This is a genomic window from Trichocoleus sp. ST-U2 (genome assembly GCF_039961875.1).
Classification (GTDB): Bacteria; Cyanobacteriota; Cyanobacteriia; order Cyanobacteriales; family FACHB-T130; genus FACHB-T130.
Genome location: NZ_JAMPJY010000008.1, coordinates 1 through 57,671 on the forward strand (window position 1 = coordinate 1; position 57,671 = coordinate 57,671).

Genomic DNA, 57,671 nt, shown 5'->3' on the forward strand with positions numbered 1-57,671 from the left:
CCAAGAATATTCTGCTCAATGAGGGCATCCGGGCTTGGATGGCTCCTCAGGATCAACCCCACGAGAACTTTATCTTCCCTGAAGAGGTTCTGCCTCGCGGTAACGCACTGTAATGTCAGGAGTGAAATATTGAGTTAATTTTCTCTAACTCAGCATGGGCGGGGCGATCCCGCTCCTACAGCACTCCTCATTGAACGATACCCCGCCACTCGCGGGGTATTTTTTTTTCAAGCCAGCCCACATCTGCTCTAGCCTGTGCTAATCTAAATGAAGGGAATGAATCCTTAGCGATTTTTCCCCTACTCCTTTTGAGAATTAGACCGTTCAGGCAACAAGGAGGTGATGCCCATGAGTGATAGTAGTAAATTTATGGGTCATCAAATTAGCGTTAACCGGCTGAGCGTCGGAGCTGTTCTCTAAAAGCCGGTTTTAATCCCCTAGTGGGATTAACTAAAGGCTGAAAGAGCTAGGCTGGTATTTGGAGTTCCTTCCGACAGTCTGGTGCTAATTTGAAGACCCGCTAGACCGCCCTCACATTGAGTGTAATGGTGATACCAAAACGCTTCCCGTGGGGGCGGATAGTTTTTTAGGGGCTTTTTTTCAGGAAGGCGATGGCGTAGATACTCAGCGAGCTGGCAATTAACAAAGCATTCATCAGCTATCAAGTTAGCCAGGGAAGCAGTAGAAGAGAAAATGAAAAAAGTTTGGAGAAGCGATCGCCTAGATTAACAAATTAGTTGCTGTTGCTGCATCTCAATAGAAACAAAGCATCATCTACGAGAAATTTTGTACAATAAGGTGACGCTAACACTGACAACAGATGATAGCGATGGGTTGACAACAAAAGACTTTGATAGGGCGCAAGTCATTTTTAAAGAGTGACTTAGGTCATCCGAAAAATAACACGAAAAATCTCAATAAGCGCTCTAGCAATCATTTCAGGCGCTGGTGAGGTGGTGGCAGCGCCCAATCTGTGTTACGATGACTTGAAAAATCAAGAAGGATTGTCACTCTTTCTGAAAGATCTTTCTGAAAAAGTGTGTGTGAGGAAAAGAGGAAAGATGGCTAAATTAATGTGGAAATCTCTGCTAGTAAGTCCAGCAGTTTTGGGAGCGGCACTCGTGCTTTCTTCAGCTGCGATCGCAACTGAAAAGCCCGTAACATCTGAAGTAATTCAGCCCCAAACGACTGAGGCAAACCTACCGAAAGTTCAGTCAGTGGCTTTGGTTACTGCACCCCAAGCCCCGGAAGCTAACTCAGCCCCCGTGTTTTCAGCAACCGCTAAATCAGCCGAAGCGCTGAGTGCAGTTGAAGTGGAAACGCCAGAACAGTTAGCAGTAGCGCCGATTCAAGATGCAGCAACCGCCAACTCGGCAGAAGCGCTAAAGGTAGAGAAGCTCGATAGCACGTCTGTACCTGTAGTGCCAGCAGTAGAGACGCCAAAACAGTTGGCAGCAACGCCCATCCAGGACGCAGCAACCGCCAATTCAGCCGAAGCTCTAGGCGTAGACAACAGCGTGTCGGTTCCGATGGCAGCACCGACGAACACCAAGCTGGCTCAAAGCGCCCCAGCAGGAAATACAGTTGACAACAACAGCGTTTTAGAACAAATCAATCGCTACAGTCGGGAAGGAAATAATTCCCAAAGCCAAGTCACAAACGTCTCCCAACTGTCAGACGTGGAACCAACAGACTGGGCATACGAAGCGCTGCGAAGCCTAGTAGAGCGCTATGGCTGTATAGCAGGATATCCGGATGGCACCTATCGGGGCAACCGGGCAATGAGCCGGTATGAATTTGCGGCGGGTTTGAACGCTTGTTTGCTGCAAATCGAGAAATTAATTGCCGCGTCTACAGCAGATTTCGTTACCAAAGAAGATTTAGCCACACTTCAGCGGCTGATCGATGAATTTGGGGCAGAACTGGCAACCCTCCGGACGCGGGTAGATAACCTGGAAGGACGGGTGACGTTCCTAGAAAACCATCAGTTCTCGACAACCACCAAACTGGTGGGTGAAGCGATATTCGCTGTCACGGACTCGTTTACGGGTGATATTAGCGTTAGCGACTTCGATGTGGATGTCGATGACCGTGGCACCAACACCATCTTTGGGGACCGAGTACGTTTAGACCTGCAAACCAGCTTCACAGGTCGAGATATTTTGCACACCCGTCTCGCAGCTGGGAACCTGGGAGTTTTAACCCCCGAAACATTCGAGGGAACTCAGACTTTTAACCTCGGTTTCGGCGACGAAAACAACAATAACATTGGCTTAGACTGGCTGGCATACGAGTTCCCGTTTGGATCTTCCCAAGTTTACATCTCAGCCACTGGAGGACGCCATTCCGACTACACCCCTGTTTTAAATCCTTACTTCTATAACGGAGTCAGTGACAGTGGTAGCGGCTCACTCTCAACCTTTGCTCAGTACAGCCCCATTTATCGCATCGGGGGCGGCGCTGGTGCTGGTCTGAGGCTGGGTGTCGGTCGGGCACCGATTCTCGGCCCCACTTCATTAACTGTGGGTTATCTAGCAGATAATGCAAATAATCCTGCCGATAGCACACTGCTCGGAAGCGTAGCACCCGGACAAGATATTAATCAGCATGGTGGTCTGTTCAACGGTGACTATTCTGCTCTGGCGCAGCTCAATTTCACTGTCAGCGACCGATTCGGCCTGGCTGCAACCTACGTCCACGGCTACCATAGTTCCGGCAACTCGATATTCGACAGTGGCAGAGGACAGGGTGTAGTTGGTACCGGTTTCGCCAATAATCCAGGGCTTATAGGACCCGTACTTGGTCAAGTTGCACCCCAACTTGGTATAGCAACTGACCCAACTCCAACGGTCAGTAACTCCTACGGATTACAAGGTGCTTTCCGATTGGGTGACAGAGTTTCACTCAGTGGCTTTGTCTCTTATAGCGATGTCAGAGTGATTGGCGATGGGGATGGTGAAATCTGGAGCTACGGATTAGGGGTAGCCTTCCCTGACCTAGGTAAACGGGGTAACGTTTTGGGTATCTTCGCCGGTGCCCAACCCTATCTGGGAAGCCTCGAACTTGACGGTAAGCGGACTCCAGTTGGTAAAGATCGACCCTACCACATTGAAGCTTTCTACAAGTACCAGCTGACAGAAAATATCTCTGTTACTCCTGGGGTTATCTGGCTGACAGCTCCCGGTCAAACCGAAGCTAACGACGACGCTGTTATCGGTACGCTCAGAACTACGTTCAGCTTCTAGTAGCACAAAAGTTAGGCGGCTGGGTTAATCCAGCTTGCCCAATATTGTGAAATGAAATCAGTAAAGCCTCGCTCGATGCGAGGCTTTTTTGTATGATTTATTACCTAATGCAATTTCTGGGCTGTGGTAGGATGACAGGAAAAATTAAGAAGGATGTCAATCTTTCTGAATAAGGTGTGTGTGAGGAAAAGAGGAAAGATGGCTAAATTTATCTGGAAATCGCTGGTATTCAGCCCAGCAGTTTTGGGGGCAGCATTGGTTGTTTCATCGGCAGCGATCGCTGCACAAACGCCTGCTGCTAAAGAAGTGATTCAGCCCCAAACGACTGAGGCAAATCTACCAGAATTGCAGCCGGTAGCGATCGTTACTGCGCCAGAAACCCCAACAGTCAGCTCAATTCCTGTCTTTTCAGCCACCGCTGAGAAGTCAGAGTTAGAGCAGAAAGTTGTTGCGACGGAAGCGCCAGAACAGTTGGCAGTCGCACCCAGCCAGGAGCCAGCAACCGCCGACTCAGCTCAAGCACTCAAGGTAGAAACCATTGAAGGCACATCTGTGCCAGTAATACCAGCAGCCGACTCAAAGCTGGCTCAAAGCGCCCCAGCAGCGAATACGGTTGACAATAACAGCGTTTTAGAACAAATCAATCGCTACGGTCAAGAAGGGAATAATTCCCAAAGCCAAGTCACCAACGTATCTCAACTGTCAGACGTGGAACCAACAGACTGGGCATACGAAGCGCTGCGAAGCCTAGTAGAGCGCTATGGCTGTATAGCAGGATATCCGGATGGCACCTATCGGGGCAACCGGGCAATGAGCCGGTATGAATTTGCGGCGGGTTTGAACGCTTGTTTGCTGCAAATCGAGAAATTAATTGCCGCGTCTACAGCAGATTTCGTTACCAAAGAAGATTTAGCCACACTTCAGCGGCTGATCGATGAATTTGGGGCAGAACTGGCAACCCTGCGGACGCGGGTAGATAACCTGGAAGGGCGGGTGACGTTCCTAGAAAACCATCAGTTCTCGACAACCACCAAACTGGTGGGTGAAGCGATCTTCGCTGTCACGGACGAGTTTAGCGATCGCGAGGACACCAATACCATTTTTGGCGATCGCGTTCGTTTAGACTTCCAAACCAGCTTCACGGGTCGAGATGTATTGCACACCCGTCTTGCGGCTGGTAACACTACACCTTTTCTTGCAAAGCTTCCACCTCAACCTGATAGTTCATTCGAGGGCAACCAGACCTTTGACCTTAATCCCGGTAACAACAACGATATCATTCTAGATTGGTTGGCATATGAGTTTCCTTTTGGCAGCTCAAAAGTTTACCTAGCCGCTGCGGGAGGAATTCATGCCGACTACGCTCCCGTCCTCAACCCTTACTTTTATGACGGAGACGGAGGTACCGCTGCACTTTCGTCATTTGCTCAGCAGAGTCCTATCTATCGTATCGGTGGCGGTGCCGGTATCGGGATCAGGCTCGGTGTAGGCACGGCACCGATTCTCGGTCCCACTTCATTAACTGTTGGTTATCTGGCAGATAATGGGAGTCTTCCTGGCAATGATTTTGGTCTGTTCAACGGGGACTATTCTGCCCTCGCCCAGCTCAACTTTACTGTTAACGATCGCTTGGGCTTAGCTGCAACCTACGTCCACGGCTACCATAACCGGGGGGACGGGATTTTTGACCTTGGTGGAAGTCCTCGCTCGTCGCCAGGTGCCCGCCCGATAACAGGTACTCTCGGAGCTAACGATCCAACGCTTGCAACTGGAACAGGCGCTCGGTTCCCATTAGTACTGGATAGGGATAGCCCAATGAGCACTAACTCCTATGGTCTTCAGGCTGCCTTACGACTGAGCGACAGATTCTCTGTGAGCGGCTTTGTTGGGAAGACTGATATTAGCTCCGTTCAAAATAGTACCAGAGGTGATGTCTGGTACTACGGGTTAGGTGTGGCCTTCCCCGATTTGGGTAAGCGGGGGAATATCCTGGGAATTTTTGCAGGTGTAGAACCCTACTTGGCAGGTCTTGAAGTTCAAGGCAGCCCAGTCGGGATTAAGAACGATCTCTCTTATCACCTCGAAGGATTCTACAAGTACCAGCTGACGGATAACATCTCCGTGACTCCCGGCATCATCTGGATTACCGCTCCCAACCAAAACAACGATAACGAAGATGCCGTTATTGGCACGCTCAGAACAACGTTCAGCTTCTAGGGAGACGGAAGTAGTAGCCCGCACATTGCTAGGACAGGTGGTAATGGGTAAGGGGTGATTACTCCCTCTGTCCCTCTTCTCCCTTGCTCCCCTGCTCCCAGCTTTTGTGTCGTAAATTTTGCGAACCCGGTTATGCCCCGTATTAGCGGGGCTTTTTTATTGGCGAATGCTTAAACCGACAAACTCCGGTGGAGAACCGGGGTATACTGGAATAGACGATCCCTCACACTCGATCTCAAGCTTGTGGAACTTTCCTGTAAAACAGAATATGCGCTGTTGGCTCTGTTAGAGCTAGCGTGTCACTACAACGACAACGAACCGTTACAAATTCGGCAGATTGCGGCTCAACAAAATATCCCCGATCGATATTTAGAACAGCTGCTGGCGACATTGAGGCGTGGCGGTTTAGTGCGTAGCCAACGTGGAGCAAAGGGAGGCTATTTGCTGTCGCGGGAACCTTGGAAAATTACGCTCTTAGAAGTTGTGAGTTGCTTGGAAGGATTGGATGCCAAACCTTCTGAGAACAACAACACTTCCAAAACGGTAGAAAGTGCCGTGGTAGAGGAAATCTGGCAGGAAGTGCATCAAACAGCTAATTCGGTCTTACAAGGATACACGCTTCAAGATTTAGCAGAAAAACGGGATTCTAGGCGTCAGCTTGACATCATGTATTACATTTAAAAATTAAAAATTGAAAACTAAAAATTTAAAAAGAAGCATACTTCTTTTAATTTTTAATTTTGCACTTTTTAATGATTGATGTTGACTTCTGACTCCTCATAACCAAGAAAAAAACTAAAATCTATGCGGATTGCTCAAAACATTACAGAATTAATCGGTCGGACGCCTTTAGTACAGTTGAACCGCATTCCCCAAGAGGAAGGCTGTTTGGCTCGGATCGTGGTGAAATTGGAGGGGATGAACCCAGCTGCCTCGGTCAAAGACCGGATTGGGGTGAGTATGATTAATGCGGCAGAAGAGCAGGGGTTGATCCACCCAGGCAAAACAATTTTAGTGGAACCGACTTCTGGGAATACGGGTATTGCTCTAGCGATGGCGGCAGCAGCCAGGGGCTATCGGCTGATCTTGACAATGCCAGACACGATGAGTACCGAACGACGGGCGATGCTGCGGGCTTATGGAGCAGAACTGGAACTGACCCCTGGCATTGAGGGGATGAGCCGCTGCATTCGTAGGGCGCAAGAAATTGTTGACAGCACGCCTAATGCTTATATGCTGCAACAGTTTAGCAATCCAGCCAACGTCCAGATTCACCGGGAAACCACTGCTGAGGAAATCTGGGAGGATACAGACGGGCAGGTGGATATCCTGGTCGCTGGAGTGGGCACCGGCGGCACGCTTACGGGTGTGGCAGAGGTGATTAAACCACGAAGACCGGGTTTTAAAGCGATCGCCGTCGAACCCATCAGTAGCTCAGTGTTGTCCGGCGGACGCCCTGGCCCCCACAAAATTCAGGGCATCGGTGCTGGGTTTATTCCCCAAGTGCTGAAAGTTGAGCTGATTGATGAGGTAATCGCAGTGACAGATGATGATGCGATCGCCTACGGTCGTCGTCTTGCTCGTGAAGAAGGACTGCTTTCCGGCATTTCCACGGGTGCTGCCCTCTATGCTGCCATCAAGGTCGCTCAGCGCCCCGAAAATGAGGGACGATTGATTGTCATGGTTCAGCCCAGCTTTGGAGAACGCTACTTAAGTACACCCCTGTTCCAAGATCCAGAACCGCGAGTGCCAGCTGTGCTGGGTTGACGCTACAGTAACTGTTAGTGGTCATTAGTTAAAAGCTCATGAGCTATGAGTCATTAGTCATACCTCTACCTACTAATGACTCATGCCTCTGACAGAAAGCTATTTCCATGACAGATTCCACTCACTACGACACCCTTGATATTAGTCCCGCAGCGACTCCGGTACAGATCAAGCAAGCTTACCGGCGTCTAGTGAAGCTGTTTCATCCAGATGGTAATCGCGAAACAGCGAACCACGAGCAAATTGTCCGGATTAATGCTGCTTACGAAATACTGGGCGACCCTCAACAGCGGCAGTCTTATGACCAGATGCTGCTCAAAGATCGCCTGAGACACGAACAATCTGTTAACAATCATCCGTCGCGACGAGCCGAATCATCAGCGACATATACTTCGGCGCGATCGCAGCGATACCAGCAAGCCGATGCTTCGGCGCGATCGCAGCGGCAACAGCAAGCCGACACCGAAAACCGATACTACGCGCATCGACAACAGCAAGCCAACGCTGAAAACCGATACTACGCGCATCGACAGACAGCAATAGATGCCGACGAACAACTGGAGCAATGGCTTCAGAAAGTCTATGTGCCGGTCAATCGCTTGATCTGTCGCATTCTCAATCCTCTGGCAGACCAACTAGACCAACTTTCAGCCGATCCTTTTGATGATGAACTGATGGAACAATTTCAGGCTTACCTGAAAGAGTGTCGTAACTATCTCAAACAAGCTCAGCTGGCTTTTCGTTCTTTGCCTAATCCAGCCAATGTTGCTGGCGCAGCAGTTCACCTTTACTACTGCCTCAATCAAGTAGCAGATGGCATTGAAGAGTTAGAACTTTTTACGCTCAACTATGATGAAGGCTACCTGCACACAGGTCAAGAACTTTTTAGAATTGCCACTGGTTTGCGCTGCGAAGCGCAATACGCAGTCAAAGACATTGCTTAACCATTAAAAATTAGAAACTAGCTTTTTTTCTCGTTACCAGTAGGGGCTTTTTCTGTACCGTCCCCTACTGTGGTAACGGGGCTTGGATGAAAGTAAAGCCTCCCCAGTGCCCAAAACAAAAATAAAAATTTAAGAATTTCTCAATTTTTATTTTTTAGTTGTTTCTCTGGGATTCCAACGCATTACATCTGTCCAAGGAGCTTTTTTAACTGTAAAGTCACAAGACAAAATGTGAGTAACGGAATTGCCCGTCTCACTCGTAGACCTCAATAAATGTAGCACTAGCGTTAGAGAAAAGCGCAGCGTACTCTCAGGACTAGAGAGTTTTTTGAGCTTGGATGGATCAAAAAGGGACGCTGAGATTTTCAAAACATCGGTTTGCAAGTCGCGCTGGAGAACGTCTTCAACAGTTATTTTTTCTTTAAGAATTTTTCCAGATCCAATGAAGCTATAAACTTGACGCTGGGAGAGATCCAGAATCATGCTGGGCGTCAGGCGAATCACTCGCCGCGATCGCCCGTCAAAATCTGTCAGCGAACTGCGATCCCAATCTACGTCAATTGAATGCTCCGCAGATTTATTGTCAATCTGGATTGATAGTTCGCGCAGTCGATCTAGTTGGTATCGCTTTTCCAGCTTAAATTGGATATCGACGCGATCTCTTAGATTTTGTGTTTCCAGTTGTCCATTTAAGGATTCCCGATCGAGATGGACAATCACTTGATTTCTATCTACCGATTTAAAAACTCGGTATAAAACGTAAGTGACACAGATGATGTAGACAGTCAAGATGAATAAATTGCGGTCATCCAAAATTAGTAATTAGTAATTGTTAAGTGGGAAAAGTTTTTAATTAGAAGTTTTACTTTTTGAAATAAAAAACTTATTGTACTTCAAAATTAAGTAATTAAAAACCAAAATTTTTGTCTCCCATTAATTTTTAGCAAAAAATTACAGGCTATAAGAAAAGTAATTTATGAACATGATACTAGTCATCCTTAACTGTGGAAAAATTATCAAACCAGCCACGCCGCCAGAAAAAGTAAATTAAACCAGATGCGATCGCTATCATTAATGCCCAGCAAAGCGGATAGCCTAAATACCAGTTTAGTTCTGGCATATTGAATGGTGATTTTTCTGTATTAAAGTTCATGCCGTAGATTCCAGCAACAAAAGTGAGGGGAATAAAAATACTGGAAATTACAGTCAAAAGCTTCATAACTTCATTCATTCTGTTACCAACCGAGGACATATAAACATCCATTAACCCAGAGGATAGTTCTCGATATGTTTCCACCATGTCCATTACTTGAACCGCATGATCGTAACAGTCTCTTAGATAAATTCGGACTTCTTCACAAATAAGAGGACTCCCATCTCGAATTAAGGAATTTATGGCATCTCGCTGGGGCCAAATAGCGCGACGGAGTGCCAACAATTCGCGCCTAACTTGATAGATTTTATCTAGAGTCTTACGTGTAGGATTGGCGATAACTTCTTCCTCTAAGTCTTCAATTCGCTCACCATAAACTTCCAAAACCGGAAAAAATCCATCAATAATTGAATCCAACAGTGCGTAGGCTAAATAATCGGCACCGCGCTTGCGGATAGTACCCTTATTGTGACGAATGCGATCGCGCACGGGTGTAAAACAATCCCGCAGTGGTTCCTCCTGCACAGTGAGCAAATAATGTTTCCCCAAAATTAAACTCACTTGTTCGCTGTAGAAGCCAGTGCCTTTTTCTTTAGGCATCACCATCCGGCTAATAAGCACCAGATGGTCTCCCTGATCATCCACTTTGGGTCGCTGGGGTACATTTACCACATCTTCCAAAACCAATGGATGTAAATGAAAAACCTGTCCCAATTCTCGCAAAATTTCTTCATCTCCTAAGCCCAACACATCCACCCAAGAAACCGACTCGGTATCCAAATAGCTAGCGCACGCTGCTGGGGTCTCAAGTGGCATGCAGATGCGGTTTGCCTCGTTGTAGTCAATTAAGATAATTTTGGGTGGCGGAGAATTTTTATTAATAAAAATTGTTCCTGGTAGACTACCGGGTTTATCGTAAAAGTCTTCAAACAAAGAATTATCATCGTCTTCGTCTACATTGTATTGTGTAACTACTTCCGCAGGCTGGGGGCGTCTTTGTGTCATTTGCATTTACTCCTACTCAGTATTTATTTTAGAATTTTATCTATTCTTTATTCAGCAAAATTCTCTTTTAATTAATTCAATTTCTTCCTGAAAACTATTAGCATAATTCCACCCAAAATATCCTGCAAATTTGCGATCTTCATTAGTATCGAATATATAAACATGGTGTATATTGGCAAAATTAACATACATTTGTATACTACCGCTACCATCTCTAAAATTTAGATGCAGTAATTTTTTATCAAAGATATAGTTTACTGGAGTTAAAACATTTTTAACTTCAGGTAATTTTTTTAAGCGAGATATAACATCATACATAATATTTTTACCAGACAAAATATTATCAGTAATTAAATTAGCTGTTTTAGAACAATTCATATACCAGTGATGAGCATCAACAACTCCTAAAGCTAAGGCTGCATCCACTTGACCGACAGTATAGGCAGTATTTTCCGCCAGGTTAGCATGATCTAAAATATACTCATCTTGTAAAAATATGTTAGCAGACGAATTAATGTTAAAGCTTGTCCGAAGCGGATAGGCAATAATATCAGAGGAATGAATTATATTAATCCATCTCAAACCTTGGTTTTTATAATTCTTAGCAAAACATTTAACTTTATTAGGATTAATACCTAACATGGTGTTAAAGAATAAAATAGGAGAACTCATTGTGGTAATACTCCTTAGGTAAACTTGTCTTTTGGAGGTGGAATCACCTAGTCCTTTAATCATTGTACGGATATGAAACGCCGCATCATCAGAATCAAATCTATCGGAGAACAAACTATCCCATAGGATGACGCTTCCCAAGGAATGGGCAACAATATGAAGGTCAGTTTCTTCAGGGTTACGTCTTATAAAGTCCTCTAGTTGATCTGCAATCAGTTCTCTAATTTTTACGCCCCGTTCTTGATTAAGGTAGGTGAAAGCATCTCCAACGAATTCAGATAGAAAGCCTTGTCTAAAGTGTTGATACCTCAAAATGGTTTGAATATCTAAATTTGGAGATTCCTTTTTAACTTTCTGTAAATCTTGATGAATCCAGTTCCACATCCTCCCAACATCATTTAAAACATCGCCCCAAAAACTATAATAAAAGTGAGGGAGTAATTCACCTCTTTTGGTAAACTCTTCTGTAATAAAACCTTTCAATTTATCTCCATATTTAACATCCCGTGTAGCAACCCCGTGAAGAAAAAAGACTAGCATTGTTAAAGTTAATCCTCTAGCTGAAAGAAAAATATCTAAGGAACTACCTTCATATAAGATTCCCGATGATTTACCTAAAGTAACAGTATTTACTGAAAATTTTCCTAAAATGCTGATTAAACAGAAGTTTGAGGAATTATCCCAGTTAAGTAGGTTTGAACCCTATAATTTTTCAATACTGTAACACTCTTACAATGAGCGATCGCTACAAAAAAGCAGCTTGCCGTTTGAGACAAGCTGCTTTTCTTTCAGTCCACAAAGGTGGGCTTTGTTTTTTTAGCTTCAGGTTTCAACCTGTGGGCGCTGGGGACGCGAACAATGGACTACATCATGCCCATGCCGCCCATGCCACCCATGCCGCCCATGCCACCCATGCCGCCCATGCCGCCCATGCCGCCCATGCCGCCCATGCCGCCCATATCCGGGGCACCAGCCGCTTTCTTCTCAGGCTTCTCGACAACCAGGGCTTCAGTGGTCAACACCATCCCGGCAATCGAACCGGCATTTTGCAACGCCGAACGTACAACTTTCGCAGGGTCGATAATCCCAGCGGCGATCAGGTCTTCAAATGTGTCGGTAGCCGCGTTGTAACCGATATTCAAATCAGTCTCGCGCACCTTCTCGACAATGACAGAGCCTTCGACACCGGCATTATCTGCCATCTGACGCAGGGGAGCTTCTAGAGATCTGCCCACAATGTCAGCACCGACTTTTTCTTCGGCGTCCAGACTATTTTTAATGTCAGCAACTTTCTTGCTCAGGTAAATCAGCGTCGCGCCACCGCCAGGAACGATACCTTCTTCCACAGCAGCTTTGGTCGCGTTGAGGGCGTCTTCAATCCGCAGCTTGCGGTCTTTGAGTTCGGTTTCGGTCGCTGCACCCACTTTGATGACGGCGACACCACCGGCAAGCTTAGCAATTCGCTCTTGCAGCTTTTCTTTGTCGTAGTCAGAATCCGTTTCTTCTAGCTGCTTGCGAATTTGGGCAATCCGCTTTTGCACATCTGCCGTCTTGGCATCACCAGCGACGATGGTGGTGTTTTCTTTATCAATGGTGATTTTCTGAGCGGTTCCCAGCATCTCCAGGGAGACGGTATCTAGGCTCAAACCAACTTCTTCTGAGATTAGCTGACCGCCAGTGAGAACGGCGATATCTTGCAGCATCGCTTTGCGGCGTTCGCCAAATCCAGGCGCTTTGATGGCGGCTACATTCAGTACGCCCCGCGCTTTATTTACCACCAAAGTTGCCAAAGCTTCTCCTTCGATGTCTTCGGCAATAATCAGCAAAGCTTGACCGGAACGGGCAACTTTTTCCAAGACGGGAATCAAATCCTGGATAGAGTTGATTTTTTTATCCGTCATCAAAATCCGGACGTTTTCATATTCCACCACCATCCGTTCGGAATCGGTGATGAAGTAGGGAGAAATGTAGCCGCGATCCAGCTGCATCCCCTCGACGACATCCAGTTCCGTTGCCATCGATTTGGATTCTTCAACGGTGATCACGCCGTCTTTGGTGACTTTATCCATCGCTTCGGCAATCATTTTGCCGACTTCTTCATCGTTACCAGCGGAGACGGTTGCCACTTGAGCGATCGCGCTACCTTCCACTGGTTTCGCGATCGCTACAATCTCCTCCACTAAGAAGGCGATCGTTTTTTCGATTCCCCGCCGCAAACTCACTGGATTTGCCCCAGCCGCTACGTTCTTCAAGCCCTCACGAATCATCGCTTGAGCCAGAACCGTCGCCGTAGTCGTGCCATCACCCGCAATATCTTTCGTTTTGGATGCCACTTCCTGAATCAGTCGAGCGCCTGTATTTTCCAGGGGGTCTTCTAATTCAATTTCCTTGGCAACGGTGATACCATCGTTCACAATTTGGGGTGCGCCAAACTTCTTCTCTAGAAGGACATTCCGCCCTTTCGGCCCCAGCGTAATGCGAACGGCGTCTGCCAGGACGTTCACGCCCCGCTCTAGTGCCCGCCGCGATTCGTCATTAAATGCAACGATTTTTGCCATGTTTTAGGTTTTCAGAGCGCTTCCATTAGTCAATTTAGCACTCACTGGCACAGAGTGCTAATCCGAGAGGATGAGAGTCCTCACCTCGACTGATATGGGGGAGGTACATAATAAACAGCTAGAGCAATCAATGGCACGTTTGAGTTACTTTTTGTAACGAAATTGCCGAATTCTCGATAACTAGAGCGGATTGGATTGAATGCGTTTATCATCCACTTTTTGATGCTCTGTCCTTGACAAAGGAAATAATTTATGCGTTCACCAAAAAAAAGAGCGGTAGGGCTGCAACCTTGCTGCGATAGACTTCATCCCATTTGTTGTATCGTTCCTCCTCATATGCTGAAGGAGGTTCTCCAGAATGGCAACCCTGAGCAGCGGGCATGGGCTTTTCAAACCTTAACCGTGTCAGAACAGTTTCGCGGACGGCGCTTGACAGTGGGAAATATCTCGTTCGCAGCATCAGCGGGTGAGAAGCGTCGTACCATCTTTGATGCCAAAAATGGCAACGATCTACCAGGCACCTTGGTGCGTAGTGAAGGCGATCCTCCCAGCGACGATCCCGCGATCAACGAAGCCTATGACGGGTCGGGTGCGACTTATGACTTGTACGAGGAGGTATTTGAGCGGAATTCCATCGACAATCGAGGGCTGCGTTTGGACTCGACGGTTCATTTTGGCGTGAAGTATGACAACGCTTTTTGGAACGGCGACCAAATGGTCTACGGTGATGGGGATGGAGAGATTTTTGAACGCTTTACCAAGGCGATTGATGTGATTGGGCACGAGCTAACCCACGGCGTCACCCAATATGAAGCCAATCTAATCTATTACGGCGAATCTGGCGCATTAAATGAATCTTTTTCCGATGTCTTTGGTTCCCTGGTGAAACAGCGGGTTCTCAATCAGACAGCCGAAGAAGCTGACTGGATTATCGGGGAAGGGTTGTTTACCGCCAATGTTAAGGGCGTTGGGATTCGCTCAATGAAGGCACCGGGGACAGCATACGATGACCCAGTGCTAGGCAAAGACCCCCAGCCAGCGACTTATAAAGACCGCTACAAAGGGCTGGAAGATAACGGAGGCGTGCATATCAACTCAGGGATTGCCAACCGTGCCTTTTATTTAGCAGCGGTGGAAATTGGCGGCTACGCTTGGGAAAAGGCTGGGAAAATCTGGTATATCGCTTTACGCGATCGCCTGCGCTCTAGAGCGAATTTTAAACGGGCTGCGAATACTCTCATTACAGTCGCTGGAGAACTCTACGGCGAAGGCTCCAAGGAGCAAAATGCAGTCCGCAAAGGTTGGGAAGAAGTGGGAGTGATTTAAATTAAAAATTGAAGAGGCATTCTTCATTTTTAATTTTTAATTTCTGCGTGCGGCTGCCATCAGCCATTCCAGCAGCGGTCTTAAGTTTCCAGGTACGGCGGATTCACTCACTAAAACAGTATGTTGCTGAGTGTTTTCTTCTACCGTTAGCTTGTACTGAAAGCGGTCGGGTTGGGGAGTGTTGGAAGCGATCGCGGCAGGCAAATCAAAGAAATCAGCTGCGTCAATCAGGAGGCGCAGCTGATTTGCTTCATTTGCAGGCAGAGTCGTAGTGTCAAAAACTTTTGTCAGGCGCATCCCAGCAAAGCCGCCAGTCCGTTCAAAAGAAATTCGCATAGTTTCCCTCGCAGGGAGCAAGACTAACTCCATAGTAAGCAGTGATGGATGTTATTCTTTGTCGGCCTCTCTCTTTCCCACTCCGACCGCGAGGAGAGCGTCACTACGCTCACAGTCCTCTGCCGCTATGGTCGCTATGCCATCACCATACCGCCGTCCACATTGAGCGTTTGACCCGTGATATAGGCGGCAGCCGGATCGGCGGCTAGGAATCGAACTAAACCAGCAACCTCCTCTGGTTGACCGTAACGACCGAGGGGGATGAATTTTAAGATTTCCTCTGATTTGATATTGCTCGTCATATCGGTGGCGATAAATCCAGGGGCAACAGCATTGACTGTAATGCCGCGAGTGGCGAGTTCTTTGGCGACGGTTTTTGTAAATCCAATCACTCCCGCTTTGGCAGCGCTGTAGTTTGCCTGACCGGGGTTGCCCATCTGACCGGCAACGGATGAAATATTAATAATGCGCCCGGAGCGTTGCTTCAGCATCACCTTACTGATAGCTCGCGTACACAAAAAGACGCCAGTGAGGTTAAGGTCAATCACGGCTTGCCAATCTTCCGGCTTCATCCGCAACAACAGGGTATCGCGGGTAATTCCAGCATTATTCACCAAGACATCAACGCGCTTCCACTTCTCCATCACGGTGTTCAGGAGGGCGTCTACTTGATCGGCTTTGGATACGTCTGCTTGGAGGGCGATCGCACTACCGCCTGCTGCGGTAATTTCACTCACGACTTCTTCGGCTGCTCCACTAGAACTGGCATAGTTAATCGCTACACTGGCTCCCTCAGATGCCAATTCTAGGGCGATCGCTCGACCAATTCCTCGTGAAGCGCCGGTAACGATGGCAACCTGTCCGCGCAATCTTTGCTGGCTCTCTGGCAATGCTTCCATCAATAAATTCCTCTCGATCCGTTATGAACGCGGTTATTTAACTGCGCTAACGATCTTAGGTCGATTCGTACCTCGGACTGAACGAATCAATACTCCAAAAGATTACGATTGTCGTGAAAGAGCAGAAAACACTTTGATCGCATGGCAACTAAAAAGCAGTTCAACAATTTTCAAGAGTTACTGTCTGGGTCTGAAAAGCCAGTGTTGGTGGATTTTTACGCGACTTGGTGCGGTCCTTGTCAGATGATGGTCCCGATCCTGGAGCAGGTAAGCGCCCAGATGAACGAACGGTTACAGGTTGTAAAAATTGATACGGATAAATATCCAAACTTGGCGAGCCAATATCAAATTCACGCCCTACCAACGTTGGTTTTATTTAAAAATAGTCAGGTAGTTGAGCGCATTGAGGGTGTGCTGACAGCTCCACAACTCATCCAGCGCCTAGAAGCGTTGGTTTAAGGCTACATCGGCAGTATCTGGGTGTAACCAATAGCTCTCTTTGGTGAAAGCATCCGGAGCTGCTGACGAGCGCGGACGCAGATATTTACGGGAACTCATATCTTGCCGCCTTCTGAGTCAGCTGCCAAACCAGCCCGGAACTTGACTTCCGGGCTAATCTTTCAACTTGGTGCATATCTCGGAAAGCTGGGAGAAGTGCTGCGAAGGGAGGCTGCATTTTTACCGCCGAGATGCCAAACCGAAATTCATTTCTGGAGAGCAGTTGGTAATCTACAAAGCTAAAGAAAGCGAACCCTTAAATCAGTTGCCAATAGTCATTAGTTTGTTGCTAATGACTATTGGCAAATGACTAAAGACCCATTACCACTTACGGATGTTTAGCCCATCAAAAGGGAATCGGATGAGCGATCGCTATCATACGGAAGGCTTTCTCAGCTTCAACACAAGTTGCCTAGTCTTGAGAAGTGCCTGGAGCAACGCTTGATTCTGGAGAACTATTGGGAGGAGCCACCACAACCCCTTTATCCCCACGTTGCTCGCGTTTTTTTCGATCTGCTTTTAGCATATCTTCCATAGCCAGCTGCATTTGAGCCATTTTCTCCAAATTGCTGCGATACAGCTCTAGGTCTTTGAGTAATTTATCTTCTGGCAGGTTTAAGGCATTACAGATTTGCTTGAGCGCCTCAATCCGCTGCTTTTCGTCTTTTACCAAATCGGAATCTGCTACTTCCAGCAGCGTAAATAAACCAATCGCGAACAAACGGCTGTACTTAAACGGAGAATTGTTAGCGATCGCCTGCACAGCAGCGTGCAAGTCATCAGCGCCGTGACTAGGAGCCGTTGGGTTTAACCAGGCAACGATATCCTTCCCACCCAGACGCATGGCTAATTCTTCCAGCCGCTGGGCATCCTGCTTGTACTGTTGCGGCTCGTTCTCGACTGCTCGACAGAGGGCTTCAAAAATCGGTTCTTTATCTCGTTCTGGTCGATAGCCTTGCATGAAGCGGTTAAAGGATGTCACCACGCCCAATGCATAAATGGGGTCGTAGCGAAAGTCCACATTGACCGAAAGCAAGTGCATTTCCACCATCAACTCTTCTACCACCCGCCGGTAGATGGAGTTAATGGGGCGGGTGTGTAGGGTATAGAAAGTTCTTTTGGTGTCTGATACAGTGCGGACGTTATTCACCGGAAAATTTTAAGTTTGAGGGCGATGTAAACTCATTGTCACAGCTTTTGGACACCTTTGCCAAGGCAATGTCTTGTAGAGACTCTCGGCGATACAATGCCGGGGATCGCAGAAATTATTCATTGGTAATTGGGAAAAGGGTCTTAGAAGTTAGAGATACGCCTTCCTTATCCTAAATTCCGATTGCTGATTACCCATTATCGATTAGCCATTCCCAATGACTTTTTCTCCTGAACTAACGCTCCTGGCTCAATATATAGCTGGAGAATTTGAGAATTCAGAACAAGCGACAAGAGAACCCGCTTGGTACGTAAACCTCCGCCTTTGGCTGCGACCCGTACCGCTGTTTGCAGAAGATAGCCTCACCCTGTTTGCAGAGCAAGCGAACATCCTGCAACTGGATCGTCCCTATCGTCCTCGGATTCTGCGCCTGCGCCACAGCGACACCTCTCAAGCCTCGCTGATGGTGCAATACTATATGCTGAAAGATCCCGATCGGGTCAGAGGTGCCGGTCAAAATCCAGCCTTGCTGAAGACGCTTATACCAGAACAGATGGAACTTCTCCCCGGCTGTACCCTCGCCGTCATTCAGCAACCCTTACCTCAAAATACCTATAACTTTTCTACCGCACCCGCGACTGATGCCCCCTGCTGTTTTACCTATCAAGGAGAAACTTACCAGGTTTCTTTAGGGTTTGAGGCGCGGCATCAAGAATTTAGAAGCTATGACAAGGGAATTGACCCCCAAACAGGCAGAGCCATCTGGGGGGCACTGCTTGGCCCCTATATTTTCACTAAGCGCGAAGATTTTTCCGCTGAGCTAGCAATTTGAAATCTTTTGTCCTTAGTTAAGGACGATTGACTGCATAACTCATGAATAATTTAGCTGACCATGCTGCGAGGCACTCCTTCAAGAGCCTCTTCCTCGGTTTCAAAAATTTCAAACACCGAATCCATCATGGTGACTTCAAAAACGAGTTTTGCCTCTGGATGGACGTTACATATGCGGAAACTGCCTTTTACTTTGTCAGCATCTCGCATTCCTGCCACCAAGGATGTTAGACCAGAGCTGTCAATAAAATTAACTTGACCGAGATTCACAACTACGTGGCGACTGAGTTTGGAAATACATTCCTGCAACTTCAGACGAAACTGCCATGCGGTTGTAATATCCAGGCGTCCAGTGGGGGCTAAGACGATGACTGTCGTCCCGTCTTGAGTCGTATGTGTTCTCTGATCGATATGAATCACCAAGACCTCCTTGCTCCGGAAGCTCCGTCTATATTTAATATCTAGATAGGAGCCGCATTTTACTACGATTGCTCCCATGATTTGAGCTTTCAGTAGTCTAACTCTAACTTAGAGATTAGAGCTACCAAAAATTCAGCTCGCCTAATCTTAAAGCAAAGCTTGAAAAAAATTACATTAAATTCGGCTTCTAGCAGACTGGATTGGCGCGATCGCCCATTAAGATAGCACTCAGAATCATACAGGTAGAAGATTCCAGTGTTACTCACAACTCTGCTTCAATATCCGGAAAAAAGGGATCGCCTCCTCTTCTAGGGGAGAGGATGGTTCCAGGGGCATCCGGGGGGTTGAAGCAGTCGTTACAGTTCTCGTAGATTTCTAATACCGAATCCATCATGGTGATTTCCAGCACCACCTTGGCGGCTGGAAGCAGATTGCAAAGGCGGAAACTCCCGTTTACCTTATCCGCATCTCGCATCCCTGCCACCAATGAGGTGAGACCAGAACTATCAATAAAATTCACTCTCCCAAGATTTACGACCACATGACGACTGAGTGTATAAAGACTCTCTTGTAATTTCACGCGAAATTGCAAAGCTGTGGTGATATCCAGCCGTCCTGTTGGTGTCAAAACGATAATCTTCGTGCCGTTTTGGGTCGTGTATGTTTTCTGGTCGATGTGAAGCACGAACACTCACCTCTAAAGATGGGCAAGTATATCAACCGGGTGCGATGAGAGCGGGATTTTTCCCGTAGTCTAACTCAGACCGGCGATTCCGAGGGAGGTGTCCAGTTTGCCCAATCTTGTGGCTTTAAGAAAGTTTCATAAAGCTCGGCTTCTGGGGTGTTCGGTTCGGGTTGATAGCCATATTCCCAGCGAACTAGAGGCGGTAAAGACATCAAAATTGACTCAGTGCGCCCGTTCGTCTGAAGACCAAAAATGGTGCCTCGGTCGTAAACGAGGTTAAATTCCACATAGCGACCGCGACGATATAGCTGGAAATTCCGCTGGCGATCGCTATATTCCATCTTTTGCCGCCGCTCGGCAATGGGAACGTAAGCCGGTAAAAATGTCTGACCGCAATGCTGCACAAAAGCGAACAAATCTTCCCAGTTGCGAGGCTCTGGCGTACCCACTTGGTTGCTGTAAACAGCTGCTGGTCCATCGGCGTGCGGGCCGCGATACAAGGCTCCCTGACCATCTTGATAGTCAAAGAAGAGTCCTCCAACGCCCCGCGTTTCTTGGCGGTGCTTCAGATAAAAATATTCATCGCACCAGAGTTTAAACGTGGGGTAATACTCTGGGTGGTGAGCATCACAGGCTTGCTTTAAAGTGCGGTGAAATTGAGCGACATCTTCTGCAAACGGGTAGTAAGGGGTTAAATCGATCCCACCGCCAAACCACCAAACTGGCCCTGCCTCAAAGTAGCGATAATTGAGGTGAACTGTGGGGACGTAGGGATTGCGCGGATGCAAGACCATTGAGGTGCCAGTCGCATAAAAGCCGTGCCCAGCCGCCTCCGGGCGTTGCGCCAGAATCGACGGAGGTAACTGTTGACCCCAGACTTCAGAAAAATTAACGCCACCCTGTTCAAAAACTGCGCCCTCGCGGAGGACGCGGGAACGACCGCCGCCGCCTTCTTCTCGTTCCCAGGCATCTTGTTGAAATTTCCCAACTCCATCCAGTTGTTCCAAACCTTCGCAGATTTGGTCTTGCAGCTGCTGCATAAACTGGCTGACCCTAGCTTTCGAGTCATCTGGGGGCAAAACCTTAGCAGAAGTAGTTACGTCCGTCTGAAAAGCTGTCATAATCTCAAGTCAATATTGTTCACAAAAGCGATTGGGAAAGAAAAAAGGTATTGAATTGAATAAATCGGGATGGGAGTTCGCCTGAGTTCACCCAGGATACCGGCTTGTACGGGCGCGATCGCTTGTACCACGTCAGCTTGCTTTTCGGGGTGAGGGTGAGCCGCTTTGATCGGGTCAAAGCACTCAACTCTATGCGATCGCAGGGGAACTTACAGCCTATCTTAAATCGGGTCTGCTGAACCCAAGCAGCAAGTTGAATAAAGCGTCTACAGGCTATCGAAATATCCTACAGGGGGATGCTACCTAATGATCCCAGGGATTAAAGTAATAAGTTCCCTTGAAGACTTGGTGCGAGGAGGAGTGTTGTGATTCTCAATTTTTCCTTAAAGTTTATCGCTGGTCGAGAGGGTTTTTCCTTTAAGTTTTCCCTGGTTCGGACTTACCGCGCCGTTAGTTCTGCTTCGGTGGATGTCCTCTGGCAAAAATTAATCAATATTGGCGATGTATCCTGGCATCCTCTACTTGCCAGCACCAATGTCCCCAGCGGGTTGATTGCCAAACCGGGATTGATTTACAAGGTAGTCACGCGCTGGCTACCTATTCCCATCCGGGTTTTTGTTGAGCGTGTCCGTCCCTGTGAGTTACTCAGTGTGAGAATGCTGGCAATCCCAGGAGTTGAGAAACGGGTGACGTACCAGGTAGAATCGACGGTCTGCGGCACGTATGTATCTTATTCAGTGACGTTGCGCGGTTGGTTGTCACCTTTAATTTGGTGGATGATTGGGTCTTACTCAGCTCGTGTTGCCACTGAATTAGCCCAAGCTGCCGAACAGGTGGGTTTACAAGCTCAAGGCTAGAAACTAGAGAGGACTGAGGACTGAGGGCTGAGGACTGAGGGCTGAGGGCTGAGGGCTGAGGGCTGAGAACTGAGAATACAGGTTTCAGGAGAGGGGGAGAGGCAAATAGAGGGAGTTATCAATTAGTAATTAGTAATTAACAATCTAAATTTAGACCCTGAACTGCATAGCGCGATCGCGTCAAACAAACCGTTAAGATACTTGAAGAGAGAGAACCCCGATCGTTTTGTCCCAGGTGCAATATCTGGGATAAGGAATGCAAGTAACCTAGTTATGCTCGATGCCAGCTCAGTTTTAGAAGTATTGCGACCCGTGCAAGATCCCGAACTCCGCAAGAGTTTGGTCGAGTTGAACATGATTCGCAATGTGCAAATTGACTCCGGAAAAGTCAGCTTCACTCTGGTGCTGACGACACCTGCCTGTCCACTACGCCAGTTCATCGTGGAAGAGTGCGAACAGGCACTCAAGAAAAATTTGCCAGAAGTGACAGATGTCGTGGTAGATGTCACCGCTGAGACACCCCAACAAAAGTCGCTTCCGGATCGCGCCGGAATTGCTGGTGTAAAGAATATCATCGCGATTTCTAGTGGCAAGGGCGGTGTGGGCAAAAGTACTGTAGCGGTGAATGTGGCAGTGGCTTTAGCACATTTAGGAGCTAAAGTCGGTCTGATTGATGCGGATATTTATGGGCCTAATGACCCGACAATGCTGGGATTGCCAGACGCCAAGGTAAGCGTGCGGCAAGGTGCTAATGGTGAAGAGTTGGAACCGGCTTTTAACTACGGCGTCAAATTAGTTTCAATGGGGTTTTTGATTGATAAGGATCAGCCGGTGATCTGGCGGGGACCCATGCTGAATGGAATTATTCGCCAGTTTCTCTACCAAGTACAGTGGGGGGAACTGGATTATTTGATTGTAGATATGCCTCCCGGCACTGGAGATGCCCAGTTAACGCTAGCGCAAGCGGTGCCAATGGCTGGGGTAGTCATTGTAACGACGCCGCAGACGGTGGCTTTGTTGGATTCGCGTAAGGGCTTGAGGATGTTCCAGCAGTTGGGAGTATCCGTGTTGGGAATGGTGGAAAATATGAGTTATTTTATTCCGCCGGATATGCCTGATAAGCAATATGACATTTTTGGCTCTGGAGGCGGTGAAAAGATGGCGCAAGAACTCGGCGTGCCGTTGCTGGGCTGCGTACCGCTAGAAATGCCCGTGCGAGAGGGGGGCGATGCAGGAGTGCCGATTGTGGTTGCCGATCCAGAGTCGGCTTCTGCGAAAGCGCTGATGGCGATCGCTCAAGCGATCGCTGGCAAAGTTTCTGTCGCTGCCTTAACTTAAGAAAAATTAAAAAGGTAAAGTAAAAATTTGCCTTTTTAATTTTTAACTTTTAATTTTTAATTGTTTAGCAATGTTGCATAAGTCACTAACTGGTTTTCGCTGGCGATCGCTGCTCTCCCCTTGGCAAGAGGTAGATTGGCTGCTATTGGGACTGATTGTTGGACTCACCATTTTTGGAGGTGTGATGATCCGCAGTGCCGAACTTAACCAGGGATTGACCGACTGGTGGTGGCACTGGCTGGTGGGCCTCATTGGGCTGATATTGGCGATGTTTATCGCGCGATCGCGTTACGAGAACCTGCTCCAGTGGCACTGGATTCTTTATGGCATTACCAACTTGTCCCTGATCGCGGTGATGATTATTGGTACCAGCGCCAAAGGTGCCCAAAGATGGATTACTATCGGCGACTTTAACATTCAACCCTCTGAATTTGCCAAATTAGGGGTGATTATCACCCTGGCTGCTATTCTACATGCTCGACCCGCCTCCACGATTCCCGCTGTTTTGAGAGCTTTGGGCGTGACTGCGGTTCCCTGGATTTTAGTATTTGTGCAGCCCGACCTAGGAACCTCCTTGGTGTTTGGAGCGATCGTGCTGGGTATGCTCTACTGGGGGAATGCCAATCCCGGCTGGCTAATACTCCTAGCTTCTCCAGTGATTTCAGCTATCTTGTTTAACGTATTTATGCCCGGATGGTTCATCTGGACGGCAATCATGGGCATTATTGGTTGGCGCACCTTACCGTGGCCGTTGTCGGGTGCCATTGGAGCGATTGTCGTCAACTTGGTGGGAGGCGAGTTAGGGCAAATCTTCTGGGGAGTTTTGAAAGACTATCAAAAAGACAGATTGATTTTGTTCCTTAACCCGGATCTAGACCCCCTCGGCGGCGGATACCACCTGATCCAATCTCGTATTGCCATTGGTGCAGGCGAACTTTGGGGACGAGGGCTTCACAAGGGAACCCAAACCCAACTTAACTTTATTCCGGAACAGCACACTGACTTCATTTTCTCTGCCATTGGTGAAGAATTCGGACTTGCAGGCAGTTTCTTTCTGCTATTTATCTTTTGGTTGATCTGCCTGCGCTTGGTGATTATTGCCCAAAATGCCAAAGACAACTTTGGATCTTTATTAGCAATTGGCGTCTTATCGATGATTGTGTTTCAGGTGGTCGTTAACCTAGGCATGACGATGGGACTTGCACCCGTAACCGGCATTCCCCTTCCCTGGGTTAGTTATGGTCGTTCGGCGATGTTGAAGAATTTTTTGGCGCTGGGGATTGTAGAGTCTGTAGCAAATTATCGACACCGATTGAAGTTTTAGCTTTTTGTCATTCGTTATAGGTCGCTGGTTTGACCTATGACGAATGACAGCTAACTGCTATTAAGCTAATAAATGAAAACTTAACCGAGAAAAAATCATGATTCTGCCTGGAGCGGTCGTTCAAGTAAAGAACACTAACGATATCTACTACGGCTATAAAGGGCTAGTCCAACGGGTTGGCGAGGGAAAGGCAGCAGTCCTATTTGAAGGGGGAAATTGGGATAAACTCGTCACCTTCCAACTATCAGAATTAGAACTTGCAGAGACAACAGCAGGTCGCAAAAAAGCAAAATAAGATTGGAAAAAAGTAATTGGTAATTAGTCATGCTTCAAAGTTCATGGTTTTTACCTAAAGAAACATGAACGACTAATTACCGATTACCCATTACCGATTACCCATTACCAAAAATATGCGACTTCCCCTGCCACAGTTTGCCACAGGCGATCGCCCCGCCAACCATATTGCTGAGGTGATTGAGACGGCAACGACTGAATTCCTGGCACAGTGTCTCGATCCAGAAGACTTGAGCTTCCCTGTCATGCCAGCCTTTGGCAGTTGGGTCAAAGCTACGGATGAAGAGTCGGGAAATCTCGTCTTTGCTGTTGTTTATCATGCGGCGACCAGTCCCATTGATTCCATTCACCGCGCAAGAGCCTTGGGGCTATCATTGCAGGAACTGCGAGAGCAGCAACCCCAAATATTTGCCATGCTGAAAACCGAGTTCCGCGCCGCTATTGTTGGTTTTGAAGCTACCCATCAAGGGGTCAATGGTTCTAAGCGCCTGGGTGGAACGATTTATCAGTACCTGCCGCCTCGTCCGCCGCAAATTCATCAAGCGGTTTACCAGTGCGAACCGGAGGAAATTGTTCACTTCAGCGAACAGATGGATTTCTTAAGAACCTTATTGCAGGTCATGGGTGCGCCGGTGGAGGCGCTGATTGCAGCAGCGATTCGAGAAATTTATCAACTACGCAAGGCTGACCGTGACTGGTTAGTGCAGGCAGGACGAACCCTCAGCGTCCTTCTCAAGGACGACTACGACCGCTTGAGGTATATTTTGAGCCAAATCCGTTTATAGGCAGCGGATGCCCTAGAAACTTAACGCCTAAAAATTAAAGGTGTCTTGTCCTCAAAATATCCGTCCTTCGCGCTTAGGGCGCAAAAACTTCTGTAACTCTACTTCCATTGGGGCACCCCGTAGATCCAAAATATATTCATCTACTGCACCCAGCACCCCTATTTCTTTAGGGTAGGGCGCAAAAAACGGTTTTTCTGTAGGATGTCTCCAGTGATACCACCATGTTTTCAAAAGTCAGCATCGCTGACTTTTGCAAGCATCGCTTCAAACTCATCTCCAAGCCGCTGTTTATGGAACCGATTTTGCATGTGTTCCGAGAGGAACCAATTGTTCCCTTCGCTCTTTTGCTAGTAGTCATCTTGACCGTGCCCATCCTTTTTGAGCGGCTGCGACTGCCAGGACTGGTTGGTTTGCTGGTAGCGGGAGTGGTTCTTGGGCCTAATGGGTTGCAGCTGCTTCAGAAAGAATCAGAGACGATGAAGCTGCTATCAGATATCGGGTTAGTTTACCTGATGTTTGTGGCAGGGCTAGAAGTTGACATTGAACAGTTCCGCAAAACGAAGCATCGCTCTGCCGGTTTTGGCACGTTTACCTTTTTAGTGCCCCTAATTATGGGAACAATCGTGGGGCGTGTATTCAACTTTGACTGGAACGCTTCAATTTTGATTGGCTCTCTGTTTGCCTCCCATACTCTCTTGGCTTACCCGATTGTGAGCCGTCTCGGCGTTGTAGGGAACGAAGCCGTCACGGTGACAATTGGAGCGACCATCTTCACTGATGTTGGCGCTCTACTGGTATTGGCTGTTTGTGTGGGAATTCATGGGGGTGACTTCACGGTTGTGAAGCTACTCACCCTTTTTGGTTCTTTGATTGTCTACTCTGCCGTCATTTTGTTTGGCTTTGACTGGGTGGGTCGAGAGTTTTTCCGGCGCACTGGGCAAGAAGAAGGCAATCAATTTTTATTTGTACTCTTGGCACTATTTCTCGCATCGTTGGGTGCCCAGCTAATCGGTGTGGAAAAAATTGTCGGAGCTTTCCTTGCCGGTCTGGCGGTGAATGATGTTGTGGGGGAAGGGCAAGTAAAAGAAAAGGTGGTTTTTGTCGGAAGCGTCCTGTTTATCCCCATTTTCTTTGTGGATATGGGGCTACTGATTGATATCCCAGCATTTATTAAAACGCTCAGTTCTATCTGGCTGACGCTAGCGATTGTAGTGGGTTTGATTGGTAGTAAGTTTTTAGCGGCTCTGTTGGCTAAATTTGTCTACCGCTACAACTGGCGCGAGATGCTCGTGATGTGGTCGCTGTCGCTGCCCCAGGTTGCGGCAACGCTGGCTGCTACTCTCGTCGGCTACCGGGTTGGACTACTAACGGAAGAGGTTTTAAACAGCGTTATTGTCTTAATGCTGGTGACGGCAACGCTAGGACCGTTGATTACCAGTCAGTTCGCACCCGGATTAACCGTAACGGAAGCTGAGCCACTAGAGAGCGATAAAACTCGACTGGATGGGGAAAAGGCATCGGCAAGCCATCCTTTTACAGTAGTTGTACCCGTCTACAATCCGCAAACTGAGAAGTATTTGATGGAAATGGCAGCGCTATTGGCGCGGCATGAAGCTGGACGAATTGTGCCTTTAGCGATTACGACAACCAATGCTCAGATGGACGCACCGCAAATGGAAGCTGCGTTCCAACGCAGTGAGATGCTACTTGAGCGAGCCACGGAACTCGCTGGGGAACTGGGTGTGAAAACCGAGCCGTTGCTGCGCCTAGATGACGACATTGCTCGCGGAATTAGCCGCGCTAGCCGCGAACAAAAAGCGAGTTTAATTGTGATGGGCTGGGGCAAACGGACGGGCTTCAGGGCGCGTTTGTTTGGCAATGTGATTGATAGCGTGCTGTGGGCGTCCCATTGTCCAGTTGTGGTGACACGCCTCTTGGATTCGCCTATGAATTTTCACCGCATTTTGGTGCCGGTGGAAAACTTGACGGGGCAAGGGACGCAACCGTTACGGTTTGCGAAAATTCTAGCCGATTCCAATCAAGCTCAGGTAACGTTGTTACACGTCTGCAATGCTAGAACTTCGGCAGCTAAGGTAGCGTGGACGCGATCGCAACTGTCTCTTTTAGCCTCGAAGTGGGCACCGGAGACGAACTTTGAGATTGAAGTGATTAAGCATGAGAATGTGGCGCAAGCGATTCTTAATACAGCTCGTTCGTTTGATTTGATTGTATTGCGATCGCTACGATACCGCACTGCGGGCGGTCTGGAAGTTAGCGATATCACGACCCAGCTGGTTCAACATCTCGCTTGCTCTGTGGTGCTGTTAGGGGAGCCGCAACGAACCACCACCGGCGTGCTTCTCCCCAAGCCGTCGCCAAGGGTTGCCAACGATAATGTCTTAACGTGAGTAATTCGTTTCTCACCTCTGCCCCACCCTTTCCTTGTAAGGGGTGGGGTTTGGGGTTTAGGGTTCTTATCTCAGATCCCAGAAGTATTGCCAAGGGTTGCAAACGTCCCCTGATGCGGCGTTCCCTCTAGTTACTGCCTCTCTTTTTTAGGTCTGCTTCTAAGGCTTCTAGTTGCTTCTTCTTCTGTTCGAGTTCTTGTTCTAAAGTTTGAATTTGTTCGCGACGCGCTTCCATTTCCAAATTTTTGCGAGCTAATTCCTGACTTTGTAAAGTAAGGTCTTGCCGCCAGTGTTCAGCACGTTCGGCTTCCTGCTGCAAAAAAGCGGGAGTAATACTACTTGTCAGGTACTGCTGCACTAAATCCAAAACCCAGTTTTTGGCTTCGTGAATACTTAGAATCTGCTGATTTTCGCCAAGGTCTGCCAGAACCAACAAACCTTCGCTTAAGGATGGAATCTCAGCGGCGGGAACGACAGATTCCTTCTCCACCACTGCCCAGATATTGTCAGAGGTTTGCTCAGCTAGGATTCGCAATTCCAGACTGCCCGATGATTCATTTTTTTGCACTTCGGCAAAATATCGCATTGCTATTTTGTCTTTAAATTAATAAAACTGGGCACCCTAACTTTACGGGCGTATTCTACTTTAAACAACCCTTTTCTTCTTCCCCCGCAAGAAGGAGTGTGTAACCCAGAGTGGGATTCGTAGGGGCGAGATATCTTTGCCCCTACGCGATCGCTTCTACAGTCTCTTCTACAGTTGCGCGAGTCGTTCGCGCAGCATTTCTGCCTGTGTCTCGGCTTCGGCAAGGGCATCCCGCGCTCCCTTGACGACATCAGCGGGTGCTTTATCAACAAATTTGGCATTGCTCAAACGTCCCGAAAGGGCTTTTGCTTCTGCTTCAACTTTGTTCAAATTTTTCTCTAACTTGGCACGCAGAGCATCCACATCAACGACACCAGCGAGGGGAATCGAAACTTGCACCGTACCCACGACACCAGCGATCGCTTGTGGCGTATCCGCTTGTACGGTACTTGCCGGTTCTGGGAGAGGGACGGTGGATGGAGGATTCGTAGCACTAACTTGTTTGGCTTCTGAGACACGGGTTCCGAGAATTTGTTTTGCCACTGTTGCCACCGCAATTACACCAGTGCCCACTAAAAAGAGCAAGGGCAGCAACAGTAAAAATGGCAAGAAAATTGGGCTAATTTTAAAGTTGCCTTTTTCGTTGGCAGATACCGCCTGATTGGGTGTTTCGGCAGATGAAGGCGGTTGTTGTGTTTCGGCTGTCCCTGGAATGGTTAATTCTTCCACCTTCGCCAAGTCTTGAATATAAGACTTGCCAGCCAAGAGGATATGCTGTTCGCGATCGCTTTCAGTTTGCAAGATTGCTGACACCTTCACCCCAGGCTTAATATCTGCTTCTGCCCGTAAGTTGCGAATCGTCCGAATTGTGCCAATCAGCAGCTCAAATTGTTGCTCTAAATCCGGGTTAATGAGTGCTGGATCGGATTTGGGATAAGATTGCAACGCTAAGCTTTTGCCTTCATTCGCTTGAGTCAGCGTATGCCAAATTTCCTCGGTAATGTGCGGCATGAAAGGATGGAGTAATTTTAGAATTCCTTCCAGCACATAAGCGAGAGTTTGCTGAGCAACCAACCGCGAGGAAGCGGGGGCGTCTGGGCGCAGGCGAGGTTTGACCAGTTCAATGTACCAGTCGCAGAAATCGCCCCAAAAGAATTCATACAGTCCCTTAGCGGCTTCACCAAGACCATAGTTGTTGATGTAGTCGCCGGTTTGCTGCACTACTTGATGGTAGCGGGAGAGAATCCAGCGATCGCAGAGTTCGAGATCCCCCCCGGTACTTTTTGTTTCCCCCTCCCCGTTAACGGGGAGGGTTGGGGTGGGGTTCCCCAATTGTTGCGGCGTCTTGCCATCCAGATTCATCATCACAAACCGGGCAGCATTCCACAATTTGTTCGTGAAATTGCGGCTAGCTTCAACCGAAGCCGATTCATCGGTCTTGCGGTTGTACTCCATCCGGATATCTTGACCCGCCCCAGCCACTTCTTTAATTAAGGTGTAGCGCAGGGCATCGGTGCCGTATTTGTCAATCAGCAATAGCGGATCGATGCCATTGTTGGCAGATTTAGACATTTTCTTGCCGTTCTCATCCAGCACTAAGCCGTGGATGTAAACGTCCTGGAAAGGCATTTTTCCCGTAAAATGCCCCGCCATCATCGTCATTCTGGCAACCCAGAAGAAGATGATGTCAAAGCCTGTCACGAGGGTTGTGGTGGGGTAATAGGTTGTTAAATCTGGCGTCTGTTCGGGCCAACCCAGCGTCGAAAAAGGCCACAAACCAGAAGAGAACCAGGTATCGAGAACATCTGGATCTTGTTCTAGCTTGACATTTTTTCCAAATTGTGCAAATGCCTTCTCCCGTGCCTCTGCCTCGGTACGGGCGACAACAAACGGCGTTTCGTCGGTAATTGCGTCGCCTGTTTCACTTACCGCATACCAAGCTGGGATTTGATGTCCCCACCACAGTTGGCGAGAAATACACCAATCTTTTAGTTTTACTAGCCAGTCGCGATAAACCTTCGTCCAGCGTTCTGGGACAAACTCCGGTGAATTCCGATCGTCCAGAAACCCTAGCGCCCGGTCAGCGAGAGGGCGAATTTTGACAAACCACTGAGTTGAGAGGAGGGGTTCGACCGGGACTTTCCCGCGATCGCTATAAGGAACCTTATGCTTATACTCCTCTACTTTCACCAGAACGCCGTCTGCTTCCAGTCGCTGCACCACATTTTTCCGGGCAACAAAGCGGTCTTGCCCCTGAAATTCTCCAGCGTTTTCGTTTAAGGAGCCGTCCTTATTCATGATGTTGATAAACGGCAAAGAGTGACGCTGACCCATTTCAAAGTCATTGGGGTCATGGGCGGGTGTCACCTTCACGCAACCCGTCCCGAAAGCCGGATCGACCAATTCATCGCCAATAATCGGAATTTCTCGCCCCATAATTGGCAGCGTCAGCATCTTCCCAATCAAATGCTTGTAGCGGTCATCGTTGGGATTCACCGCCACCGCTGTATCGCCCAGCATGGTTTCGGGGCGAGTTGTGGCTACTTCAACATAGCCGTTGCCATCGGTGAGGGGATAGCGGAAGTGCCACAGATGCCCGTTGACTTCTTGATTATCCACCTCCAAGTCAGACACGGCAGATTGACTCGCGGGACACCAGTTCACCAGGTAATTGCCGCGATAAATCAGTCCTTCCTCATACATTTGGATAAAAGCTTCCAACACTGCTTTGGATAAGCCTTCATCCATCGTGAAGCGTTCCCGCGTCCAATCTACCGAGACGCCCAAACGCCGCAGCTGATTCACAATGGTTCCCTCAGATTCGGTTTTCCACTGCCAAGCCCGTTCTAAAAACTTCTCGCGTCCCACCTCATGGCGAGTTTTTCCTTCTGCCTTCAGTTGTTTTTCCAGTACGGCGTTCACCGCGATACTGGCGTGGTCGGTTCCCGGTACCCACAGCGTGTTGCGTCCTTTCATCCGGTGGTAGCGTACGAGGGTGTCAATCAGGGAACTCTCGAAGGCGTGTCCCATGTGCAAGCTACCCGTGACGTTAGGCGGCGGAATCACGATGCAGTAAGGAACGCCTGGATGATTGGGGTCGGCTTTGAAGACTTGGTTTTCTTCCCAGAACTTCTGCCACTTGGTTTCTGTCGTAGTGGGGTCGTATTGGCTGGCGAGGGCGGGGATTGTTGCGGTCATGCTGGGAAGAATAAATGAAGACGGCTTTACATAAATTTTGCCATACGGTAGGGAAGGGTATATGAGAACGAACCGCCAAGACGCCAAGGACGCCAAGAGAAGAGAGCCAAGTGAGGAGGTGGATAAACTTGCGTATGCTGTGATAGGTGCGGCGATGGAGGTGCATCGAGTGCTGGGGCCGGGATTTTTGGAGTCTGTGTATCAGGAGGCGTTAGAGGTAGAGTTTCGGTTGCGGGGAATATTTTCTAAACCTCAGAAAACGCTAGCTGTGACCTATAAAGGTCATCAAGTGGGTGAAGGCAGATTAGATTTTCTGGTTGGTGATGTCCTAATTGTTGAATTGAAAGCTGTTCAAAACCTAGATCCTATTCACCAAGCCCAAGTCCTCTCCTACCTTAAAATGACCAACTATCCCCTTGCCCTGCTCATCAACTTTAACGTCTCCCTCCTCAAAGACGGCATCCGCCGCATCGTTCTCTCTTCCTAACTCTCTGTGCGTCCTCTGCGTCCTTGGCGGTTCGTTAATCCCATGCCCCTTCAAAAAGCAGATGCAATCATTGGCTGTATACTTGGAACTGCTGTAGGTGACGCCATCGGACTCCCTTACGAAGGCTTATCTAAACAACGACAACATCGCCTTTATCCTCAAATAAACAGGCACCATTTCTTCTTTGGTAAAGGCATGGTCTCCGATGATACGGAACACACCTGCATGGTTGCCCAAGCTTTAATCGTTGCGGGTGGGGATGTCCAGATATTTGCGAAACAACTGGCTTGGAAATTGCGCTTCTGGTTACTGGGTCTGCCAGCAGGTATCGGATATGCTACCTTAAAAGCGATTTTGAGGCTATGGCTGGGATTTTCCCCCAATCGCGCTGGTGTTTTCTCTGCTGGAAATGGCCCCGCGATGAGAAGCGCCATTATTGGCGTCTGTTATGGGGATGACATCCAAAAATTACGCGAGTTCGTCAGAATATCCACCCACATCACCCATACCGATCCAAAAGCGGAATATGGGGCTTTGGCAGTAGCGATCGCATCCCATCTATCCAGTCACCAATCGTATGTTTTGCCCCAAGATTACTATCGCACTCTTGAAAAGATCCTAGGAGCAGAGTCTGGTGAATTCTTGCAGCTAATTAAAAAAGCTTGCGACAGTGCAGATGCCCAAGAAAGTACAGAATCCTTTGCCGCCCACATGGGGCTGGGCACAGGCGTCACTGGCTATATTTATCACACAGTGCCGGTGGTGATTTATGTCTGGTTGAGATATCAGCAAGATTATCGAACCGCCATCCTAGAAATCATTCGTTGCGGCGGGGACACAGATACCACAGCAGCAATCTTAGGCGGAATTATCGGGGCATCTGTAGGCAAAATCGGCATTCCCTCCGTGTGGCTTGATGGTCTTTGGAAAATGCCGAGAAATATTAATTGGATGGAAGTATTGGGAAGGAGATTAACTGAGGTGTCTGAGCGAGGTGTAGAACAACGAGCATTGTTTCTGCCTGTGCCTAATCTTTTCCTGAGGAATCTGTTCTTCATGCTTGTGGTGATCTTGCATGGATTCCGTAGGTTATTACCACCCTATTGAGTAGCGATTCACTTATTCCCCTAGTTTCAGCAAACCATGACGGACACCATAAAATAGCCGATTGAGCATGGTTTGTTCTTCTTCATCCAGCCAATCTTTAGTGAGCAGGACAGTTTGCAGCTGGTACTGGTTCACAGGAGTAATCCGGCGGGAGACGAATATCTGAGCAACTAGATCCTCGATAGTCACTTGGGTCGGAAAAAACTCAGCTGTCATGGTCAGATCAAGAATTTGATATCTCTACTCTCAGCTTTTTCCGAACCATCCCCAGTGATGCAAGCTAGAAAAAATTGTGACAACACCTTAAAAACTAAGTGATCCCGGTCATTTCTGGAGTCATGAGAAAGTGATGTCTCAGATTTTCAAAAACCACTTTTGGCGATACATTGCGTACAGAATCGCCCACCAGAACAACAATGTCACGATGGCGAACAATAAAGAGGCGTTCATCGCTCCCGCCCAAGACACAAAGGCATTCTCATAGATCCAGTTATAAGTAGTTGGGGCGGTTTCGCCGGTTCCAACGTGGGTTTTAGCCAGGATTTTAATCAGCACAACTGAGGCGACGAACGCGAAGATAGCGTTTAACCCCATAACTTCAAACGGCTTCCCCCAGCGGCGGAACTTCCGCACTTCCATCAATTCATAACAAGCTGCCAGCAACAGCAACGCCCAACCAGTTGTGAAAAGCACAAAAGAACTCGTCCACAGTTTCTTGTTGATGGGAAACGTTAACCCCCACGCCCATCCAGCGACTAGGCAAGCAATGCCAAACAAGACCAAGCCGATACTGGTGCGTGACTGTACTGGTTGGGTGCGTATCCAGTCAACCGTAAAGTAGCCGGTGAGGACGGTGACAACTGCTGGAAGAGTGCTGAAAAGACCTTCAGGATCTCCCATTGAGTTGAAATTATCTCCCTTATACAGATGCGCTGTGCCAATAATCAGGCGGTCAATATAAGCGCCAAAATTCCCTTCCCTCGTTAAGACACCAGCTCCATAATCGGGAACCGGGATCAAAGACATCGCTATCCAGTACCCAATGAGTAGCAGTGCTGCTAGTACCCACTGTCCTTTGCGTGGCACGTTAAGAACGATTAGAGCAGCCACCAGGTAGGCAAGGCTAATCCGCTGCAAGACACCCATGATGCGGATGGAGCTGAAGTCATAATTCCAGAAGCCGTTCAGCAGTAAACCAAGAATAAAAAGAATCGCCGCTCGACGTAAAATTTGTCTATAAACATCGGCAGTAGGGCGGTTCCCTTCCGCGTATTTGGAAAGGGAAAAGGTCATTGCCCCGCCGACAATAAATAGAAAGAAGGGAAATACCAAGTCTGCCAAGGTGCAGCCGTGCCATTCTGCGTGTTCCAGGAAAGGATATACTTGGTCGGCAACTCCCGCCTGATTAACTAAAATCATTCCCGCAATGGCAATACCTCGAAACACATCGAGCGAAGTCAAGCGCATAGTAGAGTTTCCAGAAGCAAGACATTAATAAATAACAGGGTGATAGGCATCACTCTATCGAACGAAGACGTTCATCTTGTCGCTTAGGGTAACATCACGGGGAAGGAAATCAAAATAATTCCCGATTAATTAAAGAGTTGTAGGAGCGTGATGCTAGCTCTAGCCGTTCAAGCTTAATACTAGGGTCACGAAACTACTCGATAAAATTTTGGTATCGCGAATTACTCGTACTGACCCGCAACAACTAAGCGCGGCGTTGTTGCAGGCTTTCTTGAAGGAAGTAGAACATATTCTGATGGACGGAATACTTTCCTGTGGTTGATATAGATTGCTAATGTTCAAAAATTAAGCAATTGTTTTTTAGCATTTTATTTAGTTGATTTAAGTATGAGAATTTATAGGCTTACATTAAAATAGGATAAAATAAGTCTCATCCCGAAAATTATTTTTTGGTCGCATAAGTTAGATGAAAACAGAGAAATTCATGAAGATAGCCCTAGAAGAAGCAAAGCTAGGAGATGCTCCTTACGGTGCAGTAATTGTTAAAGACAATCAAGTAATTATTAAAGCGCACAATACTGTCGAAACGGATAATGACCCAACTGCCCATGCAGAAATCAACGCAATTCGGTGTTTAACAAAAGAAATAAAAAATCCTTCTTTAGAAGGTTATACCTTGTACACAACTTGCGAACCGTGCCCAATGTGTACAACAGCTTGTATATGGGCAGGGATATCTGAAATGATATTTGGAGCTTCCATTCAAGACTTAATTGAGGCTGGTGTTCCCCAGATTGACTTATCTAGCGAAGAAATTCTTAGGAAAGGGTCTAAGAAAATAAAAGTGACCAAAGGGCTTCTAAAAGAAGAAGCTCTACAATTATTCAATCATTCAGGCGGCTAGGTTAATCGGGTAAAGGCAGCTTAGCCGAGGTGTGAAAATTCTTGTGACACGCTTACCCACTGATGATACCCCTTAAAAAGGGGACTTTGAGTGGTTCGGTTCCTTCCTCTTTAAGCTTCCCTAAGGCAGGGTGGTTTCATTTATTAAAAGAAAATTCTGTAACGTTGATTTTGGTTGGCGGTAGGGGCTTTTTGATTGCCATGCCCCTACAAAATGTCGCAATGCCTCGATATTTTCTAAGGGTTGTATGAAACCACCCTGCTTTTTAAACTTCCTTAGGGGGAGCGGATACTCTCGGATATTAGGAGGGACATCCTCTTCCGCAGGATTTCATTAACGTGCCACTTCAGCGGCAATTAAAGGTAAAACTTCCGGTTTTCTAAACCTTAATTCAGCTCATTTAGAAAGCATATCAATTGGCAAACCCTCTTCTGTCCTTGCGAAGGTAACAGAAGAGGGTTCGCTGTGGAAAATAAAGAAAAATTAAATGGGGTGGTTCCGTCTAGGAGGAAGCGTTTCCGAAGAACCGATATTTTTTTTAAAGTCAATTCGTATTTTCTCTGAAATAAAGATGTAAAAGTTATTAAATTCACAATTTTATTAATTTGACTTTATTATAACTTTATTTAAATAAACGTATTCTGGTTTTAGTGAGCAAAGCATCTACAAAATAACAAGTTATGAAAAAGCTTTTGATGTTGGTAGCGATCGCGCTGTTTGTTCCATTCTTTGCCCAGCGCTCCGAAGCTGCCACGATGCTTAAGGTGTCCCAAGAATCTAAACCAGGCTTGGGTGACTTTGATAGTAATATTTTGGGGTTTGTTGAAGCTTTCAGTACAAATAAAACAGCAGCAAATCACTACCAGTATAGCAAAGGTTATAGTTCATCTTTTAATAACCCAGCCCTGAGTTTAACGGCTAAGCAATCTCACCTTTTTTTTGTAGATGCTATTGATGGGCTGTCACTGTTCATCGTTCATTCTAAGCCGGGTAATCTAACAGGTGGAGCAGCTAAAATGAGCTTTAACTTGTTGGGAGATACGGCGGAATTAAAAATTGTTGACGATTTAGGTGAGGCAACTGCAAATTCCACTGGCACCCTCTTTATTTCAAATCAGGGTTGGGGAGCTTGTTGCACTGATGGTTTAGCCATTGGTTCGCTTGACAGCAATTGGGAAATGTTAGTGCAATTTACTGCACCGCCTAGAGAGTTGAACCGCTGGCAAGTGTATTCTTCATCAACCTTGGCAAATATTTCACTCTCGATGCAAACAGGGCGTCGAGTAAAATTAAACGTTGCACCCGTATCTACACCTGAGCCTTCAAGCATGACTTCCTTAGTTTTTGCCGGGTTAGCACTGGCTGTACGTCGTCGCACTCAGGGCGGTATTTTGTAATGGATAATTTGTATTTTTTATCAGACTTCTATGTATGGGGTTAGCTTTATACAGTCAGCAATGGTTTGGATTGATAAGGTTCTATAAGCTACAAAAAACGGGAGCATCCCGCTTTTGTAAAAAAGCCACAAACGGTCAATCAATTCTAGAGTTGCTCGATCGATCGCCAAACTTGCGAATGATACTCGATAAAGTGGGGAAAATTTTCCTTCAGTTTTGATGGGGCATCAAAAACTGGCATCTGGAGAGTCTTGGGAATACCCCCTCCCCCTGGATTTTGAGCTGCGACCGGATCGGCTAAGATATCAAGGCACACGTAAAGGGTAACAACGTGGGGAAACGCCGGTGCAAATCCGGGGCTGTGCGGCAGCTGTAAACGAGGTGACTCTCGGAAGCCAGAATGCCTACTTAGTACTACCTTCATACAGTCTAACTTCCTGCCTTGCACGGGAAAGGAGCAATCAAATTGATGCCTAGTATAAATTCAACCGATCTGATGGGACTGCAATCCCCTACTCCCCAGTCGATTCAATTGCCGCCGCTACCTTTGCGTCGTCCGTTGTTGATGGTTGGTCATGGCACCAAAGATGAGGATGGACGGCAGAGTCTTCTAGATTTTGCCGATGCGTATCAAGCGTTAGACCCGTCGCGTCCTGTTTTACCTTGTTTTCTAGAACTCACTACCCCCACGATACAGGAGGGGGTGGATCGCTGTGTAGAAGAGGGTTACACGGAACTCTCTGTATTGCCGATTTTGCTATTTGCAGCTCGACACAATAAGTTTGATGTTACGAATGAGTTAGACCGGGCAAGGGTTAGACATCCCCAGGTGAAGTTTTACTATGGGCGTCATTTTGGGATTACGCCAGGGATTTTGGATTTGTGGCGATCGCGTCTTTCGGAATTAGACCAACCCCAGTACAATCGCTCAGAAACGGTTCTGCTCTTTGTCGGTCGGGGTTCCAGCGATCCTGATGCGAACAGCGATGTTTATAAGCTTGCCCGGATTCTGTGGGAAGGTAGCGGCTACGCCACCGTTGAAACTTGCTTTATCGGCATTACCCATCCTCGCCTAGAAGAAGGGTTCCGCCGTGCTAGACTCTACGAGCCTAAACGCATTATCGTCCTACCGTACTTCCTATTTACCGGCGTCTTAGTTAAAAAGATTTTCGACATCACGGCGCAACAACAGGAGCAATACCCGGATATTTCCATGACTTGCCTACCAGAAATGGGCATTCACCCTCAGTTGTTGTCTGTATTAAGAGAACGAGAAATTGAGACACAGTTGGGGCAAGTGCAAATGAATTGCGAAATGTGCAAATTCAGGATAGCAGCCAATAGCAACAGTAAGGGGCACACTCCCGCCCACGATCATTCTCATCATGGGCATGGACATGGGCATGGGCATGGGCATGGGCACGGGCATGGTCACGATCATGCTCACCCTGCTGAAGATCCATACAGAAATGTAGAGCAATATCACCAAAAGATTTGGCAAGCGCCTTGAATATTTGATAAGTAGTCATTAGTCAGTTGTTATTAGTCATTGGTGTCACTCGCAAAGAACTTAGAACTAATGACTACTGACACCCAACTACTTCATTACCTAAAAACTGATGTCTAAAGAATTTGTAATTGGTGAGCGAGTCCGTGTGGTAACGTTGCCGCCTTACGTTAAAACAGCGGAACCGATGCCGATGCTGCGTCCTCCTGATGTGATTCAGCTTGGGGAAGAGGGGGTCGTTGTTGACCGGCGTCCAGGGGGATATTGGAGCGTCCGCTTTGCCAGAGGAGTTTTTTTGCTGGATAGCCAGTTTATAGAGTCTGTGCAGGCAATCGCTGATACCGAATCAGAGACAGAGGCAACTGATGTGCGATCGCACAACGTATCGCTGGAGCAAAAATATATCGTTGATCCCAGCTGAGTCAGAGGCGATCGCGTGTCTTCAAAGCAAGGCGTTCGCCTAGCGCTGACTTGTCAGTTCGCACCTCAACAATCGCTAACCCCGATTAAATTACTTCCGCTTTTTCTGGTTTTTCTTGCGTGACTCCTTGGACATCTTTTTTTTAGACTTGGCTTTGGGATCGCTCTTGCCAGGGCGAAAGCCTTTTGCTTCCTGAGAAATTGATGAACCCGTGAAGCCAGGATCGCTGACCCCCTTTCTTTGAAAGCTCTGGTTAAATTCTTTCTTCGGTAATTCTTCAGGCGACTTCAAGCCCAATCCCACCTGCACATCATCCCAGTCTCCTACCAAGAAACGATCCACGGTATCAGCAGCAAAGACACGCTCTATCAGCGGCGCGGACTCTACCGCCTTCAGATCGACCAGGGAACCTATGAGAAAGCTATTCAATTCTGAGCCGTTTTCTGCAAACGATTCCAGTTGATGGGTGAGAATCGCAACACACTCAGGACGAGCCTCAGGATGATCGATTGCAATGTCTTCCAGACAGTTAAGGGCCGTTGTGCGGGGGAATATCGCCTGAGAGGTATCCGCTAGATAAGCCGCCAGAGCCGGAATCGCGGCTTGCCCGATCATGCTATAGACTAATGGCAGTTCTTCGGCAATCCATTCCCAATAGTTGCTTTCCTCTTTCTCAAACAAGCCCATGAGCGGCTCAATGCCAGCCTCAGCGCGGAGTTGGCCCAATGCTCTCCAGGCATGAATGGGCGCCCAGGATTCGAGCGTGTCTTCATCATCCCGGTATAACTCGTTGTCTGTTGCCATGCGGATCAAGTTAGGAATGTCCGTGGGGGCAATACCGAGTTCCAGATAGTCAGGCCAATTGTCAAAGTCCATCTCGGCGCAATTGCCATAGGTGAGCAGCTGGTTTACTGGTGGTGGATAACTCTCTATGCTCATCTCAACCCCTTTGTTTTCATCTCGATTGCTTCTCCCTAGATTCACTTGAGCTTTGGCACCCTCAAGTCCTCATCTCTATCACGATACCGAGGATGAATCAATATAGATAATTAGTCGCGGGATAGCGAAGCAACGTTACTCTCAAGCGTGCTTCGCCTTCATTAATTCACCGCTACTAGGTGAAAAAGTGAGTTGGGAGGGGAAGATCCCCGGTCCGATCGCCCTCTTGTATTCTTTTCTCTGGCTTCTTCGCAGTTGGTTTAGTTCCTGTGCCTTTTTAGGGTGCGGATGATTGCCTCGCGCTAACTTCTCGAACTAAACGGTCTAGTGCAAGTTGCATCTGGGTACAAACTTTTTCATAGCAAGCATTCACATAAGCGCGATCGCTAGCTGCTGCACGACCATAGCGTTCAAACACAATCGGGGCAAGGACACGAGTATGAATTTGCACTGGCAGCGGAAAATTCGGGATCGGGCCAATTGCCACTCCCCAAGGCAACCCTAAATAAAGTGGAAATACACCCGTTTCAGCATCTAACTTCCAGGGAAAGCCCCATTCATGCAGTTGTCGCACTTGCTGGTAGAAATCTGCTAGAACAATCAGCGTCTCGTGGGCACCATGAGAAATAATCGGTACAATTGGCGCTTCTTCCCGCAGTGCCAGTTTGATAAATCCCTTACGCCCTGCTAGATGAATTTGATAACGCTGGTTGTAAGGACGAAACATATCTTCAGCCCCGCCAGGATAGACGAGTACCGCAGCATCCCGCTGGAGGGCAGCGATCGCTACTTTCGGATGCGCGATCAGCGCCCCTACCTGGGCAGCTGGCACCGCGAAGATAGGAGTTTTCCAAGCAGACGGATGCATGAGTCCATAAGCTAAGCGTTCGTAGCCAAACCGGCGGAACCAGTCATACAAAAACATCGAAGTATCGGGCGAAGCCAAACCTCCATTATGGGAACCGACAACCAGCACCTTCCCTTCGGGGGGCATATGATGCCAGCCATCCGTTTGAACCCGAAAATAGTGGCGGTAGAACCATTCCCATACCGGCATCCAAGCTTTAATCACATCGGGATTTCGCTCTTCTAGCGACCAACCATCAAACTGATGACCGGCGGTTTTGCCGTCACTGCCTCTGCTACCCGTAGAAACATTAATATTGTCAAACAATGGTTCTTAACCACCCGAAACTCATAAATTGCGTTCTTTAGGATAATCTGCTGCCGAGTCTATTGGCAAACATTTTCCCTTTTTCTAGCGATCGTTTCCCAATCTTTTTCGGTTAAGGCTCGATCCCCAAACCCTGATTAACAAAAGGGGCAAATTTCCTCCCTTTTAAGGGGCTAGGGAAGGGATTTCTAAGGAGCGAACACCACTAAGGGGACGTATTGCATTACTTGCGCTCTCAGTTTACCTATCTTGCCCTCATTTCTACCTTTTGTGTTGTTTGCGCCTGGAGTGGTTCATTTCTTTTCTGGAATTACCAAGTCTGCAATTAAAGGTCGGTGGTCTGAACCAACATTCGGCCCAGTGCGAATATTCTTGACTTTAATTTCTGGACTGATTAAACAATGATCGATAGGAATGGATAACGCAAAAGAGAAAGGTGGGAGAGTTTGAGAATAAGAAGCTTTCATAGGCCAACTCGGTAGAATCCCAAATCCTTTCTGGGCATTATGCAGCCCAGTTTTATTGATAAATCTTTTGTAATAAGGAGACCACATAGTTATATTTAAATCCCCAACCATTACAACTGGGTTTTTCAATTCTTGTATATATTGGCTGATTTTGTCTAGCTGCTGATTCCGAGAATGAAAGAAGGTAGGTTTGACGGGCGGTAGCGGATGAGTGGCAATCAGGGAAATCAATTGTCCGTTCATCGTAAAGTTGCCAACAATACTATTATTTTTATCTGTCCCAAAAAGATTGATAGAAGCGTTGGTGAGAGGCTGCTTGCTATAAACGGCGATACCTAGATTATAAGGATTAGGTTTTTTAATGGAGTAGGGAAGAATATCAAGAACAGAATCTAATTGTTTTATCCAAGCGTCGTTAACTTCTAAAAAGACAGCAATTTCTGGTTTTTCTTTTCTAACGACAGACAATATTTTTGAATAGCTTTTATTTTGCGTATTCAGATTTGAGCTTAAAATTCGGATAGATTCAATATTATTCCCCGGTTTTGGCGATAGAGAAATATACCAAGGGAGTATCTCTGCCAAAAGTAGAGAAATACAAAATAGGCTAATCAAGATTAAGAGTTTTTTGCGAGTCAGTAAGAGTAAGGCAAATAACACTAACCCTACAATGAGATATTGCAGTTTAAAGTGAGAAAGCTGTTCTAAAAAGATATTCCAGCCAACTAAGCTAAGCAAAGAAAGCAGCGTTATCCCCAAAATCCCCAAGAATAATAAATAGGGAATTACCTTGATGAAGAGATGGTTGTGGGAATTTTTATTCAGCGATCGCATACACAGTGTTACCAGCGCCTCCCTTGAGCGTACCAGGTTGAACGCGGGTGGGGCTAGAGCTGTCTCATCTACATAGACAACTCTATTTTTGCGGAAGATGGGGCCAAATGAGCGCGATCGCTAGCCGTAACGACTCCCCCACCATCGAAAAACGCGCCGTTTCATCCGCCGTCTTCTCCCACTGCAACAACTGCTTTTGGAACGTCTGGTCTTGCTTTGCTCGCTTTACCAGCGCCTGACTAATCATTGTCTTTTGGATTTCTTCGGTCGAGATCCCCTCGTTCTTCAGGAAATTCAACAACCGCTGCACGCTTTCGACCAACTGCTCTGGCGCTTGGGAGAGGATAATCAGTTGGATCTGTTTCACCACCTCTTGATAAATCCGCAGCCGATAATCGGGTGGAGGCGACGGAAGTAACGGTGGCGGTGGCGGTGGCGGTACCTTCAGCGTTACAGGTGGATTTTCTGGGCGAACCTTGATTTCCAGCAGATCCAAGATCGCTTGTCGCTTAGACTCCACCAACTGGAGCATCTCCGGGTAGATCTGCAAAACTCGTTGAGACAGAGTTTTCGCATTCACAAAATGACTCGACGCCAGTTTTAGCAGATACTGCTCCTCCTGGGGTTGGTAAGACTTAATACTGAGTTGCAAGTCAGGAGAATCGAGTTGCACCTGAGCCAAAGTAAACACTAGCGCTTCCCAATTCGGAGCTTCTTTCAAAAAAACTTCTATGGTAGTGGCACCCTCCGCACCCTCCGCGTCCCCGGTGCTATCGTCCTTGCCAAATTCCCCCGGCTCAAAATCCCGACCGATTGGAAAGCGCTCAGTCGGTTTTTTAGTCGCGTAATTAAACCGGGTAAAAACATAACGGCACTCCACCTTAGAAAGATCGACATCCTCAAGATGCCAGTTGCTGATGCAACAGCCGGTCAGTTGCGCTTGGTCCAGATTGGTGCGAATCAGATGACTTTCTAGAAGATAGGCGTCGCCCAAATTTGCCTCGGACATCGTGCAGTCGCCCAGGTATGCCCCGCTCAAATCAGCTTTCCGCAGATCCGCCCCGCGTAAATTTGCCTCGCTCAAGTCGGCACGTAACAAATACACATCCTGCAAGATCGCTCGCAGTAAATAAGCTTTTCGCAAACTGGCTTTGAGTAAATACGCTCCCGTTAAATTTACCCGACTCAAGTCAGCACTATTGAGAATCGCCTCGCTCAAATCGGCACCGATGAGAATTGACCGATGCAAGTCTGCCTCAGTCAAATTTGCCGCCCGCAAGTAGGCTGAACTGAGGTCGGCTTCCGTCAAGTTGGTGCCGACTAAAATTGCATCTCGTAAATTCGCAGCTTCTAGATGCGCTTCCCGAAGATTTGCACTGCTGAGGTTTGCGCCAACCAAGCTAGCGCGACGGAGATTTGCCTCCATCAACTCGGCTTCGATTAACTGAGTGCCGTTGAGTTTGGCATTTTCGAGATTGATTTGATCCAGCTTCGCCCTACGCAAGTCAGCACCGCTCAAGTCGGCTTCTTGAAGCACCGCCCAGTTGAGGTCGGCGTCTTGGAGAGTGGCTAAACGCAAGTCCACTTTCACCATCCGAGCGCGACTCAAAATTGCCTGGTTAAGATTGGCACCTGTGAGGTTGACACTCCGCATATCGGCTTGGCGCAGACAAGCACCAATCAGCTTGGATTGGTTCAGAGAAGCCCAGCTGAGGTTGGCACCGCTCAAGTTCGCTCCGGTTAAGTTTATATCGCGGAGATTGACCCCACCGAGGCTGGCTCCACTGAGGTCTACATAGGAAAAATCGCGTTCTCCTTGTCGGTACCGATCGAGGAAGTTATGTATTTGCACACCCTTGAAGGATAAAAATTATTAAATTTTAAAAATAAAAAATTTAAAAGGCAAAATTTTTAGGGATTTCCTTCTTTATTTTGCCTTTTAAATGAGTAAAACTTGGCTCTTTTATGGTACCCAGCGCGGATGAAATCCAGCGAAAGGCAGCGCCTCTGGTTGGAGCTGGGCTTGGGGTTGTGCAGCTTCTGGCTGGCTCAGGGGAAGCAGCCAAAGGCGACTGGTCGCGATCGCTTGTCCTTCACTGGTTCTCAAACTGTCTGCCGCGGTTGCCGTCTCGTTGGTCACAACTTGGTCAAACAGCAGCGCTAACCCATCCGGTGCCAGACTCATCTGAATATCCCGCTGGGTGGGCAGGAGCAACAGCGGCTCGATCGCCTTTGCATCCAGAGTCCCTTTCTCTGTCTGGAGGTCAATTTCCGCAATGTAAGGCTGTTCTTGGTACTCTTCTCCTGGCAGTAACTGAGTCAGCAGGCAGTAGAGCGTTTCCTTATAAGGAGCAAACTGACAGTTGAGGATTGAGCCATTTGTTCGCAGCAGTTCTTTCTGTGCGCCTTGGTTGGTGACTAAAAAGAGCGATCGCGTGTAATCTGTATTAAATTTCACCATCGCTGCTGCCGAGCCATCTCTGGCAAAATCCAGCGCCATCCCAAACTTGGGCAGAAAATCTAGCGGTTTGGCTCCTGGTGTCAGCGGCAGAATCGCGATGCCCTCTCCCTGAGCGCTTGCCACCGAGGCACTATCCGGCGCAATCAAAAAATCCCCGCCCGGTTGGTTATTCAGCGGTTGCGGCGGTGCATTCGGTCGGACTACCCACAAGCCAAATTCGGCTGGATTTTGGCTGTTCACCCGCTGAACAACAATCGTTTGCCCATCCGCCGCTAAGTCAAATTTGAGATTCTGGTAATTTTTATTATCTAAAACCAGATTCATTCTACCTGGGGGATCGAGATCTTTTTCAGATTTTCCTTTGGTTTTGTAATGGAGTCCGGTACTGACGGTGTACAGTTGTTGTGCCAATACACCGGGTTGGTTATTCGTTGCGTCGGTGGCAGAAAACAAAACCTTGTCGCCATCTGGATACACCTTAAAGTCCATCACCACGAGGTCTTTAGGCGTCAGAACGGTTTTTTTGTTTTGGGTGAGGTTGTAGAGGATTAACTGTCCCTGTTCTTCTTTCTCAACGCCCAGGTAGATAAAAGCGCGATCGCGGGTGCGAAACTGACTCGTAAACGGCTGAATTGCCCTTCCTGTTTTTCCTTGAGTCCCCAAGCGCTCTCGCGCCCCCTGTAATTCCACTTTATAGTCAGTGTCATAGGATGCTGGGGAAGTGAGGGTATAAGACATCTTCCGCCCCGCCCAACTGAATTTACCCCCCAAAGGTGGAGCGATTCGCAGATTTGCTTCCACGCTGCTGTGTTCCATCGGGCGGCTAAAGGTGAGGATAAAGGAAGTATCTTCAACACCTATTTTTTCTCCCTGCCAGTTGAAATCCCGCACGCGAGGCCCGGTGACTAAAAAACAGTTCGTGCCGCAGGCATCGCCACCCCACACGACTAGCCCAATCACCACGCTTAGCACCAGCATTAGCGCTAGCGCTAGACGGTCAACAGGTTGCCCCCATTTTCGATTTTCGATTTTTGATTTTCGATTTATCACTGCCTTCGTCCTCGCCAATCTAAAATCTAAAATCGTCTAATAATCATACGGGTTCTTCGGTGCTTCTATTTTTTTGAGGGAGTTTGCCTTGATGGTGAGTTGGCGTTTGTTTTCTAGAGTTTCAGTGATCATCTCACCTTCAACTTCTAACCAAGTATCAGGGGCATAAGCTGTCCGGTTTTCAGTGAGTTTCACTGGCAGTCCCACGGGATAAGCATCTGCGGCACAGCAGGTAATCACAAATTGCGAAATTAACAGATATTGCTCAGAGAGTTTTGGTGGATGGACAACAAATCCCTTTACTTTAACTTTTTGACCCGTGTAGGTATCGGGTTCTGGATTGAAGTTGAGCGTCCGCACCCAGTCCATGAGCGATCGCTCTTCCGGTCTTGTTGAAGAGCGAAATGATTGGGGTTGCACTCGTGTCAAGGTCAAAGAATCGGTAATTCCCCGATCGAGCGCTGTGCTTGAGTTAAAGGCGCGGGGGGCAACCAATAAACCAGCGATTGCCGTCAACAGTAACAATACACTGCTCCAACCAGGAGGAAATAGGGTGATGTGCTGAAGAACTGCCACCGACCGCTTTTCCTTCCGGTTATTTAATATTTTCCCAATCAGTTGCATGGCGCTCAATGCCGCCATAATTAACAAGCAGATGGCAGTGACAACAACATATTTAAAGTAATCTTTGTGAATCAGCAGGTATAACTGACCCGTGAACCAATATTTCAGGAGCAAGGCTCCCCAAGCCGTTAGTGCTAGGACATCCAAGCCGGGAATTATAAATTTTTGAGAAATAATTTTTGGTTGATTGGTCATTGGTAAGGGTACGAATCGCTAATTTAAGACGGGTTGATTGTGAATCGTTCTAGGAATCTGTTTTCCCTGAGCCAATTGCAACTCACCACTCATCTTAGAAAAAGTACGTATACAGGAGAGTCATTATAAAAGTCAGCTGAGCTGCAAGACCAAATAGGTAAAACACAGCTCTGGGTTTGAAAATGGATAACATCAAACCGATGCCTTTGAGGTCAATCATGGGGCCAAATACCAGAAAGGCTAACAAGGAGCCGCTGGTAAATGTTGTGGCAAAGGAAAGGGCAAAAAAGGAATCGACCGTTGAACATATGGACACGAGAGCCGCTAATCCCATCATCGCAAGGATGGAGGTGATTGGTCCCTGACCCAAGCTGAGGATCAGTTCGCGGGGAGCGAGTACCTGAATCGCCGCTGCGATCGCGCTTCCCAAAATTAACACGCCTCCCAATTCCCGCAGCTCTTGCACTGTATTATCAAGGAACATCCGCAGCTTGAAAGGCAGGGGTTTTGACGTAATCGATTGACCCATCATCCCACCGCCGGAGACGCCAACGGCGCTCATTATCGGTTGCGGTTGTCCCAGCCAAAACGTGCCGGATTTTAACAAGGTGGGAGTATCGTCTTCCCGTGCCCCTTGAGTTTGCATCTGAGGTATGGCGCAAGCGATCGCGGGTTGCAGTAACGGCTTCAGATTAGATTGAACGCTGAAAACCGAGGCAATAATTGTCGCGATCGATAAAGAAAATACCACCCGCAACACGACAATTTCTGGCTGATCTCGAAACGCTACCCAGGTTGACCAGATGACGATCGGATTAATGGTCGGTGCCGCGAGCAAAAACCCAACTGCCACAGGTGCAGGCACTCCCTGCATCAGCAACCGTCGCGCCACCGGCACGTTGCCGCACTCACACACCGGAAACAAAAAGCCCGCACAACTGCCTACAAATGCCCCCAAAATGGGGTTTTTCGGCATGGCAGAAATCAGCTTGCCCTCATCAATCCACAACAGGAGCAAACCGGAGAGCAATACCCCCAGTAGTAAGAAAGGCATTGCCTCTACCAGCAAACTCAAAAACAAGGTGAAAGCGTTGTGCAGTTGATTCATGCTTTGGATCGTGAGAAGCCTTTTTTAGCTTTATGAGGTTGCCAAGACATTTTAGCGGTTATTACTACTCATCACTAGGGCTGATGAATGTGCTAGTGGACGAACCCGATTACCAAAAGTTGCTCGCTTTCTCCCTTATCTATCGGTTGCTTTACCGTAAATTTACGGAGTTTACCGAACCTTTGTAGTTTGTAACACGGACGATTGCTAGTGAAAATGCTATCCTAAGCTTGAAGTATACTCAAGCTTCCATTGCTGCGTTTTCATGCAGCGGGGTACCCTGTGCTGAACGCATTTTTATCACTTCCTTTGTCATCCAATCGAAGCCAGCAAGACTTGTGTTTAGAGTCCACGCTGCGATCGCTATCGCTTCACGATTGTCAGATTGAATATCATCAACTTGGTTGGGAAGTAACTCAGACTCTTAAAGCCAATCCGCTACTCCCAGGCGTCATCTTGATGAAGCAGGGTCAATTCGCGGGGATGATTTCGCGGCGGCGATTTTTGGAATACATGAGCCGTCCCTACGGATTGGAACTCTTTTCCAAACGTCCCATTGAATGTTTATATCGTTCTGCCGAAACGGAAACTTTGATTCTGAACGGCGATACGTTAATTGTGGCGGCGGCGCGTCACTCTTTGCAACGAGCGGCTGAGTTACTTTATGAACCGATTGTGGTGGAGGTCGCGCCGCAAGTTTATCGATTATTAGATGTACATGAATTACTGATTGCTCAGTCGCAAATTCACGAATTAGCCACTGAACTGCTCACTCAACTTTATACTCATCTGGAAGCAGCAAACCAACAATTGCTGCGCCTTGCCACTTCTGATGGTTTGACTGGGGTTGCTAACCGACACCGTTTTGATAGCTATCTCGATTCCTGTTGGCACCAGATGCAGGCGAGTAATTCAGCATTATCGCTGATCTTGTGCGATGTTGATTTCTTCAAAAAGTACAACGATACCTACGGTCATCAAGCGGGTGATGACACTTTGCGACAGGTAGCGGGTGCCATCCAGCAAGCGGTGCAGCGACCGGAAGATTTAGTGGCACGCTATGGGGGCGAAGAATTTGCCGTGATTTTGCCGCACACATCGCTAGAGGGTGCCCTTCAGGTCGCAGAACGCATCAGATTGACTGTGAAAGCCTTGAAGATTGCCCATGTTTGCTCAGAAGTAAGCGAGTGCATCACCCTGAGTTTAGGCGTTGCCACGATCTTTCCTAGCTCAAATTTTTTACCTGCAATGCTGATTGCAGCGGCGGACGAAAAGCTTTATCAAGCAAAACAGACAGGACGAGATAAGGCTGAAGGCCATCTGCTTTGCGTACCGCGCGATCGCTCATCCGTTTTTGAGCCATCTGCAACTTCTTGAATACAAATTATTCCGCTTTAGATAAATATATAGAGTTGTTTTAGTTTAGTAAAAAGTGTAAATTATTGTATTTTTATAACAATTAAAAAAACTCTTGAGCCGTCATTTTTTAACCAAAGGTTAATCAAATCTTTAAATCATATTTAAAGTTAAAATAAGGTTTTAGCTGTAAAATTTATAACTTAAATCAGTAGAATGTGGGGATAAAGTAAATTTTGCATCTCCCTATACAGCGAATAAGAACTGATTGAGGTAATTTATGATGGCTTGGCAAGAATCTCCGTCGGAATTATCAGTTCTCCCTCTGTCCCAGATAAAGAACCTCAATTTAGAGTCAACCCTTCAAGAGCTTCCCCTATACGATTTTCAGATAGAAGCCTCTGGTCTGGGGCAGGAAGTTAACAAAGAATTTGAAGGAAATGCGCTGCTACCAGGAGTCATTTTAACGATAGAAAATCAGTTTGCAGGAATGATTTCGCGGCGACGATTTTTAGAACAAATGAGCCGTCCTTATGGACTAGAGTTATTTTTAAAACGACCCTTACAATCTTTATATCAATTCGCCAGTACCCATGTTTTGAAACTTTCTGGCGATACGTTAATTGTAGCGGCGGCAAAGCAGTCTTTGCAACGGCCTCCTGAGTTACTCTATGAACCGATTGTGGTAGAGTTAGCGCCAGGAATTTACCGATTACTAGATGTACATCAATTATTGGTGGCGCAGTCAAAAATTCATGAACTCACAACCGAGTTGCTCAACGAGCAAACGAAAGCTCAGATGTTGCAAACCGAAAAAATGGCGAGTTTGGGACGGACGGTTGCTGAGGTTGCCCATGAGATTAGAAATCCGATTAACTGCATTAATGGTAATTTTGGTTTTGTAGAAACTTATTACAAAAATTTAATCGGTTTATTGGCAGCTTATGAAAAAGCTGAAACTTTGAATACAATCGAAGAATTGAAAGAGGAAATTGAATATGATTTTCTTCTAGAAGATTTGCCTAAGTTGATAGGAAGTATGAAGCTGAGTGCGGAACGATTAACAAAAATCGTTGGCAGTCTGCGAAACTTTTCTCATATGGATGAAACCAAGAGACAGCCTGCTGACTTACACGAATGTATTGAAAGTACCTTATTAATTTTAAATAATCCCATCAAGCAGGGGATTCAATTAATTAAAAAATATGGCGATTTACCACTGGTGAATTGCTACTCAGGTCAACTGAGTCAAGTATTTATGAATATCATTAGTAATGCGATTGATGCACTCAAAGATCGAGTCACTGACGGGTCGGATTGGCAACCCCAGATAGAGATTACGACGGAAGTTTTAGAAATCCAAGATTCTGAATGGGTTGTAATCCGGATTGCGGATAATGGGCCGGGAATTCCACCAGAAATTCAGGATCGGATTTTTGAGACGTTCTTTACTACAAAGCCGGTGGGCAAGGGAACAGGATTGGGATTGGCAATTAGTTATCAAATTGTTACTGAGAAACACGGGGGTCATTTATCGGTGCGATCGCGTAGTGTATGTCCAGAGGATTGCTCGCCTTTGGCGTATCCTCCTCCTAGCACCGCCTCCCATAATGGTTCCGTAGTTGAAGCGTTGTCGGTGCCCGTAGCTTCCGCCGTAGGAATAGGAATCGCAGATTCGTATCCCCGGCAAGACAGAATCTATAGTGCGGCTAGCGGATGCGAGGCACCAGCAGCGGCACAGTTGCTAGCTAATTCCAGGGAGATAGAAGATTCACAACCAAGGATGGGCACAGAATTCGAGATCCGATTGCCACTCGGTTAAGGCGCTTGTTCACAATTTTTCTGGAAAATAGTAGCAGAAATTAACCTCAAGGGCAGGTGGAAAACTGCTGAAAATGGTAGTCTATGGTCATAGCTGATTTCAGCTTCACTGCTGCATTTGTGGGCGTTGTGTGTCGGTACCAAACGGATTTATATCACTTCCGTCCTTGTCCCAAGGGAGCGATCGCGACCTCTCTATAGAGTCAACTCTTGGGGAATTGCCGCTGTACAACTTTCTGGTGAAACCTATCTGTCTGGGTGTGGATATTGCCCGGATTTTTGAGAAGCATCCTCTACTGCCAGGAGCCATCTTAGTCGAACAGGGTCAGTTTGCCGGGATGATTTCGCGGCGGCGGCTTTTGGAGTACCTGATCCGTCCTCATCGACTAGAGCTGTTTTTGCACAAACCGCTGCACATCCTCTACAAGTACGCCCACTCTGAGGTTTTAATCCTTCCCGATAGTACGCCGATTTTGACAGCAACCCAGCAGGCGCTGCGGCGATCGCCTGAATTTTTGGCAGAACCTGTCGTAGTGCAAGTGGGAGAATCTGATTATCGGCTGTTAGATGTTCAGGATTTGAATGTTGTTTCTTGGCAAATCCGGGGAATCGAAGCTCAGGTGCGATATGAACGCACCCAAGCTCAGATGATTCAAAGTGAGAAAATGGCAAGCTTAGGGCGCTTAGTGGACGGAGTTGCTCACGAAATTTTAGACCCGGTTGGCTTTATTTGGGGGAACTTAACGTATGTCTCAACTTACACTGAAAACTTGATAGAATTGCTGTCTACTTATGAGACATATTTGCCGCAGATTCCTGAAGAAATTGCGGCTCTGAAAGAAGACATAGAATTTGATTTTGTACAACAAGACTTACCTCGCTCAATTTCCAGCATCCGAGCCGGAGCAGAACGATTGAAAAAGCTCGTGATGAGTCTGCAAAACTTCTGCCATATTGATGATGTTTATCCCAAGCCTGCCGATTTGCACGCTTGTTTAGATAGTATTGTTTTGCTTTTAAAAAGTCGTGTAAACAGCGAAATTGAAATTATCAGAAATTATGGTCATTTGCCGCCGGTACAATGCTACGCGGGTCAATTGAATCAGGTTTTCATGAATATCCTGACGAATGCGATTGATGCATTGATTAATCAAGCAGTCGTTCAGCAGTTTACTCAAGATTTTCAAGGAACATTGCCCCCGAATATTCAAGAGAAACCTCGGATCGAAATTACGACTGAGGTTTGTTCGCACAAGGCAAGTCAGACAGGAATTTCTGATTCGCGGTGGGTTTCCATTCGCATTGCCGATAATGGCCCTGGGATGTCTCCTGAAGTACAGCAGCAAATTCTTGAGTCTTTTTCTGTAGAGAAACGCTCTGCTAAAGAGACGAGTTTATCGGTAAGTTATCAGATTGTGACGGCGAAGCACGGTGGAAAATTAAGAATGCGATCGCGTAGTGTATGCCCTCTGGGCAACTCGCTTAGTGTATGTCCTGAGGATTACTCGCGCAGTGGATGCCCAGAGAGCGGATCTCCTCAGGGGTATGCCACTCCTAGCAATTCCAGCGGAGAACCTAAACCAGGCATTGGCACCGAATTTGAGATTTTGTTGCCTTTGGTTTAATTAAAAATTAACAAGCCGCTGTATTTTTAATTTGGCAACTTTCAGGACTCTAAGGCTCTACTTTTACAGGAGTTCCGATGTTGACCTGTGCATACAAAGCCAAAATATCCTGATTACGCATCCGGACGCAGCCGTGAGAAACTGCCTGTCCCACCAGTTTTTCCTGGGGGGTGCCATGAAACCCGATAAAATTGCGTCCGTCTGTCCAGAAAGCAATCCACCTGGCTCCTAAAGGATTATCTGCACCTGGAGGAACGACTTTTCCATTCCAAGGATGCTGCCAAGCTGGATTGCGTAGCATTTGCGTCACCTTAAACGTGCCTGTAGGCGTCTCCCAACCCTTTTTACCGACGGCGATAGGATAACTTGCTTTCACCTGATTGTCTCGGTAGACATAGACGCGGCGATCGCTTAATTTAATCACCAAATGAGTATCGGGCGTGGTACTCGCAGGGGAGAGTTCCTCCAAAGGCAGATAGAGAGAGGGTGCCCCCAGCGGAGGCAATTGGGGTTCCGAAGGCAATTCAATCGTTGTTGCCTGTCTGGTAGTTGCCATTTCTGTTGGCACTGAAGCACCAGACGGCTGCCGAACGCCCAGCAATAGAATGGCTGCGAAGTACAGCACCTTGAAGCTTCCAGACGGTAATTTACCTCTGAGCATTCCTGTCCTCTCTTTTCCCTGGTCAACGACTCTTATCGAATTATTATCTGAGATCAAAACAATAAATCGCACAGAGCTGACTGACTTATTTAAAATTGACTTTTCTTAGTCTTGTCAAGACTCACAAAGTAAGATTTTATTCCCAGCCCTACTCCTAATGACTTATATAATCCGGTGGATTGAATCTTCTGTAGAGATAGATAGGATTTGGGCAATAATCTAGGTGTTTTCATCCGTTGTTGACTACAACTGTTGCCAATAGTCAAGTTTATTACCCAAATATTTTCAAAGTGAGGGTGTAATGCGTTTGCAAAAAACCAAAGTATTGACAGGTACGATGCTAACACTGTTACTCTCGGCAGTATCAGTGTTGCCAGCGATCGCTCGCCCAGTAGAAGGTGAATCCAGGCAGCTCCAGAGCCAAACCAACACCGACACAACTACTCCCAATCCAACCAACACCAACACAACTACTCCTAACTCAACCGATACGAATCAAGTAGTTAGAGGCACCGTCAGCAGCATTAGAGGCAATGTAGTCACGCTAAGACTGCCAGACGGTACAACCAGAAGTATGATGCTCTCACCAGAGGATCTAACTCGGTTGAACCTCATGCCAGGAATGGAGATTAGCGCCACATTGGATGACCAGAATATGGCTAGCAATGTGAGTATGGTTGAAGCAGCCGATGCGACAGATACTACTCGCCTCAACAGAACCCGTCGAGTGGAAGAGACAACGATTCAGCGAAGAACGGTGCAGACAACACCGTCTCCTGGTCCGACAACAACCACTGGAGAGACCACAAGCACTCCAGATACAGCTCAAACCGAACCGCAGACGACTGAGGCAGCGCCAGTGCCAGCGCTTTGGTAATGACTTCACCAGCATTCTTGAGCAATTAACAAAGAATCGTTAATGTAACCATGCCGTCCTTTTGGGGACGGCATGGTTATTTTTGGAAATAATTTTCCGAGATAGATTCCGAGATAGATGCTTGGTTGCGATCGCGCTGGGATTCTGAAAAAATTCAAACGTCCTGATTCATTTCTAGCAATCCAGGCGGCGGCGTAATTTCAATTCGCCGATTCTCCAGGTCTACCACAGGCGCGATCGCTTTCACAAAAGGAATCAAAATGGTAGACGGCTTCGGTGGCTTGGGTCTAAGAACTTTCCGTTTTTTACTGGTTCGATTGACTTCCCCTTTCTGGGGTAGTTCCGGCTCATCCTCAGGTGCTACAGCTACAGGTTGCTGGTGCAACTGGACTTCCAGTAAATCGTTGCCAGCCGGAATTACATTCACCACCACGCCCAAGTTTTCTCCCGATTCTTGAACGAAAACTTCCATCCCAATCAAGTCTAGAACGTGGTATTCATCTTCTTCCAAGATAGGGCGATCGGAAGCTTTCACCATTAACTTGGTTCCCGCTAGCGCCTCCGCTCGATCCCGATTTTCTACCTCAGCAAGCTGTACAACGTATAGATTTTTACCATCTATATACCGCCCTTTCACCAATTTCACTGGCTGCGGTTCTGTCTCGCCCGGTCGCAACATCCAACGCTCTCCCGGTTCCTCAAAGCGTTCTGGGAATTGGGATTCCGGATACACCCGCAACTCCCCTTTCATCCCTTGAGCGGCAACAATTGTGCCAATTTCTAACCACTGGTCATTGGTCATCAGCTTTCTGTATTCCGTATTCCGTATTCTTTTTCATGCCCTACCGTGTACGCACAAATCTTCTTGTACTTGCCAGTCCCGTTTTGATCCCCCTAACCCCCCGATAAATTGGGGGAGCCATCAACGTTTTGCCACTTAACCAAAGATATGTGTACACGGTAGTGAATGCTTTGATAACTGGAAGGGGCGGCGACACAGAGACTTCTAAAAGTCCGCGCTTTACTGACTTAGTTTGCATAGCCGCGAATTCTGTCCGGCAGGGCTTTCTAACATTTAACAACTGAATATACTTGCTCTACCACCTTCCCTAAGCGCTGTATCCCGATTTCAATCTCCTGGTCTGTAGCAGTCAGGCTAATCCGAATGCATTGTTGCTTGTGCGCCCATTCTTCGCGCAATCCGGGGAAGAATGAGCTACCTGGTACGACAATGACACCGACTTGCTTTAACTGCTGGTACAGTTCCCAGTCTGTAATGGGTAAATCTTGTAACCACAGCCATGCAAAGATTGCTCCTTCGCCGCGATGCAGGAACCAAGGCAAATCTTTGGGCATTGCCTGTTCGATGCTGCTTTCCACAACATCAAACTTTTTCTGGTAGTAGGGGCGAATCACCGTGGTAGCGATTTCTGCTAGCGTTCCCGTTTCAATCGCACGGGCTGCGATCGCTTGTCCATACCGAGATGAATGAATACACATATTCGTCTGGAAACACTCCAGCGCCTGAATCCACTTTTCATCCCCAATCGCAATCCCAATCCTTTCTCCGGGTAGCCCCGCTTTCGATAAGCTCATGCAGTGCAGGATGTTCTCTCCAAATACCGGCGTCATCTCGGTAAAATTTAACGCTGGAAACGGAGGTGCATACGCAGAATCGATCAAGACTGGCACATCATAAGGCGCAGCCAAATCGGCAATTTTTTTCACCTCGTCATCCGTGAGGACGTTGCCGGTTGGGTTACAAGGACGCGAGAATAACACGCAACCCGTATCTTCCGTAATCTTCAGTTTGCTGAAGTCCGGACGATATTTGAAACTGTGGGCAGCGGCATCAATGTCCAAAGCGGGTTTATAGGCAAATAATGCCTCTGGGGTTAAAGTTAGACCCCCATACCCCGTGTAATCTGGACTCAGGGGCAGGATAATTTGCTTTAATTTACCGCTTGTGGTGTACCCCCCAAAGGCATTCGCTGCAAAGAAATAAAGCGTTTGACTGCCAGGGGTGATCAAAATATTGCGATGAGTCAGATTTAGTCCGTAGCGGCGATTGAAATCCTTTTCTACCGCTTCGATTAATGGCTCATAGCCTTGAGAGTCACCATAGCGACAAACTACATTCCCGTAATTTGAGCTAGCGAGCAATTCTTCGGTGTAATCCCGCCATAACTGCTCTACTTCTGGCAAAATCACTGGATTCCCAGGACTTAAATTAATATATTCCTGTCCAATACCTGCTTGCAGAGTTTCCTTAATATCCTTCATAATTGCCCGCACCCCAGTGAGGTGGGACATACAATCGCCAAATTGAGTCAGGGCAGGATTCATAAGCTAAAGCGACTTTGAAAATTGAGAGTTTAACAACCGGGGTGCCGAGTCAGTTGAGGCTTTTTCCCCCTTAGTTAATTTAATGAATCGTTGGTACTCTAACCAATTTAACTGTAATTTTCATGACTAATTGGCACAACTACAGCCAGTCTGGGGTTGAGAAAGTCGCAAAACCGGCTGTTTAGATTAGGCACGGTTTGGGCGTTGTCTGATAAAACTTAACAAAACCATAATCTTCCTTAGATTACTTGACTAATTTTTGGGGGAAAAATGTAAAGAGTGTAAAAAAACACAGTTTATATAGGAAATCCTGTAAAGCTATAAATCGGGCTGGATAGCAGGATGTTTTTAGGCTCTTAGCGCCTCTACTTTTTTTAGCTAAAAGCCAAACAACCCGTAGAAGATAACACACTCCCTATCCAGACGAATCTGAAGAGCAAGCCTGTCAAGTGTAGTGCAACGGAATTTATGACAACAATTGAAACGCTGCGTGCGAAGCTACCGTTTCCTCTCAAGCGATTGGCAGACCTGGCATATAACTATTGGTGGAGTTGGACGAGCGATCGCACTTCTCTATTTCAGAACATTAATCCTGATGAATGGCACCGCTGCGGACATAACGCTGTCGCCATCTTAGAATCAGCTTCTTTAGTGCGCCTCACCCAGCTCGCTCAAGACCCAGCTTATATCAAACGGGTGAATTCACTTGTCGAGCAATTTGACAAGTACATGGGCGAAAAAAATGCATGGGCGTCTCGCGTCGCGCCGCAAATTTCCCCACAGCGACCAGTCGCCTATTTTTGTGCGGAATTTGGCATCCACGAATCCCTACCTATCTACTCCGGCGGTTTGGGAATTTTAGCCGGAGATCACCTCAAGTCCGCCTCTGATTTAGGCGTGCCGATGGTCGCGGTAGGGCTTTGTTATCGCCAAGGTTATTTCCGTCAACGGTTGAATAGTGGCGGTTGGCAAGAAGAAAACTACGTTAACAATCCCTTTGACCAGATGCCCCTGGAGTTGCTCAAAAACCAGCAAGGGGAACCCATCACCATTGAGATGGAAATCCGGCAACGGATTGTCAAAGCCCAAATTTGGCTGGCGCGAGTCGGTCGCGTCAATCTTTACCTACTAGATACCGACCGACACGACAACGATCCAATTGACCGCTGGTTGACAGGGCACCTGTACGGCGGCAACCAAGAAACCCGCATCGCCCAGGAAGTCGT

Annotated in this window: 51 protein-coding genes, 1 pseudogene and 1 riboswitch (1 of these 53 running past the window's edge); of the genes and pseudogenes, 27 read left to right on the forward strand and 25 right to left on the reverse strand. The window is 47.4% G+C overall.

Annotation, left to right across the window (positions count from 1 at the left end; genetic code table 11):
- The 7 genes and pseudogenes from NC996_RS07260 to NC996_RS07290 form a co-directional block, all read left to right on the forward strand.
- A pseudogene (locus NC996_RS07260) lies at positions 1-113 on the forward strand (photosystem II protein D2); the annotation flags it as partial.
- Between the two features lie 685 nt (positions 114-798).
- Complete coding sequence (locus NC996_RS07265; protein WP_347275959.1) at positions 799-882, forward strand: hypothetical protein; 84 nt, start codon at positions 799-801, stop codon at positions 880-882.
- 179 nt (positions 883-1,061) lie between these two features.
- On the forward strand, positions 1,062-3,245 hold the full coding sequence (locus NC996_RS07270) for an iron uptake porin (RefSeq protein ID WP_190689963.1): 2,184 nt from the start codon (positions 1,062-1,064) through the stop codon (positions 3,243-3,245).
- Between the two features lie 198 nt (positions 3,246-3,443).
- Positions 3,444-5,462, forward strand: coding sequence for an iron uptake porin (locus NC996_RS07275; protein WP_190689966.1), 2,019 nt, complete (start codon positions 3,444-3,446; stop codon positions 5,460-5,462).
- Positions 5,463-5,705: 243 nt separating this feature from the next.
- On the forward strand, positions 5,706-6,143 hold the full coding sequence (locus NC996_RS07280; protein ID WP_190411711.1) for an Rrf2 family transcriptional regulator: 438 nt from the start codon (positions 5,706-5,708) through the stop codon (positions 6,141-6,143).
- Between the two features lie 123 nt (positions 6,144-6,266).
- Positions 6,267-7,229 (forward strand): cysteine synthase A, encoded by a 963-nt coding sequence (gene cysK / locus NC996_RS07285; RefSeq protein ID WP_190689969.1) that lies wholly within the window; start codon positions 6,267-6,269, stop codon positions 7,227-7,229.
- Between the two features lie 107 nt (positions 7,230-7,336).
- On the forward strand, positions 7,337-8,173 hold the full coding sequence (locus NC996_RS07290) for a J domain-containing protein (protein ID WP_190411709.1): 837 nt from the start codon (positions 7,337-7,339) through the stop codon (positions 8,171-8,173).
- 147 nt (positions 8,174-8,320) lie between these two features.
- Here the strand turns inward: NC996_RS07290 and NC996_RS07295 are convergent, their stop codons facing one another.
- From NC996_RS07295 to groL, 4 genes are all read right to left on the reverse strand, one after another.
- Positions 8,321-8,986 carry a hypothetical protein gene (locus NC996_RS07295; protein ID WP_190689973.1) on the reverse strand — a complete coding sequence of 222 codons (666 nt, stop codon included), beginning with the start codon at positions 8,984-8,986 and terminating at the stop codon, positions 8,321-8,323.
- A 175-nt stretch (positions 8,987-9,161) separates the two neighbouring features.
- Positions 9,162-10,331 (reverse strand): magnesium/cobalt transporter CorA, encoded by a 1,170-nt coding sequence (corA, locus tag NC996_RS07300; RefSeq protein WP_190432336.1) that lies wholly within the window; start codon positions 10,329-10,331, stop codon positions 9,162-9,164.
- Between the two features lie 51 nt (positions 10,332-10,382).
- A complete protein-coding gene (locus NC996_RS07305; RefSeq protein ID WP_190689976.1) occupies positions 10,383-11,543 on the reverse strand; it encodes a hypothetical protein in 1,161 nt (386 codons plus the stop codon).
- Between the two features lie 323 nt (positions 11,544-11,866).
- A complete protein-coding gene (gene groL, locus NC996_RS07310) occupies positions 11,867-13,561 on the reverse strand; it encodes a chaperonin GroEL (RefSeq protein WP_190432341.1) in 1,695 nt (564 codons plus the stop codon).
- Between the two features lie 252 nt (positions 13,562-13,813).
- Between groL and NC996_RS07315 the strand changes: the two genes are divergently transcribed.
- Positions 13,814-14,887, forward strand: coding sequence for a M4 family metallopeptidase (locus NC996_RS07315; protein WP_199303364.1), 1,074 nt, complete (start codon positions 13,814-13,816; stop codon positions 14,885-14,887).
- A 36-nt stretch (positions 14,888-14,923) separates the two neighbouring features.
- Here the strand turns inward: NC996_RS07315 and NC996_RS07320 are convergent, their stop codons facing one another.
- The gene (locus NC996_RS07320; protein ID WP_190411705.1) at positions 14,924-15,223 is read right to left on the reverse strand and encodes a protealysin inhibitor emfourin; all 300 of its coding nucleotides are present in this window, start codon (positions 15,221-15,223) and stop codon (positions 14,924-14,926) included.
- 134 nt (positions 15,224-15,357) lie between these two features.
- Positions 15,358-16,122, reverse strand: a complete 765-nt coding sequence (gene fabG / locus NC996_RS07325; RefSeq protein WP_190411704.1) for a 3-oxoacyl-[acyl-carrier-protein] reductase — start codon at positions 16,120-16,122, stop codon at positions 15,358-15,360.
- Positions 16,123-16,263: 141 nt separating this feature from the next.
- On the opposite strand from fabG, the gene trxA reads away from it, so the two are divergent.
- A complete protein-coding gene (gene trxA, locus NC996_RS07330) occupies positions 16,264-16,581 on the forward strand; it encodes a thioredoxin (protein WP_190411703.1) in 318 nt (105 codons plus the stop codon).
- A 451-nt stretch (positions 16,582-17,032) separates the two neighbouring features.
- Here trxA and psb29 read toward each other — a convergent pair whose 3' ends face one another.
- On the reverse strand, positions 17,033-17,770 hold the full coding sequence (psb29, locus tag NC996_RS07335) for a photosystem II biogenesis protein Psp29 (RefSeq protein ID WP_190425383.1): 738 nt from the start codon (positions 17,768-17,770) through the stop codon (positions 17,033-17,035).
- A 217-nt stretch (positions 17,771-17,987) separates the two neighbouring features.
- On the opposite strand from psb29, the gene NC996_RS07340 reads away from it, so the two are divergent.
- The gene (locus NC996_RS07340; protein WP_190432344.1) at positions 17,988-18,602 is read left to right on the forward strand and encodes a chromophore lyase CpcT/CpeT; all 615 of its coding nucleotides are present in this window, start codon (positions 17,988-17,990) and stop codon (positions 18,600-18,602) included.
- A 50-nt stretch (positions 18,603-18,652) separates the two neighbouring features.
- Here NC996_RS07340 and NC996_RS07345 read toward each other — a convergent pair whose 3' ends face one another.
- From NC996_RS07345 to hemF, 3 genes are all read right to left on the reverse strand, one after another.
- A complete protein-coding gene (locus tag NC996_RS07345) occupies positions 18,653-19,021 on the reverse strand; it encodes an STAS domain-containing protein (protein ID WP_190411700.1) in 369 nt (122 codons plus the stop codon).
- Positions 19,022-19,283: 262 nt separating this feature from the next.
- Positions 19,284-19,706: an anti-sigma factor antagonist gene (locus NC996_RS07350; protein WP_190425388.1), complete on the reverse strand. Its 423-nt coding sequence runs from the start codon at positions 19,704-19,706 to the stop codon at positions 19,284-19,286.
- 74 nt (positions 19,707-19,780) lie between these two features.
- Entirely contained in the window at positions 19,781-20,827 is a 1,047-nt protein-coding gene (gene hemF / locus NC996_RS07355) for an oxygen-dependent coproporphyrinogen oxidase (protein WP_190425390.1), read from the reverse strand.
- Positions 20,828-21,192: 365 nt separating this feature from the next.
- On the opposite strand from hemF, the gene NC996_RS07360 reads away from it, so the two are divergent.
- The 5 genes from NC996_RS07360 (at position 21,193) to NC996_RS07380 (ending at position 25,425) form a co-directional block, all read left to right on the forward strand.
- Positions 21,193-21,684: an SRPBCC family protein gene (locus NC996_RS07360; RefSeq protein ID WP_190411696.1), complete on the forward strand. Its 492-nt coding sequence runs from the start codon at positions 21,193-21,195 to the stop codon at positions 21,682-21,684.
- 273 nt (positions 21,685-21,957) lie between these two features.
- Positions 21,958-23,022, forward strand: a complete 1,065-nt coding sequence (locus NC996_RS07365; protein ID WP_190689979.1) for an Mrp/NBP35 family ATP-binding protein — start codon at positions 21,958-21,960, stop codon at positions 23,020-23,022.
- A gap of 70 nt (positions 23,023-23,092) precedes the next feature.
- Positions 23,093-24,346, forward strand: a complete 1,254-nt coding sequence (rodA, locus tag NC996_RS07370) for a rod shape-determining protein RodA (RefSeq protein ID WP_190411694.1) — start codon at positions 23,093-23,095, stop codon at positions 24,344-24,346.
- 97 nt (positions 24,347-24,443) lie between these two features.
- Positions 24,444-24,641, forward strand: coding sequence for an NAD(P)H dehydrogenase subunit NdhS (locus tag NC996_RS07375; RefSeq protein ID WP_190411693.1), 198 nt, complete (start codon positions 24,444-24,446; stop codon positions 24,639-24,641).
- 115 nt (positions 24,642-24,756) lie between these two features.
- Positions 24,757-25,425 (forward strand): HAS-barrel domain-containing protein, encoded by a 669-nt coding sequence (locus tag NC996_RS07380; protein WP_190411692.1) that lies wholly within the window; start codon positions 24,757-24,759, stop codon positions 25,423-25,425.
- A 51-nt stretch (positions 25,426-25,476) separates the two neighbouring features.
- On the opposite strand, the gene NC996_RS07385 is transcribed toward NC996_RS07380, so the two are convergent.
- Positions 25,477-25,656, reverse strand: coding sequence for a hypothetical protein (locus tag NC996_RS07385; protein ID WP_190411691.1), 180 nt, complete (start codon positions 25,654-25,656; stop codon positions 25,477-25,479).
- A gap of 59 nt (positions 25,657-25,715) precedes the next feature.
- On the opposite strand from NC996_RS07385, the gene NC996_RS07390 reads away from it, so the two are divergent.
- Complete coding sequence (locus tag NC996_RS07390) at positions 25,716-27,833, forward strand: cation:proton antiporter (RefSeq protein WP_190425425.1); 2,118 nt, start codon at positions 25,716-25,718, stop codon at positions 27,831-27,833.
- Positions 27,834-27,960: 127 nt separating this feature from the next.
- Here the strand turns inward: NC996_RS07390 and NC996_RS07395 are convergent, their stop codons facing one another.
- Both NC996_RS07395 and NC996_RS07400 read right to left on the reverse strand, forming a co-directional pair.
- Positions 27,961-28,419: a hypothetical protein gene (locus tag NC996_RS07395; RefSeq protein ID WP_190411690.1), complete on the reverse strand. Its 459-nt coding sequence runs from the start codon at positions 28,417-28,419 to the stop codon at positions 27,961-27,963.
- A 168-nt stretch (positions 28,420-28,587) separates the two neighbouring features.
- Positions 28,588-31,617: a valine--tRNA ligase gene (locus NC996_RS07400; protein ID WP_190689982.1), complete on the reverse strand. Its 3,030-nt coding sequence runs from the start codon at positions 31,615-31,617 to the stop codon at positions 28,588-28,590.
- Between the two features lie 61 nt (positions 31,618-31,678).
- On the opposite strand from NC996_RS07400, the gene NC996_RS07405 reads away from it, so the two are divergent.
- Both NC996_RS07405 and NC996_RS07410 read left to right on the forward strand, forming a co-directional pair.
- On the forward strand, positions 31,679-32,104 hold the full coding sequence (locus NC996_RS07405) for a GxxExxY protein (protein ID WP_190411688.1): 426 nt from the start codon (positions 31,679-31,681) through the stop codon (positions 32,102-32,104).
- 42 nt (positions 32,105-32,146) lie between these two features.
- Complete coding sequence (locus tag NC996_RS07410) at positions 32,147-33,211, forward strand: ADP-ribosylglycohydrolase family protein (RefSeq protein ID WP_190689985.1); 1,065 nt, start codon at positions 32,147-32,149, stop codon at positions 33,209-33,211.
- 12 nt (positions 33,212-33,223) lie between these two features.
- Here NC996_RS07410 and NC996_RS07415 read toward each other — a convergent pair whose 3' ends face one another.
- Both NC996_RS07415 and NC996_RS07420 read right to left on the reverse strand, forming a co-directional pair.
- A complete protein-coding gene (locus NC996_RS07415; RefSeq protein ID WP_190411686.1) occupies positions 33,224-33,427 on the reverse strand; it encodes a hypothetical protein in 204 nt (67 codons plus the stop codon).
- Between the two features lie 138 nt (positions 33,428-33,565).
- On the reverse strand, positions 33,566-34,678 hold the full coding sequence (locus NC996_RS07420) for an acyltransferase family protein (RefSeq protein ID WP_190689988.1): 1,113 nt from the start codon (positions 34,676-34,678) through the stop codon (positions 33,566-33,568).
- Positions 34,679-35,144: 466 nt separating this feature from the next.
- On the opposite strand from NC996_RS07420, the gene NC996_RS07425 reads away from it, so the two are divergent.
- The 4 genes from NC996_RS07425 to sipA all read left to right on the forward strand — a co-directional run bounded on the left by NC996_RS07425 (position 35,145) and on the right by sipA (position 38,907).
- A complete protein-coding gene (locus NC996_RS07425; RefSeq protein ID WP_190689991.1) occupies positions 35,145-35,582 on the forward strand; it encodes a nucleoside deaminase in 438 nt (145 codons plus the stop codon).
- A gap of 680 nt (positions 35,583-36,262) precedes the next feature.
- Complete coding sequence (locus tag NC996_RS07430; protein ID WP_190689994.1) at positions 36,263-36,979, forward strand: hypothetical protein; 717 nt, start codon at positions 36,263-36,265, stop codon at positions 36,977-36,979.
- Between the two features lie 291 nt (positions 36,980-37,270).
- A riboswitch (cobalamin riboswitch) is annotated at positions 37,271-37,406 on the forward strand.
- A 42-nt stretch (positions 37,407-37,448) separates the two neighbouring features.
- A complete protein-coding gene (locus NC996_RS07435) occupies positions 37,449-38,489 on the forward strand; it encodes a sirohydrochlorin chelatase (RefSeq protein ID WP_190536777.1) in 1,041 nt (346 codons plus the stop codon).
- A 109-nt stretch (positions 38,490-38,598) separates the two neighbouring features.
- Positions 38,599-38,907 carry a regulatory protein SipA gene (gene sipA, locus NC996_RS07440; protein ID WP_190411680.1) on the forward strand — a complete coding sequence of 103 codons (309 nt, stop codon included), beginning with the start codon at positions 38,599-38,601 and terminating at the stop codon, positions 38,905-38,907.
- 90 nt (positions 38,908-38,997) lie between these two features.
- Here the strand turns inward: sipA and NC996_RS07445 are convergent, their stop codons facing one another.
- The 7 genes from NC996_RS07445 to NC996_RS07475 all read right to left on the reverse strand — a co-directional run bounded on the left by NC996_RS07445 (position 38,998) and on the right by NC996_RS07475 (position 47,759).
- Positions 38,998-39,846, reverse strand: a complete 849-nt coding sequence (locus NC996_RS07445; protein WP_190525543.1) for a hypothetical protein — start codon at positions 39,844-39,846, stop codon at positions 38,998-39,000.
- A 277-nt stretch (positions 39,847-40,123) separates the two neighbouring features.
- The gene (locus NC996_RS07450) at positions 40,124-41,008 is read right to left on the reverse strand and encodes a lysophospholipid acyltransferase family protein (protein WP_347275958.1); all 885 of its coding nucleotides are present in this window, start codon (positions 41,006-41,008) and stop codon (positions 40,124-40,126) included.
- Positions 41,009-41,313: 305 nt separating this feature from the next.
- Complete coding sequence (locus NC996_RS07455; RefSeq protein ID WP_339380538.1) at positions 41,314-42,225, reverse strand: endonuclease/exonuclease/phosphatase family protein; 912 nt, start codon at positions 42,223-42,225, stop codon at positions 41,314-41,316.
- Between the two features lie 178 nt (positions 42,226-42,403).
- A complete protein-coding gene (locus NC996_RS07460) occupies positions 42,404-44,173 on the reverse strand; it encodes a pentapeptide repeat-containing protein (protein WP_190411677.1) in 1,770 nt (589 codons plus the stop codon).
- A gap of 111 nt (positions 44,174-44,284) precedes the next feature.
- Positions 44,285-45,760 (reverse strand): hypothetical protein, encoded by a 1,476-nt coding sequence (locus NC996_RS07465; protein WP_242037722.1) that lies wholly within the window; start codon positions 45,758-45,760, stop codon positions 44,285-44,287.
- A 108-nt stretch (positions 45,761-45,868) separates the two neighbouring features.
- Positions 45,869-46,651: a TIGR03943 family protein gene (locus tag NC996_RS07470; RefSeq protein WP_190411676.1), complete on the reverse strand. Its 783-nt coding sequence runs from the start codon at positions 46,649-46,651 to the stop codon at positions 45,869-45,871.
- 94 nt (positions 46,652-46,745) lie between these two features.
- Positions 46,746-47,759 carry a permease gene (locus NC996_RS07475; RefSeq protein ID WP_190411675.1) on the reverse strand — a complete coding sequence of 338 codons (1,014 nt, stop codon included), beginning with the start codon at positions 47,757-47,759 and terminating at the stop codon, positions 46,746-46,748.
- Between the two features lie 282 nt (positions 47,760-48,041).
- Between NC996_RS07475 and NC996_RS07480 the strand changes: the two genes are divergently transcribed.
- The 3 genes from NC996_RS07480 to NC996_RS07490 all read left to right on the forward strand — a co-directional run bounded on the left by NC996_RS07480 (position 48,042) and on the right by NC996_RS07490 (position 52,561).
- Positions 48,042-49,136 (forward strand): diguanylate cyclase, encoded by a 1,095-nt coding sequence (locus NC996_RS07480; protein WP_190690001.1) that lies wholly within the window; start codon positions 48,042-48,044, stop codon positions 49,134-49,136.
- A 259-nt stretch (positions 49,137-49,395) separates the two neighbouring features.
- The gene (locus NC996_RS07485) at positions 49,396-50,937 is read left to right on the forward strand and encodes an ATP-binding protein (protein WP_190690004.1); all 1,542 of its coding nucleotides are present in this window, start codon (positions 49,396-49,398) and stop codon (positions 50,935-50,937) included.
- 130 nt (positions 50,938-51,067) lie between these two features.
- The gene (locus tag NC996_RS07490; protein ID WP_190690007.1) at positions 51,068-52,561 is read left to right on the forward strand and encodes an ATP-binding protein; all 1,494 of its coding nucleotides are present in this window, start codon (positions 51,068-51,070) and stop codon (positions 52,559-52,561) included.
- A gap of 49 nt (positions 52,562-52,610) precedes the next feature.
- On the opposite strand, the gene NC996_RS07495 is transcribed toward NC996_RS07490, so the two are convergent.
- The gene (locus NC996_RS07495) at positions 52,611-53,222 is read right to left on the reverse strand and encodes a L,D-transpeptidase family protein (RefSeq protein WP_190411671.1); all 612 of its coding nucleotides are present in this window, start codon (positions 53,220-53,222) and stop codon (positions 52,611-52,613) included.
- Between the two features lie 301 nt (positions 53,223-53,523).
- Here NC996_RS07495 and NC996_RS07500 point away from each other — a divergent pair, with 301 nt between their 5' ends.
- Positions 53,524-54,099, forward strand: coding sequence for a hypothetical protein (locus NC996_RS07500; RefSeq protein WP_190690009.1), 576 nt, complete (start codon positions 53,524-53,526; stop codon positions 54,097-54,099).
- 154 nt (positions 54,100-54,253) lie between these two features.
- Here NC996_RS07500 and rimM read toward each other — a convergent pair whose 3' ends face one another.
- Positions 54,254-54,901, reverse strand: a complete 648-nt coding sequence (gene rimM / locus NC996_RS07505; RefSeq protein WP_190690011.1) for a ribosome maturation factor RimM — start codon at positions 54,899-54,901, stop codon at positions 54,254-54,256.
- A gap of 266 nt (positions 54,902-55,167) precedes the next feature.
- Complete coding sequence (locus tag NC996_RS07510; protein WP_190411668.1) at positions 55,168-56,445, reverse strand: valine--pyruvate transaminase; 1,278 nt, start codon at positions 56,443-56,445, stop codon at positions 55,168-55,170.
- Between the two features lie 468 nt (positions 56,446-56,913).
- Between NC996_RS07510 and glgP the strand changes: the two genes are divergently transcribed.
- Positions 56,914-57,671: the start of an alpha-glucan family phosphorylase gene (glgP, locus tag NC996_RS07515; RefSeq protein ID WP_190690014.1), read on the forward strand. It continues 1,438 nt past the right edge of the window; the window shows 758 of its 2,196 coding nt (coding positions 1-758); it begins with the start codon at positions 56,914-56,916; its stop codon lies off the right edge, out of view.

Bases quoted from the DNA above. Each gene is read 5' to 3' on its own strand.
- NC996_RS07270 (WP_190689963.1), top strand. From the start codon at position 1,062: ATGGCTAAATTAATGTGGAAATCTCTGCTAGTAAGTCCAGCAGTTTTG.
- NC996_RS07275 (WP_190689966.1), top strand. From the start codon at position 3,444: ATGGCTAAATTTATCTGGAAATCGCTGGTATTCAGCCCAGCAGTTTTG.
- cysK (WP_190689969.1), top strand. From the start codon at position 6,267: ATGCGGATTGCTCAAAACATTACAGAATTAATCGGTCGGACGCCTTTA.
- NC996_RS07290 (WP_190411709.1), top strand. From the start codon at position 7,337: ATGACAGATTCCACTCACTACGACACCCTTGATATTAGTCCCGCAGCG.
- corA (WP_190432336.1), bottom strand. From the start codon at position 10,331: ATGACACAAAGACGCCCCCAGCCTGCGGAAGTAGTTACACAATACAAT.
- NC996_RS07305 (WP_190689976.1), bottom strand. From the start codon at position 11,543: ATGCTAGTCTTTTTTCTTCACGGGGTTGCTACACGGGATGTTAAATAT.
- groL (WP_190432341.1), bottom strand. From the start codon at position 13,561: ATGGCAAAAATCGTTGCATTTAATGACGAATCGCGGCGGGCACTAGAG.
- NC996_RS07315 (WP_199303364.1), top strand. From the start codon at position 13,814: ATGCGTTCACCAAAAAAAAGAGCGGTAGGGCTGCAACCTTGCTGCGAT.
- NC996_RS07320 (WP_190411705.1), bottom strand. From the start codon at position 15,223: ATGCGAATTTCTTTTGAACGGACTGGCGGCTTTGCTGGGATGCGCCTG.
- fabG (WP_190411704.1), bottom strand. From the start codon at position 16,122: ATGGAAGCATTGCCAGAGAGCCAGCAAAGATTGCGCGGACAGGTTGCC.
- trxA (WP_190411703.1), top strand. From the start codon at position 16,264: ATGGCAACTAAAAAGCAGTTCAACAATTTTCAAGAGTTACTGTCTGGG.
- NC996_RS07340 (WP_190432344.1), top strand. From the start codon at position 17,988: ATGACTTTTTCTCCTGAACTAACGCTCCTGGCTCAATATATAGCTGGA.
- hemF (WP_190425390.1), bottom strand. From the start codon at position 20,827: ATGACAGCTTTTCAGACGGACGTAACTACTTCTGCTAAGGTTTTGCCC.
- NC996_RS07365 (WP_190689979.1), top strand. From the start codon at position 21,958: ATGCTCGATGCCAGCTCAGTTTTAGAAGTATTGCGACCCGTGCAAGAT.
- rodA (WP_190411694.1), top strand. From the start codon at position 23,093: ATGTTGCATAAGTCACTAACTGGTTTTCGCTGGCGATCGCTGCTCTCC.
- NC996_RS07375 (WP_190411693.1), top strand. From the start codon at position 24,444: ATGATTCTGCCTGGAGCGGTCGTTCAAGTAAAGAACACTAACGATATC.
- NC996_RS07380 (WP_190411692.1), top strand. From the start codon at position 24,757: ATGCGACTTCCCCTGCCACAGTTTGCCACAGGCGATCGCCCCGCCAAC.
- NC996_RS07390 (WP_190425425.1), top strand. From the start codon at position 25,716: ATGGAACCGATTTTGCATGTGTTCCGAGAGGAACCAATTGTTCCCTTC.
- NC996_RS07395 (WP_190411690.1), bottom strand. From the start codon at position 28,419: ATGCGATATTTTGCCGAAGTGCAAAAAAATGAATCATCGGGCAGTCTG.
- NC996_RS07400 (WP_190689982.1), bottom strand. From the start codon at position 31,617: ATGACCGCAACAATCCCCGCCCTCGCCAGCCAATACGACCCCACTACG.
- NC996_RS07405 (WP_190411688.1), top strand. From the start codon at position 31,679: ATGAGAACGAACCGCCAAGACGCCAAGGACGCCAAGAGAAGAGAGCCA.
- NC996_RS07410 (WP_190689985.1), top strand. From the start codon at position 32,147: ATGCCCCTTCAAAAAGCAGATGCAATCATTGGCTGTATACTTGGAACT.
- NC996_RS07415 (WP_190411686.1), bottom strand. From the start codon at position 33,427: ATGACAGCTGAGTTTTTTCCGACCCAAGTGACTATCGAGGATCTAGTT.
- NC996_RS07420 (WP_190689988.1), bottom strand. From the start codon at position 34,678: ATGCGCTTGACTTCGCTCGATGTGTTTCGAGGTATTGCCATTGCGGGA.
- NC996_RS07425 (WP_190689991.1), top strand. From the start codon at position 35,145: ATGAAAACAGAGAAATTCATGAAGATAGCCCTAGAAGAAGCAAAGCTA.
- NC996_RS07430 (WP_190689994.1), top strand. From the start codon at position 36,263: ATGAAAAAGCTTTTGATGTTGGTAGCGATCGCGCTGTTTGTTCCATTC.
- NC996_RS07435 (WP_190536777.1), top strand. From the start codon at position 37,449: ATGCCTAGTATAAATTCAACCGATCTGATGGGACTGCAATCCCCTACT.
- sipA (WP_190411680.1), top strand. From the start codon at position 38,599: ATGTCTAAAGAATTTGTAATTGGTGAGCGAGTCCGTGTGGTAACGTTG.
- NC996_RS07445 (WP_190525543.1), bottom strand. From the start codon at position 39,846: ATGAGCATAGAGAGTTATCCACCACCAGTAAACCAGCTGCTCACCTAT.
- NC996_RS07465 (WP_242037722.1), bottom strand. From the start codon at position 45,760: ATGCTGGTGCTAAGCGTGGTGATTGGGCTAGTCGTGTGGGGTGGCGAT.
- NC996_RS07470 (WP_190411676.1), bottom strand. From the start codon at position 46,651: ATGACCAATCAACCAAAAATTATTTCTCAAAAATTTATAATTCCCGGC.
- NC996_RS07475 (WP_190411675.1), bottom strand. From the start codon at position 47,759: ATGAATCAACTGCACAACGCTTTCACCTTGTTTTTGAGTTTGCTGGTA.
- NC996_RS07485 (WP_190690004.1), top strand. From the start codon at position 49,396: ATGATGGCTTGGCAAGAATCTCCGTCGGAATTATCAGTTCTCCCTCTG.
- NC996_RS07495 (WP_190411671.1), bottom strand. From the start codon at position 53,222: ATGCTCAGAGGTAAATTACCGTCTGGAAGCTTCAAGGTGCTGTACTTC.
- NC996_RS07500 (WP_190690009.1), top strand. From the start codon at position 53,524: ATGCGTTTGCAAAAAACCAAAGTATTGACAGGTACGATGCTAACACTG.
- rimM (WP_190690011.1), bottom strand. From the start codon at position 54,901: ATGACCAATGACCAGTGGTTAGAAATTGGCACAATTGTTGCCGCTCAA.
- NC996_RS07510 (WP_190411668.1), bottom strand. From the start codon at position 56,445: ATGAATCCTGCCCTGACTCAATTTGGCGATTGTATGTCCCACCTCACT.